The following is a 55,310-nucleotide window of genomic DNA, read 5'->3' on the forward strand; positions in this document are numbered from 1 at the left end:
TCCAGGCACGGCGCGGCCGCATCCGCTACAAGATCGACGGGGAGAAGGGCTTCCCGCACACCATCTCGGCCACCGGGTTCTGCGACCGCCTGATCATCGCGATCATGGAGAACTACCAGCAGGAGGACGGCTCCATCCGGGTGCCCAAGCTCCTGGCGCCGTACCTCGGCACCGACCTCATCCCGGTCCGCCCGGTGGAACAACAGCGACCCATGGTCCGGTAGGAGACATGACCCACGCTGCCGCATCCCGCTTCGACACGGCCTTATCCGACTACCTCCTCGCCAACAAGTGGTTCCGGGAACGGTGCGACCACTGCGCACGCACCTACTTCGGCAAGTGGCACCGGTCCTGCCAGAGCCCCTGGTGTCCCGGCTCCCGTCCGGCGGACCTGGGTGTGCGGGGCGCGGCCGGGCCGCCCCGGCCGCCGTCGATGCAGTGGCAGCGCCTGCGCCGCGCCCTCGCGGGCCGCGGGGTGCCCCCGTCGGCCATGCCGAACCTCACGAGCGCGACCCGCGACACCGATCTGGTCGTCTCGGCCCTGCAACACCTCGATCCGGTGGTGCACGACGGGGCGCCGGCGCCGGTCGGCCCGTATGTCCTGGCCCAACCGTGCGTGCGCTGGCAGTACTTGCCGACCGCCGGGCGGGAGGACGGCGTCTCCTCCTCGTTCGTCAACCTCTCGTCCTTGGAGGTGGGCGGGCCGGATCTGGTGGAGCGCCTGGCGCACCACCTCGACATCTGGCTGGACGGCCTGTCGGCCCTCGGCATCCACGCCCGTGACGTGACCATCGCGCTCACCGACGAGGACTGCGCGTACGGGCCGTACGAGGGGCGCCGGGCCGATGTGAACTGCGCCGGCGTGGAGATCGGCGAGCTGAACTGGTACTACCGCGTCGCGGACGCGGCGGACCGCTCGCTGGCAGTGATCGACTGCGGTTTCTCCCTGGAGCGCATCCTGTCGACGGCGACCGGCGTGCACGGCTACCACGCGGCCCTCTCGCCGATCTATCTCGCCGGCGTCAAGGGCGGCGGCGTCGTCAACGACCGGGCGCGCACTCTGGCGTTGCTGTCGCTGTTCGGGGTGACGCCGGGCAGCCGCGGTCCGCGGCGGTACGCCCGACGGCTCGCCGACGAGCTGGCCGTCGCCCTGCTCAAGGGGGTCAATCTGCGCGGCTGCCTCGACCATGCCGCCGACTACTGGCGGCAGTTCGCGACGCCCACCGCGGCGCCGGCGGCGGCTCTGGCGACCGCCGGCGAGGCGATCGAGCAGCGGGCGATCGCCCGGCTGTCCGGGGCGCTGGGGATAGCGGTGCCGCCCCAGCGCATGGCGTTCGCCGAGGTCGCCGACTTCCTGGCGGTCCGCGCCGGCGGCTGGGAGGGGGTGTCCCGGGCCGTCGAGGCGCTGGACGCCGAGGCATGACCGGGGCCCGGGTGCGCGGCATCGGCCCGGACCGGTGCCGCGAACTCGGTCGTGTCGAGGGGGCGTTGGGTCAGTGCAGCGAGGAGAGCGTGCCGTCGATGGCGTCGGCGTCGACGTCGGGTGGCAGGTCGCGGCCGCCCGGCGGGCCGGGCCGGCGCGGGAGCGGTGCGGGGACGGTGTCGCTCAGTATCCAGTCGTGCAGCTCGCGCAGTTCCCGGCAGGGTTCGATGCCGAGCTCCTTGACCAGGAGGCGGTAGCCGTCCCGGTAGACGGCCAGCGCCGTCAGCCGGTCGCCGGACCGGCTGAGCGCCAACATCAGCTGGAGCCGCAGGCGTTCGTGCTGTGGATGGGCCTCGACCAAACGTTGCAGGTCGGGAAGGAGCTCCCGGTGGCGGCCGGCCTCCAGGAGCACCTCGAAGTAGTTCTCGGACAGCAGCAGCCGCAGTTCCTCCAGACATCGGATCTCCGCCGCCATGGCGACCGTGCCCATGAGGGCGGACAGCGGCCGGCCCCGCCACAGCCCCAGCGCCTCGGCGAACAGCGCGCCCGCGCGCTCGCAGTCCTGGGCGCGCCAGGCGGCGTTGCCGTGCCGCATGAGCCGCTGGCAGCGCCGGAGGTCTATCTCGTCCTCGTCGGCGGCGAGGAGGTAGCCCTTGCCGACGGTGTGCAGCCGCGGCTCGGGTTCGGCCGACGCCAGCGTGCGGCGCAGGCGTCCCACATACAACTGGACGTTCTTCACTGCGGATGCCGGCGGATGCGCGCCCCATAAGGCGTCGCTGATTTCCGTGACCGTCACCTGTCGGTTGGCGTGCAGTACGAGATACGCAAGGAGGATCTGTTGCTTGGTGCTGCCGAGGGGAAGTCGAGCGCTGTTCTGGGACATGGTCAAGGGCCCCAAGACAGTAAAATCCATCGTCGCTCTCCAGAGATGTTCTTAATGGCCGACGTCGATCCTGGACCCCGAGTGGTTCCCGTTGGCGCGGGACGGGAGTCGAATGCCGAGCGGTGCCCTGACGGATTGCCACGCCGTCTGCGGCCGGCATGGCGTGAGGGCTCGAAATGGCGGGCGGGGGGCGGGAGTTGACGTGCGGCACCGTCGACTCCGGGTCAACTATGTGTAGCAGCCACCCACGAAAGTGCGGAGGGAATGCGGTGCGGTTCGCGCCATATCGGCCGGTGCCACCGCACCGGCCGCTCCGCGCCCAGCCCGGAGTCCGGGCGAAAACCATGTGCCGCGAAAGCGAATCCGGGCGCGAACGCACGCGGTTGCCACCGGTAGGCCGGCGGGGATTCCCGGCCTTCGAACCACCGAAACCAGCTTTTCGCAAAGGAATCGCAACTGCATATGACTGGCAGTAAGAGGTGAAGGATTGGCAGAAAGTGACTCCTGAGGGCCCGGTGGCCAGAAGTCGGCCTCCAGATCCGGCCGCGTGATCGTTACGGTGATACCTGGACGGCCCGGAGAAAGAGCGTCATGACGGGGCGCGCGAAGCGGCCTCCCCTCCCCCGGGGCGCCGCGCCCTCCCCACCCCCCTTCGCCTCGGAGCCCGGTCTGCGGCGAAGGGAGACGACCGCGCTCGGGCCCGCGTCAAGGAATTCCCCCCAACCTCGCGACGAGCCGTACCGTGCCGGGACGCAGGACGGACGTGAAGGACTCAAGTGGACCGCCAAGCTGCCCGCATGCCCCGCGGCTGGATCCGGAGGCTGTTCCGATACTGCCGCCGGCACCCGCTCGCCCTGACCACCGTCGTGCTCGGCACCCTCGCCGGTACGGCCGCCACCGCCGCCGTCCCCCTGATCACCCGGGCGGTCGTGGACGACGTGATCGGCCACCGCCACCGCCCGCTCGCCCCGCTGCTCGGTGCGATGGCCGCGGTCGCCGTGGTCGGCTTCCTCGCCTCCTACGCACGGCGCCGCGCGGCCGGCCGGCTCTCCCTGGAGGTGCTGCACGACCTGCGGGCCGACGTGTTCCACGCCGTCGTGCACGCCGACGGACGGGCCCAGGACCGCCTGGGCAAGGGCCAGTTGATCAGCCGGATGACCTCCGACGCGGCCACCGTGCAGAAGCTGCTGGCCGACCTGCCGGTCATGGGCGGCGCGGCACTGCTGTTCGGGTGCGCGCTCACCGTGATGGTCGTGCTCTCGCCCTCGCTCACGCTCGTCGCCGTCGCCGTCGGCCTGGCGGTGTGGTGGGTCGCCAGCCGGGCCTACACCCGCGTCTCGGCGGCGGCCTGGCACGCCCAGGAGGAGGCCGGCGCGGTCGCCACGGTGGTCACCGGGGCGGTGGACGGCGTCCGCGTCGTCAAGAGCTTCGGCCAGGAGGACCAGGAGGAGCGCAGGTTGCGGACCGCGGCCCGCAACCTGTTCGCCTCCCGGGTGCGGTCGGTGCGGCTGCGCAGCCACTACGGGCCCCTCATGGGGATGCTGTCGGCGCTGGGGCAGGTCGGCATCATGGTGGTCGGCGGCTGGCTGGCCATCGGCGGCGCCATCTCGCTGGGCACCTTCCTCGCCTTCTCGGCGTATCTGGCCCAGTTGATGGAGCCCACCATGCTGCTGTCCGCCATGGTGACCGAGGCCCAGCAGACCCGGGCCAGCGCCCAGCGGATGTTCGAGGTCATCGACGGCGACGCCCCGGACCGGCCCGCCGACCAAGGCGCCGCGGCCCCGCGGGCGAACGGCGCCACCCCGCTGCCGGACGGCCCGGTCGCCCTCGAACTGGACGGCGTGTCCTTCGGGCACGACATGGGCCACCCCCTCCTACGGGACCTCTCCCTCACGGTCGCCCCCGGGGAGACCCTCGCCCTCGTCGGACCGGCCGGATCCGGCAAGTCCACCCTCGCCGCCCTGCTCACCGGCTTCTACCGGCCCACCGGCGGCCGGATCCGCGTCGGCGGTCGGGACATCCGCCAACTCCCCCTGGATTCCCTGCGATCCGTCATCGCCGTCGCGCTCCAGGACGACTTCCTCTTCCGTGGCACCGTCCGCGACAACCTCACCTACGGCCGCCCCGACGCCACCGACGCCCAGGTCGTCGCCGCGGCCCGGGCCGCCGAGGCGCACGCCTTCGTCGACGCCCTGCCGCAGGGGTACGACACCGAACTCGGCGAGCGCGGGCACACCCTGTCCGGCGGCCAGCGGCAGCGCCTGGCCCTCGCCCGGGCCCTGCTCCGCGACGCCCCGGTGGTCGTGCTCGACGACCTGGCCAGCGCCGTCGACGCCGAGACCGGTGCGGCCATCGACCGCAACCTCCGGGAGGCGCTGCGCGGGCGGACCGCGCTGATCCTCGCGTACCGGGAGTCCACCCTGGCGCTCGCCGACCGGGTCGCGCTCCTGGACGGCGGACGGATCGTCGCCACCGGAACCCACGCGGAACTCAAGGAACGCCACCCTCGCTACCGCGCCCTGGTGGCCACCACGGCCCCGCTCGCCACAGCCGCCCCGCCCGACCACGACGTCCCGCCGCCCCTCGCCACCGTCACCCCCGGCCCCTGGGCGCGGCGCGTCGAGGCGGCGGAGGCCCGGCGGGACCCCGACGTGGCCGCACTGCCCGCCGCCACCGACACCCCCGACATCGACGAACGGGCCGCCCGCCGGGTCGCCCCCGACTTCGGGCTGCCCCACCTACTCCGGCCGCTGGCCGGCCCGTTGGCGCTCTCCCTCGCCCTGGTCGTCGCCAGCGCGGCCGGCATCCTCACCCTCCCCGTCCTCCTCCGCACCGGCATCGACCAGGGCATCGCCCGGTCCGACCTGCCCGCGCTGACCGCCGCCTCCCTGGCCGGCCTGGCCGTCGTCATGGTCACCTGGGGCGTCAACGTGGCCAAGGACCGGGTCAGCGGACGCACCGCCGAACGGCTCCTCTACACGCTCCGGGTAAAGGCGTTCGCCCACCTACAGCGGCTGCCGTCGGACTACTACGCGCGGCAGGGCGCCGGCCGCATCATCACCCGGCTGACCGCCGACATGGAGAAGCTGTCGGCGTTCCTCCAAACCGACCTCACCACCGGCCTGTTCAGCCTGCTCTCCCTGGTCACCGTGGCGGTGGTGCTGCTGGTCATCAACGTCCCGCTCGCCCTCGCCGTGCTGGCGCTGCAACCGGCCCTGATCCTGGCCACGTTGGTATACCGCGCCAAGTCCACGCCGGTCTACCTTCGGGCGCGGGAGCGGGCCGGCGCCCTGGTGACCACGCTGGAGGAGACCGTCGCCGGGCTGCGGACGGTCCAGTCCTACCGTCACGAGCACCGCAGCGAGCGGGAGTTCGCGGCCCGCAGCCAGGACTTCACCGCCGCCCAGTTCCACACCCAGGTCCAGCTCGCCGGGTACTTCTCGTTCGTCCAACTGCTCGCGGACCTGAGCACGTTGCTGGTGCTGGCGCTCGGGGCGAGCTGGGTCACCGGCGGCGCGGTGAGCGCCGGTGTGCTCGCCGCCTTCCTCCTCTACATCGAGCTGTTCTTCTCCCCCGTCCAGGAGCTCTCGCAGGCGTTCGACAGCTACCAGCAGGCGTCCGCCGGTCTGCACCGGGTGCGGGAACTGCTGCGGGAGCCGGCACCCCGGCCCCGCCCGGCCGCCGAACTCCGGCCGCTGCCGGCCCGTTTGGACGGCCCGGTCACCCTGGACGGGGTGTCCTTCAGCTACCCGACCACCGCCCACGAGGCGCTCTCCGGCGTCGACCTCGTCCTCCCGCCCGGCCGGACCACCGCGCTCGTCGGCCGCACCGGCGCCGGCAAGTCCACCGTCGTCAGACTGCTGTCCGGGCTGCACGAGCCGACCGCCGGCGCCATCCGGATCGGCGGCGCGGACCTGCGCGACTACGACCCGGTCGGCTATCGGCGGCGGCTGGGCATCGTGCCCCAGGAGGCGTACCTCTTCGCCGGCACCGTCCGCGACAACATCGCCTACGGGCGGCCGGACGCCGAGGACATCGCGGTCGAGCGCGCGGCCCGGGCGGTCGGCGCCCACGACATGATCGCCGGGCTCGACCACGGCTACCACCACGACGTGGGGGACGGCGGCCACCGCCTCTCGGCGGGGCAACGGCAGCTCGTCGCCCTGGCCCGGGCCCAGTTGGTGGACCCGGACATCCTGATCATGGACGAGGCCACGGCGGCGCTCGACCCGGTTGCCGAGGCCGCGGTGGACCGTGCCCGCCGACTGCTCTCCCGGCACCGCACGACCGTGGTGGTCACCCACCGGCTGCACATCGCGGCCCGGGCCGACTTCGTGGTGGTGCTGGACGACGGGCGGGTGGCCCAGTCCGGGACCCATGCGGAGCTGCTGGCCGCGGGCGGGCGCTACGCCGATCTGTGGAGCGCGTCGGCCTCCACGGAACACCCCTCGGTGCCCACGGTGCCACCGCTGGCGGACCCGGCCCGCGCCGGGACGTAGGGAGGGGGAAGGAAAAACCGAAGGGAGTCCGCGCCCGTTCCGTTCGCACCATCACCAATCGGTATTGTCCGAAAGGCAGTTGGGCGGACTGTTCGGGCGGACGGTTCGCTCCCGTCGGTGAATTCCCGAACCAGGTTTCTGTATTGCTCCGGCGTAACGCCTCTGCCAGCTTGTATATGCCCGCGGACAAGGGGTTGCGGGCCAACGAGTAGCCGCGGACGGAATCGTCACCGTACCGGATGAATTCCTTCGCGCCACTTTTCCCTTCGGGCGTGCCGCAGTGCTGCGTTCCCCCGTCGGAACGCTCCCGCGCCACGCGGGAATTCCGGCGGGCGGTCCGGTGCGCGCGCCCAGAAGGGCCTTCCGGCAGAAGGGCGGAAAGGCCGTGCAGGGTCGGGGTTGTAGAGGTTTCAGCGGCGTCCGGGGAAGTCGGGGGCGTCGGCTCGTGCGGTTGCTACCGGGGCGGGCCGATCTCGCGGCGGTGCGCCGGGCACCGCGCAAGGACCTGTTCGCCGGGCTGACGGTGGCGGTGGCCGCGCTGCCGCTGTCCATCGGGTTCGGCGTGGCGACCGGGTTGGGGGCCCGCGCGGGGCTGGTCACCGCCGTGCTCGCCGGCGGGTTGGTGGCGGTGCTGGGCGGCGCCCGGTTGCAGATCACCGGGCCGAGCGGGGTGATCGCCGTGGTGCTCGCGCCGATCGCACAGGCGCACGGGGCGGCGGGGGTGCTCACCACGGGGCTGTTGGCCGGAGTCGTGCTGCTCGGCCTGGCGTTGACGCGCGCCAGCCGGTACGCGCGCTGGGTTCCGGCCCCGGTCGTCAAGGGCTTCGTGCTCGGCGCCGCCGTGGTGATCGTCGCGCAGCAGATCCCGCCGGCGCTGGGGAGGGCGGTGCCGCACGGGGAGGCGGTCGCGGCCGCCGCGGCGCGGGCGGCGGCCGGCTTCGTCGCCGCACCGGACTGGCCGGCCCTGCTCACCGCCCTGGCGACCGCGGCCGTCAGCCTGGTCGGGGCGCGACTGCGGCCGGCCGCGCCCTTTCCGCTGTTGGCCATCGCCGCGGCCACCGTCGTCGCCGAGGCCGCGCACCTGCCGCTGGCCCGGATCGGACACCTCCCGACCGGGCTGCCCGCGCCGTCCGGCGGCTTCCTGCTGCCGTCCGAGGTGCCCGCGCTGCTGCCCGCCGCCGTGACGCTGGCGGCGCTGGTCGCCCTGGAGTCGCTGATGACCGCCGCCGCGGCGGACGCGCTGAGCGGCACCGAACGGCACGACGGTCAGCGGGTGTTGTTCGGGCAGGGCATCGCCAATCTGGTGGTGCCGTTCTTCGGCGGGGTGGCGGCCACCGGCACCATGTGCCGCACCGCCATCAACGTGCGGTCCGGTGCCGCGTCCCAACTGGCCGCGCTGACCAATGCGGCCGCGCTCGCCCTGGTGGTGTGGAGCGCGGCGCCGCTGGTGTCCACGGTGCCGTTGGCGGCGTTGGCCGGCGTGCTGATCGCCACCGCGCTACGGATGATCGACCTCGCCGCGCTGCGCGCGCTGGGCCGGGTCGGCCGGGGCCAGGCCGCGATCGCCGCGCTCACCGGGGCGCTCACCCTGGCCGTCAACCTGGTCACCGCGGTGGTCACCGGGATCGTGCTGGCCATGGTGCTGGCGCTGCGCACGGTGGCCGCGACGGCGCGCGTCGAGCACGTGTGGATTCCCGCGTGGGTCCCCGTGCAGGGCGCCCCGCCGCTCGCCGGGCGACCGCCGTCGCCGGACGTACCGGGCGCGCCGGACCTGCCGGGCCCAACGACCGTTCCGGACGCGCCGGATGCGCAGATCTCGGTCCACCGCTTCGCCGGCCCGCTGCTGTTCACCACCGCCGACCGGGTCCTGCGGACGGTGCTGCCGTCGCGGGCCCAGGTGGTGGTGCTCGACCTGGAGCGGGTGACCGGCCTCGACAGCACGGCGATGCTCACCCTGGCCGAGGTGGTCGACCACCATGCCCGGCGCGGCGCCGCGGTCCATCTCTCCGGGGTCCGCGACACCCACCGGCTTCACCTCGGCGCCCTCGGCGTGCTGGCCAAACTGCCCGCGACGGGAGCCCTGTTCGAGACCGTCGACGAGGCCGTCGCACACGCCCACCAGCGGAACCGCCCCCGCGCCGCCACCCCGCCGGAGGAGCCGCTGCCGCACCCGCAGAACTGACCGGGCGGGGCCGCGGTCCCAGCCGACCGCCTCACCGGACCGCGGCCGCCGCCGCGTCGTCGTCGGTCTCGGCCCACGCGTCGTCCCCGGCCAACTCGACGTGGACCAGCAGGTCTCCCGAACCGCCGCCGCGCAGATGCCGGACGCCGTACCCGGCCAGCCGCAGCGTCTGCCCCGGGCGCAGCCCCGCGGGGATCCGGACCGACCGCACGCCGTCGAGCGTGACCACCTCGACGGTGCCGCCCGCGCGCGCCAGGGAGCGCGGAATGCTCCGGGTCAGGTGCAGGTCGTCGCCGTGCCGCCGCAGCTCCGGGTGCGGCAGCTCCACGATGTCGACGTACAGGTCGGCCCGCGGGCCGCCGCCCGGTCCGACCTCGCCCTCGCCGGCGAGTTGGATGCGGGTGCCGTGGTCGACGCCCGCGGGCACCCGCACGCTGAGGGTGCGCCGGACCCGCACCCGCCCCTCGCCCGCACAGTCGGGGCAGGGTGTCGGGATGCGCACCCCGAGGCCGTCGCAGTGGGGGCACGGGGCGGTCGGCTCCCCCTTGCGCACCCGGCCGTGGGTGCCGGCGCCGGCGCAGAGGCGGCAGACGTGCACGGGTGCGTCGGCGGCGGCGCCGCGGCCCGCGCAGCCCGCGCAGCGCGCGGCGCTGTCGAAGGCGAGTTCCGCGACCGTGCCGAGGGCCGTCTCGACCAGCGGCAGTTCCAACCTGACCAGCGCGTCCTCACCGCGCCGGGCCAGCGGCCCGCGCGCCAGGGAGGACTCCGGCTCGACACCGTTCCAGGCGTCCTTGAGGCGGGCGAACAGCCCCTGGTCGGCGGGCGTTTCCGGCCGCGGGGCAGCCGTGCCGGCGTCCGCGAACGCCGCCTCCTCCGAGGGCCGGTCCTCGGGCCCCGCCTCCCCCGACGTCGCGTCGGACGAACCGTCAGTCGCCCCCGCGGACGCCCCCGTCGACGCCCCGGCCGTCGCGACCGCCCGGGCCAACATCACTCGCCCCTCCAACTCCAGCCACATCTGCGGACGTTGTCGCGCCCCGCTGCGGTGCAGGTGCTCGTACGCGTAGTCGTAGAGCTCGTTGACGGTGATGCGGCCGTCCCGGTCGGTGTCCGCGGCACCGGTGCGCAGGCCCTCTATCAGGGCGCCGGTGAAGCGGGACGGCTGCGGCGCGGTGGCCTGGAGCTGGTCGCCCTCCCAGGCGTACTCGGTCCGGCTGGTCGCGGTGAGGACGGCCCGGCCGTGGCCGGCCAGTTCCTCCTTCACGTGCACGTGGTCGTCGCCCTTGGAACCGGGGAAGAACGCGCCGCTGTAGCAGCAGTCCAACAGCACGACGATGGTGCGGGCCCGGCAGCGGGCCATCTGGTCGTGCAGGAAGGCGGCCGGCACCGCGGTGGACGCCGGCAGGTCCTTGTCGGTGTCCCGGGCGGCGAAGTGCAAATGCCCCTCGTCGTCCTTGATCCCGTGGCAGGACAGGTGGAGCAGCAGCAGGTCCTCCCGGCCGCGCTGCCGGAAGAACTGCTCCAGGGCGCGCTTGACCTCGTACGACGCGGCGTCCACGTGCTGTTGGACGCGGAAGTCGCCGATGGCGGGGTCGCCGAGGACGGCGGCGAGACCCTCGCAGTCCTGGCGCGGCGAGCGCAGCGGCCGCAGGTCCGGGCTGTCGTACCGGCCGGTGGCGATCAGCAGGGCGTCCCGGCGACCGGCCGGCGCACCGGTCACCGGCTCACTCCTCGGGCTGCGGGTTTCCGGCCGGCTCGACCCGCGCCCGCACGAACGCGTCGATCAGCCGCCCCTGGTCCTCGCGGGAGGCGTTGGTCAACTCGATCTTCCCGCCGTCGAGTTCCACCGTGACCGTACGGACCGGGCGGTTGCGCAGCCAGGTGTCGACCAGATTCAGCACCTGGCGGACGAGCACCGGGGCGGCGGTGACGACGAGGGCCCCGACCGCGATCGCCTCGGCGGGCTTGGCGCCCGCCGGCGCCGGGGCGCCGCCGCGGGCCAACCGCACGTCGTCGACGTCGAGTTCGAGCAGCGCGCGGCGCAGTTGCTCGGTGAGCGCCGAAAGCTCCTCCGGATCGGTGTCCGACGCGCCCGTCAGACCGAGGGCCAGCCTGCTGGCACCTGTGTACATCCCGCCCCCTGTTCACGCATCGGAGCAGACAGTGTATGCGGCGGGCACGGCGCCCGGGTCCGGGAGGGAGCGGGCGCCGCGGCCCCGCGTGCACGGCCGGCGGCGAGCCGGTACAGGAGAGCAACGGCCGGTCGTGCGGCCGCCGTTCAGTCCCGCGGTGCGGCGCCGGCCGGTGGGCGCGCCGCGGTGCGGTACAGCTCCTTGGCGATGATCGAACGTTGGACCTCGGTGGCGCCCTCGTAGATGCGCGGGGCGCGGACCTCGCGGTAGAGGTGCTCCAGGAGGTGGCCGCGGCGCAGGGCGCGGGCCCCGTGGATCTGGACGGCCGCGTCGACGACGTACTGGGCGGTCTCGGTGGCGAGCAGCTTGGCCATCGCCGCCCGGCGGGCGATGTCCGGGGCGCCACGGTCGTAGGCGGCCGCGGCCGCGTACACCAGCAGTCGGGCGGACTCCACCCGGGTGGCCATCTCGGCGAGTTGATGGCCGACGGACTGCAGGTCCTTGAGCGGCCCGCCGAACGCGGTGCGGGTGCCGGCGTGCGCCACCGCGGCGTCCAGCGCGGCCTGCGCCATGCCGACCGCGAACGCGCCGACGCTCGGCCGGAAGAGGTTCAGGGTGCGCATCGCCACCCCGAACCCGCCGCCCACCTCGCCGAGCACGTCCGCGGCGGTCACCGGGGTGCCGTCGAGGACCAGGGTGCCGATGGGGTGCGGGCTGAGCATGTCCAGCCGTTGGCCGCCGAGGCCGGGGCGGTCAGCGGGGACGAGGAAGGCGGTGATGCCGCGGGGACCGTCGGCGCCGGTGCGGGCGAAGACGGTGGCGAAGTCGGCCTCCGGGGCGTTGGAGATCCAGCACTTCTCGCCGGACAGCCGCCAGCGGCCGGGGCCGTCGGGCGCGGCGGCCAGGGCGAGCGCCGCGGCGTCCGAGCCCGCGCCGGGCTCGCTCAGCGCGAAGGCGGCGACGGCCCGCCCGGCGGCCACCTCCGGCAGCCAGCGGTCCCGTTGCTCCGCGGTCCCGGACTGGAGGATCGGGCAGGCTCCCAGCCCCTGGAGCGCCAGGGCGGTCTCCGCCTCCGTGCACTCCTGCGCCAGGGACTCCCGCAACAGGCAGAGGTCCAGCGCCCGCGGGCTGCCCCCGTCGGGGAAGAGGCGGCGCAGCAGGCCCAGTTCAGCGAGGGCGGCGACCAGCGGCCGGTTGACCCGGCCCAACTCCCCCCGCTCCGCCAGGGGACGCAGCCGTTCGGCCGTGTCGGCGCGCAGTTGGGCGCACCATTCCTCCTGCTCCGGTCCCAGTGCGAATGCGGTCACAAGGCGGCTCCCCTGGTCAGCGGTACCGGTCGCGGCGACGGCCCGGCGACCGGTTATCGCGGTCTGTTGACTGCCGTCACGAAGACGTTACGCTGACGGGGATCCGTTCGGCAGTCCCTTCCCTTACTCCCGGCCGCGCGGCGGCCACCTAGGGGGCGCACCCCGCATGGAGCTCCGGTCCTCGGCCCACACCGACACCTTCACCCGCGACCGGCTGCCGCCGCCCGAGCAGTGGCCGCACCTCACCGACCTGGGCTATCCCGACCGGCTGAACTGCGGCGCGGAGCTCCTCGACGGCACCATCGCCCGGCTGGGCGCGGACCGGCCCGCGGTCCTGGCCGCCGACGGACGGGCCTGGTCCTACGGGGAGTTGCGGGCCCGGGTGGACGCCCTGGCTCATGCGCTCACCGGCCGGTTGGGCGTGGTGCCGGGCAATCGGGTACTGCTGCGCGGCCCCACCTCGCCCTGGTTGGCGGCCTGTTGGCTCGCGGTGATGAAGGCCGGCGCGGTGGCGGTGACGGTGCTGGCGGCGCACCGGCCCGACGAGCTCGCCACGATCTGCGACCTCGCCCGGGTCGGGCACGCGCTGTGCGACGCCCGCGCGGCCGACGATCTGGTCCGGGCCGACGTCCCGGGCCTGCGCATCGCCACGTTCGGCGGGGACCGGCCGGACGATCTGACGCGGTGCGCGCGCCCCGGCGGCGCGCCGTACGAGGCGGTGCCGACCGCCTGTGACGACGTCGCGCTGATCGCCTTCACCTCCGGCACCACCGGCCGCCCCAAGGGCTGTCTGCACTTCCACCGCGATGTGCTCGCCGTCGCCGACACCTTCTCCGCGCAGGTGCTGCGGCCGCGCCCGGACGACGTGTTCGCCGGCAGCCCCCCGCTCGGCTTCACCTTCGGGCTGGGCGGACTGGTGATCTTCCCGCTGCGGGCCGGGGCCGCGGCGTACCTGGCCGAATGGGGCGGTCCCCGGCGGCTGTTGGGCGACATCGCCGCGCACCGGATCTCGGTGCTGTTCACCGCGCCGACCGCCTACCGGGCCATGCTGCCCGAGTTGACCGGGCACGACCTGTCCTCGCTGCGCCGCTGCGTCTCGGCCGGCGAGAACCTGCCCGCCGCGACCTGGCGCTCCTGGCACGAGGCGACCGGCCTGCGGATCATCAACGGGATCGGCGCGACCGAGCTGTTGCACATCTTCCTGTCCGCCGCCGACGACGCGATCCGGCCGGGGACGACGGGGCTGCCGGTGCCCGGTTTCGAGGCGCGGGTGGTGGGCCCGGACGGCACGACGATGCCGGACGGCGAACCGGGACTGCTCGCGGTCCGCGGCCCGACCGGCTGCCGCTACCTCGCCGACCCCCGGCAGACCTCCTACGTCCGCGACGGTTGGAACCTCACCGGCGACACCTATGTCCGGGACGGGGACGGCTACTTCCGCTACGTGGCCCGCGCGGACGACATGATCATCTCGGCCGGGTACAACATCGCCGGGCCCGAGGTGGAGGACGCCCTGCTGCGGCACCCGGACGTGACCGAGGCGGCGGTGGTCGGGCGCCCCGACGAGCACCGCGGGGAGGTGGTCGTCGCCCATGTCGTACTGCGGGACGGCGTCCCGCCCGGGGAGGAGACCGTCGCCGCGCTGCGGGAGTTCGTCAAGTCGCGGATCGCGCCCTACAAGTGCCCGCGCGAGGTGGTCTTCCACGCCGCGCTGCCGCGCACCCCCACCGGCAAACTCCAGCGCTTCCGGCTCCGCGACCCCGAACTAGAGTGATCAGGTGAGCGACGAGCCTGCCCAGCACACCCCGCGGTCCCTGATCGTCACGTTCTACGGCGCCTACGGCCGGGGCGGCCCCAAGGACGCCGGCGGCGAGCCCGGTCCGGTGCCGGTGGCCGTGCTGATCCGGCTCCTCGGCGTGCTCGGCGTGGATCCGCCGTCGGTGCGTTCGGCGGTCTCCCGGCTCAAGCGCCGCGGGCTGCTGGTCCCCGAGCGCACCGCCGCGGGCGCGGCCGCGTACGGGCTCTCCGACGCGGGCCGGCAACTGCTCGCGGACGGCGACCGCCGGATATTCGGCCGGCCCGCCGGACCGCCGCCGGAGGGCTGGGTGTTGGCCGTCTTCTCCGTCCCCGAGGAGGAGCGGCACAAGCGCCATCTGCTGCGCTCGCGACTGGCCCGACTGGGCTTCGGCACCGCGGCGCCCGGTGTGTGGATCGCCCCCGCGCACCTCTACGAGGAGACCCGGCACACCCTGGAGCGGCTGCAACTGGCCGCCTACGTGGACCTGTTCACCGGCACTCACGCCGGATTCACGCCCACCGCGCAGGCCGTGGCGCGCTGGTGGGACCTGGACGCCCTCGCGGCGCGGCACCGCGCGTTCCTGGCCGAGCAGGAACCGGTGCTGGCCCGTTGGAGCCGGCGCCGCTCGCTTCCCCCCGAGGCCGCCTACCGCGACCATCTGCTCGCCCTGGACGCCTGGCGGCACCTCCCCTATGCGGACCCCGGTCTGTCCTCTCCCCTCCTGCCGGAGGACTGGCCGGGCGGCCGCGCGGCGGAGGTGTTCCGCCGACTGCACGCCACCCTGCGGGCGGCGGCCGCCGCATACGTGCGGGAGGCGACGGCCGGGACGCACCGCACCCAGGACGCCGGTTGAGCCCCTCCCGCCGTCGACCGTGGTCAACGGCGGGAGGTGTCCCGCGTCCTCGTACGCCCCGCTCCGTCGCCTCCCGCCCGCGGTCCGGTGTTCCCCCTGGACCGCGGGCGTGGCCCGTACCCCCCGGTGTCAGCGTCGCCGCTGGTGCGCCCCCACGGGGACGGCGGCGGCCGGGCGCTGCCGGACCGGGCCGGCGGCCGACGGACGCGGCCGGGCGGCGGCGATCACCGAGACCACGTCCTTGAACGAGCTGCACATCCGGGTCCCGGCGACCGCGGCGAGTTCACCGAAGGTGCCGCTGCCGTAGGTGACCGCGACCGGCTCCATGCGCGCGGTCACCGCCATCCTCATGTCCCCCACGGTGTCCCCGACGTACGCGCTCTGCCAGGCCGGGACCCCCAGCCGACCGGCCGCGCGCAGCACCATCTCCGGGTGCGGCTTGCCGCGGCGGACCATGTCCTGCCCGATGACCGGGCCGACCAGGTCGCGGATGCCCATCACGTCGAGCAGGGCCTCGGCGCTGCGGGTGGTCTTGGAGGTGGCGACGGCCAGTTCGACGCCGTGGGCGCGCAGCGCGGACAGCCCGGCCGTCACTCCCGGGTAGAGCAACTGCGGCCCCTGGCACAGGACCTCGTAGGAGAACAGCTCCCGGTAGCGGGAGATGGCGGCCTGCACCCGGCCGTCGTCCTCGGGGCGGCCGAGCAGCCGCCCGAACGCGGCGGCCGGGGGCTTGCCGATGGCCGCGGCCGCCTGCCGCGCGGTCACCGAACAGCCCTGTTCCGCCGCCACCTTGACCAGCAGCTTGCTGATCGCGGGCAGGGTGTTGGCGAGGGTGCCGTCCAGATCGAAGACGGCGGCCCTGAGCGTCTCTCCTCCGCTGGCGCTCCGCGCGCCTCTCACAGGACGTTCGCCGACTTCCATTGATACGCGCATGGATGGGACCTTTCCGGATTCCGATGGGTGCGGGGGCTCGGTGACGTGTGCGGGTCCGGCTGGTCGGGCCGACCCCGCACCTCGACGACTGTGGCGGCAGAGGCGGTCTCGCCGTGGCGCACCACTGTCCAAGGGCGGCGCGCGACCGTCGAAGCGGCGGCATCGGAAGGGATCGTCCCGTTTACCGCCTTCGGAGATTTAAAAACCGCCTGCGCTGTTTGTCAATGCGCCTTAGCCCCTCCCTGACGGGTCGACAAGCCTTACCCAGCGGGAGACACTGGAACCGGCCCTGGAAGCCGCGCATCCGCCGGGTTCCGGGCCCCGCAAGGGCCGTTGACTTTCCGACAGACCGCGGCAGAACCGGCCATTTGTCCTCACCATAGCGAACCGCATGGTTGGTTTTCTCTGTAGACTGCACGCAGGTTGCAGTCGTACGAGAGACGGGACGGACACCGTGCCCACGCAGCATCGAGCCATCCAAAGCCGTCAGGCGCTGATCCGCTCGGCCGCCGAGACGTTCCTGGAGAAGGGAGTGCCCGCCGCGGGCATGGTCGAGATCAGCCGGCGGGCCCGACTCAGCAAGGGAGCCCTCTACTTCCACTTCACGTCCAAGGACGACCTGACCCTCGCGGTCCGGGACACCGCGCTGGCCACCCTCAACGAGATCGAGGAGGGCTTCCTGCGCTCCCCCCAGCCGTTGACCGTCGCCGTCCGGGACTTCGCGGTCACGCTGTTCGGCCGGGTGCAGTCGGACCCGGTGCTGCGCGCGGGGTTGCGGCTGCGCCCGGAGACCGCGCCGGGCCTGGACCTGCACGCCCTGGAGCAGCGCTGGTACGCGCTCTTCCTCGACAAGGCGGTGACCTGCGGCACCGGCGACCCGGTCGGCACGGGGCCCGGGCTCACCGGCCCGGACCCCGAGGACGCCGAACCGCGCCGCACCGCCCAGCTGTTGACCTCGGTCGTGGTGGGTCTGTTGCACCTGGGCGGCGGCGACCGGACGTGGTGGGACGCGGAGGCGGTCACCGGGCTGTGGGGCTTGCTGCCGGTCACGGCGGAGCGGGTCGGGGCCGCCGGACTCCCGGCGCCGGCTCAGGTCGCGGCCGGCTGACCGCGCCGCGGCGACCCGACCACCCGCGCCCCCGTGCCCGACTCACAACTCCACGATGACCGCCCCGACGTGACGTCCCTGGGTGAGCTCGCACAGCGCCCTCGGCGCCTGTTCGATCCCCTTCAGCAGCGCGTGCGGGAAGACCAACGAACCGTCCCGCAGCCCCCGGCCGAACTCCGCAGTCCACTCCTCCGCCAGGTCGGGATGGGCGTACCGCCCGAAGCCGCGCAGCGCCACCCGACGCGTGATGATCAGCCCCGCGTCCAACTCCACCGGGCAGGTCGCCCCGCCGTCCCCGCCCAACTGGCTGGACAACAGGCCCACCAGGGCGAAGCGGGCCTCCGGACGGGCCACGGCGAGCGCCGCACGCAGCTGCTCGCCGCCCACGGTGTCCAGCAGGACGTCGATCCCGTCGGGCGTGGCCCGGCGAAGCTGCTCCTCGATCGGCCCGGCGCCGCGCACGACCGTGGCGTCGTACCCCAACTCCGCCCGCAGTCGGGCGGCCTTGGCCTCCGAACCGGTGCTGCCGATCACCCGGCCCGCACCCAGCCGACGGGCGAGCTGACCGGCGAGGCTGCCCACGCCGCCGGCGGCGCCGGTGACGAACACGGTGTCCCCCGGCCGCACCTCGGCGGCCCGGCGCAGCGCCCCCCAGGCGGTGTCACCCTGGGAGAGGTGCGCCAGCAGGGACGGCAGCGCGGTCGGGTCGATCGCGCGCACCCGCGCCGCGTCGACGACGGCGAACTCACGCCAACCATGGGGATGGTGGACGAGATCACCGGGCGCGAAGGCACCGCCGGGCGCGGCCACCACCTCGCCGACGGCGGCACCCGACAGCGGCTGCCCCGGCTCGAAGGACGGCATCGGCAAACGCGCCGCGGTCATCCGGGTCCGCATCGCCGCGGTGACCACCATGTAGCGGGTGCGCACCAGCACCTGATCGGGGCCAGGGCTGGGCAGCGGGACCTCGGCGACGGTGAAATGACGCCCCGTCAATTCTTCGTCGCCGACCCGGCGGGCGAGCCGTACCTCCCGGTGGACACAGGGGAGTCCGGGCGCGTCGGTCAGGGTCATCGATCTACTCCTTGCACGTTCGGCAGTACCACAGGCACCGCGCGGCCGGAGCGCGAATTCCGGCCGCAAACCGGCGTGCGGTCAATGAATACCGCACGGTTGGCTTCTTTATGATGCGGAAATAGACTGCGCGGCCACGGCAACGGGTCGCACCCAGGCACAACAACTCCAAGAGAGCATACGGAGGATGATCGGTGGTCAAGCAGGAACGCGCAGTGCGCACCCGACGCGCCGTCCTCGAAGCCGCGGCCCATGTCATCGGCACCCGCGGCTACGAGGCCGCGACGATGGCGGAGATCATCCAGCGCGCCGGGGTCACCAAGGGCGCCGTTTACTTCCATTTCCGGTCCAAGGACGCGTTGGCGCGCGCGGTCATCCGGGAACAGACCGACCCGTTCGTACCGCCGGTGAGCGACTCCCGCCTCCAGGACGCCATCGACTTCACGCACCAGGTGGCGCTGGCCCTGCGGAGCGATCCGATGATCCAGGCCGGCACCCGGATCGCGGTCGAGACGACCTTCAGCGACGAGCCGCTGGTCCCCTACCAGGCGTGGATCGACATCATGGCCACGATGTTCACCGAGGCCCGGGACAACGGCGAATTACTGCCGGCCGTCGCCCCGGACCGGGCCGCGGAGTTCTTCGTCGCCTCCTACATGGGCGTGCAGCTCTTCTCCCGCGCCGCGACCAACCGCGCCGATCTTCCCGAGCGGGTCACGACCCTCTGGAAGCACACCCTGCCGGGCCTGGCGTCGCCCGGCGCGCTGAGCCACCTCGACCCGCACGGCCGCCCCGCACACGTCACCGTCTGACCCCTCCACGCCGAGCCCGCCCCTTGTACCGCCCCGCCCCGCTGCGTCCGGCCTCCCCGTCAGTGCAGCGTGAGGCGGGGCTTCGGCGCATCGGTGCGGCCGGTGGGCGGGGTGCGGCTGCCCGCCTGGTAGGACGGCGGCCAGGGGGCGCCGGGGCCGGCGTAGCCCTGTTCGGCGGCGGCGTGCAGGGTCCAGTGCGGGTCGTAGAGATGGGGGCGGGCCAGCGCGCACAGGTCGGTTCGGCCGGCCAGGATCAGGGAGTTGACGTCGTCCCAGGAGGAGATGGCACCGACCGCGATGACGGGGATGCCGAGGGTGTTGCGGATCCGGTCGGCGAACGGCGTCTGGTAGGAGCGGCCGAAGTCGGGGCGCTCGTGCGACACCACCTGCCCGGTGGAGACGTCCACGGCGTCGGCGCCGTGCTCGGCGAAGGCGGCCGCGACGGCGACGGCGTCCTCGGGGGTGGTGCCGCCCTCCGCCCAGTCGGTGGCGGAGATCCGGACCGTCATCGGCCGGTCGTCCGGCCACCGTTCGCGGACCGCGTCGAAGACTTCGAGGGGGAAGCGGAGGCGGCCTTCCAGGGAGCCACCGTAGGCGTCGGTGCGCTGGTTGGTCAGCGGGGAGAGGAAGCCGGAGAGCAGATAGCCGTGCGCGCAGTGCAGTTCGAGCAGGTCGAAGCCGGCGCGGGCGGCACGGGCGGCGGAGTCGACGAACTGGTCGCGCACGGTGCCGAGTTCCGATGCGGTCAGGGCGTGCGGGATCTGGCTGACGCCCGGGCGGTAGGGCAGCGGGGAGGCGGCGACGAGCGGCCAGTTGCCCTCCGACAGCGGCTGGTCGATACCCTCCCACATCCGCCGGGTCGAGCCCTTGCGGCCGGAGTGGCCGAGCTGGACGCCGAGGGCGGTGCCGGGGGCCTGGCCGTGCACGAAGTCGGTGACCCGCCGCCAGGCCCGCTCGTGCTCCGGCGCGTACAGCCCCGTGCAGGCCGGGGTGATCCGCCCCTCGGGGCTGACGCACACCATCTCCGTCATCACCAGCCCGGCCCCGCCCAGCGCGCGGGCGCCGAGGTGGACGAGGTGGAAGTCCCCGGGGGTACCCGCCCCGTCCGCGGCGTACATGTCCATCGGCGAGACCACGACCCGGTTGCGCAGGGTCAGCCCGCGCAGCCGGAACGGGGTGAACATCGGCGGCGTCCCGTCGGGAACGCCGGCCTCCGCGGCCACCGCCTCGGTGAACTCGGCGTCCCGCAGCCGCAGGTTGTCGTGGGTGACCCGGCGGCTGCGGGTCAGCAGGTTGAAGGCGAACTGGTGCGGCGGCTGGTCGGCGTAGGTGGCCAGCTCCTCGAACCAGGCGAGGCTGGCGCGCGCGGCGCGCTGGGTGGAGGCCACGACGGGGCGGCGCTCGGCCTCGTAGGCGGCCAGGGCCTCCGGCAACGTGGGCTGTTCCCGCAGGCACGCGGCGAGCGCGAGGGCGTCCTCGACGGCCAGCTTGGTGCCGGAGCCGATGGAGAAGTGGGCGGTGTGCGCGGCGTCGCCGAGCAGCACGATCCGGCCGTGCGACCAGCGCTCGTTGACGACCGTGCGAAAGGCGATCCAGGTGGAGTTGTTGGTGCGCAGCGGGCGGCCGCGCAGGGTGCCGGAGAAGAGCTCGGCGCACCAGGCGGCCGAGGCGCGCTCGTCCAGGGCGTCCAGGGCGTTGGCGCGCCAGACCTCCTCGCGCATCTCGACGATGACGGTGCTGGCGCCCTCGTCGGGGGCGTCGGGGCCGCCGGGCCGGTCCGGCTTCGGGCGGGCGTACGGATAGGCGTGGAGCTGGGCGATGCCGTGGCCGGTGTCGGCGGTCTCGAAGCGGAAGGCGTCCAGGGCGAAGTCGGCCGAGAGCCAGACGTAGCGGCACCGGTGGGTGGTCAGTCGCGGGCGGAAGACGTCGTCGTGCGCGGTGCGGGTGGTGCTGTGCACGCCGTCGGCGGCGATCACCAGGTCGTGGTCGCGGGCGAGTTCGGCGGCCGGCGGGGCCTCGGTGCGGAAGACCAGCCGGACGCCCAGCGACCGGCAGCGCTCGTGCAGGACCGCCAGCAGCCGGCGGCGGCCGAGCGCGGCGAAGCCGTGGCCGCCGGAGGTGAGGGTCCGGCCGCGGTGCACGATGTCGATGTCGTCCCAGCGCACGAACTCGGCCTGGAGCGCGCGGTAGACGACCGGGTCGGCGTGCTCGATGCCGCCGAGGGTCTCGTCGGAGAGGACGACGCCGAAGCCGAAGGTGTCGTCGGGGGCGTTGCGCTCCCAGACGGTGATCTCGCGGTCCGGGTCGAGGCGCTTGAGCAGGGCCGCGGCGTAGAGCCCGCCGGGGCCGCCACCGAGCACGGCGACCTTCAGCGGGCGCCCGGCCGTCCCCGCGGGCGCGGTCACTTGCCCTGCCACTGGGGCGACCGCTTCGCGGTGAACGCGGCGTGGAACTCGGCGTAGTCGGCGCTGTTCATCAGCAACGCCTGGGTGTTGGCGTCCAGTTCGACGGCGGCGGCCAGTGGCATGTCCAGCTCGGCGGTGAGCAGCGCCTTGGTCTGGGCGTGGGCGAGCGCGGGGCCGTCGGCGAGCCGTCGGGCCAGCGCCGCGGCCCGCTCGTCGGCCCGGCCCTCCTCGGTCAACTCGCTGATCAGACCGATCCGTTCGGCCTCGGGGGCCCGCACCGGGTCGCCGAGCATCAGCACCCGGGTGGCGTGCCCGAGGCCGACGACGCGCGGCAGCAGATAGGCCGCGCCCATGTCGCCGCCGGAGAGGCCGACCCGGGTGAAGAGGAACGCGAAGCGGGCGGAGGGGTCGGCGATGCGGAAGTCGGCGGCCAGGGCGAGTACCGCGCCGGCGCCGGCGGCCACCCCGTGCACGGCCGCGACCACCGGGAACGGGCACTCCCGGATCGCCCGGACGACCTGCCCGGTCATCCGGTTGAAGTCCAGGAGTTGGGCGGTGTCCATGCCGAGGGTGACGCCGATGATCTCCTCGACGTCCCCGCCGGAGCAGAAGCCGCGCCCCTCGCCGGCCAGGACCAGGGCGCGCACCGAGCGCTCCCGGGAGAGTTCGGCGAGCAGGTCGCGGAGGTCGGCGTACGCCTCGAAGGTCAGCGCGTTGAGCTTCTCGGGGCGGGCGAGGGTGACGGTCGCGACGCCGTCCTCCCTGCTGACCCTGATGTGCTGCCATGCGCCGGTGCTGCGGGCGGATCCTGCGAACGGGCTCATCGGTCTGCCTGCCCCCTTCAGCCGGTCGGCTGGTGCGTGGTGGTCGCGGATGCGGTGGCGGTGCGGGACGCGCGAAATGCCCCTCGAAGCTATCACTGCTTTGTGACCGTCGTCATGAGTGCGCGATATGAGCGCGGCGGCGACGGGGCGGGGAAGTGGCGTGCGGGGGTGGGGAGTTCCGGGTGGGGCAGGGGCGAGGCGCGGATACGGCTTCGGCCCCGGTCCCGGGCGTCGCTGCCGGGGGCCGGGGCCGAAGTCGGGGCCGCTGTCGGGGCCGGTGTCGGGGTCGGTGTCGGGGTCGGTGTCGGGGTCGGTGTCGGGGTCGATCAGGCCGACGCGCGGCGCGGAACGGTCAGTTGCCGCCGCGGTCCGGGCGGTCCCCGCCGCCGGCGCCCACGCAACCGGAATCCGCCGCGCCGGCCCCCGGCGCCCCCTCGCCGCCACCCCGCGGCCCCGGGAAGTCCCCCGCGCCGTCCGGGACGGGCCCGTCGGCCCCGCCCCTCGCGAGGCGCGAGTGCCGGCGCCCGTACAGCGCGTAGACCAGCGCGCCGAGGGCGAGGAAGCCGGCGAACTGGAGCCACGTGGCCGGGCCGGTGCCGTAGATGAGGTAGCCGCAGAAGGCGATGCCGAGCAGCGGGCTGAGCGGGAAGAGCGGGACGCGGAAGCGGCGCGGCAGGTCGGGCCGGGTGCGACGGAGCACCAGCAGGCTGACGTTGACCGCCGCCATGATCGCGAGCGTGCCGATGGTGGTCAGGTTCATCACCACGTCCAGCGGGACGACCGCGGCCGGGAGGGCGAAGACCACCGCGACAATCCACGTGTTGGCGACGGGCGTGGCGGTCCGGGGCGAGACCCGGGCGAAGACCCGCGGGACCAGGCCGTCCCGGGACATCGCCATCAGGATGCGGGTCTGCCCGTACATCACGGCGAGGACCACGGAGGCGATGGCGACGACCGCGCCGAAGGCGATCACCGCACCGCCGAGGTCGGAGTGGGTGACCCGGTCGACGATCAGCGACAGCGCGGCCGGGCGGCCCGCCACCTCCCCCGCGGAGAGCGCCCCGATCGCGGCGAGGGCGACCAGGCAGTACAGGACGGTGACCACGCCGATGCAGATCATGATCGCGAGCGGGATGTTGCGGCGCGGGTTGCGCACCTCCTCGCCGGCGGTGGTGATCGCGTCGAAGCCGATGTACGAGAAGAACGCGACGGAGGCGCCGGAGGTGATCCCGGCCAGCCCCTCCGGGGCGAACGGGGAGAGGTTCCCGCTGTGGAACGCGCCGAAGCCGATCACGCAGAACAGCGCCAGCACGGCCAGCTTGAGCACCGCCATCGCCGCGGTCGCCCGGGCGCTCTCCCGGATGCCGCGCACCAACAGCACCGCGGCCAGCAGCACCACGACGACGGCGGGGAGGTTGACGATGCCGCCGTCGCCGGGCGGGTTGGCGAGCGCGGCGGGCAGTTGCCATCCGGTGAGGCTGCCGAGCAGTTGGTTGAGGTACTGGCCCCAGCCGACGGCGACCGCGGAGACCGAGACGCCGTATTCGAGCAGCAGGCACCAGCCGACGAGGAAGGCGGTGCGCTCGCCGAGGGTGGCGTAGGCGTAGGAGTACGAGCTGCCGGAGACCGGGATCGCACCGCCGAGTTCGGCGAAGGCGAAGGCGGTGAAGACACAGGTGATCGCCGCCAGCGCGAAGGAGACGATGACCGCGGGGCCGGCCTGGGCGACGGTGTCGGACAGGCCGACGAAGATGCCGGTGCCGACGATGGCGCCGACGCCGAAGCAGAGGAGTTGGAACAGGCCCATGCTGCGGCGCAGGCCATGGCCGTGGAGGTCCGCTCCGGATTCGGCGAGGAGGAGATCGGGCGACTTGATGCGCAATCCGGACGTGCCTGGGCGGAGCATGGGGTGGTTCTCTCTCTGGTGGTGCGTGGCGCGCGGCGCGGGTGGGCCGGGCGCGGTGCGGGGCCCGAACCGGTGGGTCCGGACCCCGTTTGCGGCTCGATGGTAACCCGAGGCCGCATGATCGTTCATAACCCCGCATGGCTATGCACGGCCTGGCCCGCCGCCCGCACGGGCCGCGCCCTACCGCCCCAGCGTCGCCACCATCACGGCCTTGATGGTGTGCATCCGGTTCTCCGCCTCGTCGAAGACGACCGAGTGCGCGGACTCGAAGACCTCGTCGGTGACCTCCAGCGAGGTCAGCCCGTGGCGGGCGTGGATCTCCCGGCTGACCGTGGTGCCGAGGTCGTGGAAGGCGGGCAGGCAGTGCAGGAACTTCACGTCGGGCCGACCGGTGGCGCGCAGCACGTCCATCGTCACCGCGTACGGGGCGAGCAGCGCGATCCGCTCGTCCCAGACCTCCTTGGGCTCACCCAGGGACACCCAGACGTCGGTGGCGACGAAGTCGGCGCCGCGCACGCCCTCGGCGACCTCCTCGGTGAGGGTGATCCGGGCCCCGCTGGCCTCCGCGAGCGCCCGCGCCCGCGCGATCACGCCCTCCCCCGGCCACAACTGCTTCGGGGCGACGATCCGTACGTCCATACCCAGGAGGGCGCCGGTGACGAGGTAGGAGTTGCCCATGTTGCTGCGGGCGTCCCCGAGGTAGGCGAAGGCGGTCTCCTCCAGGGGCCGGCCGCCGCCGTGCTCGACCACGGTCAGCACGTCGGCGAGCATCTGGGTCGGGTGCCAGTCGTCGGTGAGCCCGTTGTAGACGGGCACCCCGGCGTGCGCCGCGAGCTCCTCGACGTCGGCCTGGCGGCTGCCGCGGAACTCGATGGCGTCAAACATCCGGCCGAGGACGCGGGCGGTGTCCCTGACCGACTCCTTGTGCCCGAGCTGCGAGCTGGACGGGTCGAGGTAGGTGGTCGAGGCGCCCTGGTCCGCGGCCGCGACCTCGAAGGAACAGCGGGTCCGGGTCGAGGTCTTCTCGAAGATCAGGGCGATGTTGCGGCCCTCCATGCGGCGGACCTCGGTGCCGGCGCGCTTGGCCGCCTTCAACTCGGCGGCCAGCTCGACCAGTCGACGGAACTCCTCGGCGCTGAAGTCCAGCTCCTTGAGGAAGTGGCGGCCCTTGAGGTCTATCGCCATGGGTGGGCTCCTGATTCGCGGCGGTCGGGGACAGGGGGCGTCGGGACACACAGCCCATGGAAGTCTATACGAATACTCGCATCCTTATACGGACACTCGGGTGCCCGGGTGCCCGGCACGTCCGCCCCCGGCGTCCCGGGATCGCGTCCCCGCCCCCCAGACTGCCAGCCGCGGCGGACGGCCACCGCCAGCGGGTCGACCACCGCCGGCGAACCGCCCGGCACCGCCGCCTCAGCCCGGCACCGCGTCCCTCGTCACCGGGCAGCTCATGCAGCGCGGCCCGCCGCGCCCCCGGCCCAGTTCGCTGCCGGGGATCGTGATCACCTCGATCCCGCGCTTCCGGAGGAAGGTGTTGGTGGTGACGTTCCGCTCGTAGGCCACCACCACGCCCGGCTCCACGGCGAGCACGTTGCAGCCGTCGTCCCACTGCTCGCGCTCGGCCGAGTGCACGTCCTGGGTCGCGGTGAGCACCCGGATCTCGGCGAGCCCCAGCGAGGCCGCTATGGCGCGGTGCATGTGCTCCGGCGGATGGTCGGTGACCTTCAGGTCCTGCGTGCCCGCGCCCGGCTCGATGGTGTACGAGCGGAGCATCCCCAGGCCCTCGTACTGGGTGAAGGTGTCCCCGTCGATCATGGTCATCACGGTGTCCAGGTGCATGAACGCGCGCCGCTTGGGCATGTCCAGCGCCACGATCGTCCGCGCGGAGCCCGCCGCGAACAGCCCGCGGGCCAACAGCTCCACCGCCTGCGGGGTGGTCCGCTCGCTCATCCCGATCAGCACCGCGCCGTTGCCCAGCACCAGGAGGTCGCCGCCCTCGATCGTCGAGGGGTAGTCGGCCTGCCCCTCCGACCAGACGTGGAACGTCTCCTCGCGGAAGAGCGGGTGGAAGCGGTAGATGGCCTCGTAGTGCACGGTCTCGCGCTGCCGGGCCGGCCAGCGCATCGAGTTGATCGAGACCCCGTCGTAGATCCAGGCGGAGGTGTCGCGGGTGAACAGGTGGTTGGGCAGCGGCCCCAGCAGGAAGTCGTCCAGGTCCATCACGTGGAAACGGACCGAGGTCGGCTCCGGATGCTGTTCCAGGAACTCGCGCTTGGTCATCCCGCCGACCAACGCCTCGACGAGTTCCGGCACCGGCAACGCGTCGAACGCCGCCCGCAGGTGATCGGTCGCCAGCGGCCCGTACTCCTTCTCGTCGAAGACCCGGTCCAGGACCAGCGTCCGCGCCTCGGGGATCTGGAGGCTCTCGGCCAACAGATCCCCGAAGAGGTGCACCTCGACGCCCCGGTCGCGGAGCACGTCCGCGAACCCGTCGTGCTCGGCCCGGGCCCGCCGCACCCAGAGCACGTCGTCGAAGAGCAAGGTGTCCTTGTTGGAGGGGGTGAGCCGCTTCAGTTCGAGGTCGGGGCGGTGCAGGATCACGCGGCGCAACCGCCCGGCCTCCGAGTCGACATGGAATCCCATCTCCCCATCTTGTCCGCTCGGGGGGCGTCGCGTCGCGGGTCCGGGGATCCCGGACGGGGTGTCGGGCGCGGGCGGCGCCCTGGGGCCCGTCCGACCCCGACCCGTCAGAAGCGCCCTAGGCCGTGGCCCTCCCCCGTCCCAGGGGCAGGGCCGCCGCCACCGCGAGCGCCGAGGTCACCGCCGCGATGATCCAGCCGGCGCGCAACGCCCCGAACGTCGGGTGCTGGCCGCCCATGACGGCGACCAGCACGGCCACGCCGAGCGCGGTGCCGGCCTGCCGGGACACCATCAAGACGCCGGAACCGAGGGAGAGTTGGCTACTGGGCAGCGCCCCCGCGGCGGCGAACATCACCGGCTGGTACAGGCCGGTGCCCAACCCGGCGAAGACCAACCCGGGCAGGAACCGCCCCCCGTAGTGCGTCCCCCCGCTCCCGTCGCCGGCCAGGACGACCCACCACAGCGCGGCCGCCACGAAGCACAGCGCGCCGAGCACCGCCGTCCCCCGGCCGCCGATCGCGGCGACGATCCGGCCGGAGACCGCGGAGACCACCAGCACCGTCAGCGGCCAGGGCGCCATCGCCACCCCGCCGTCCGCACCGGGTAGTGCCAGACATCGGTGAACAACAGGCTCGCGGCGAGCACCATCGCCCCGTAGGCGACGAAGTAGCCGAGCAGCCCCAGGGTGGCCGCGGTGAACCCGGGGGAGCGGAACAGCGCCGGATGCACCACGGGGTTCGCGGCGCGTCGCACATGGCGCACACCCAGCGCTCCCGCCAACCCGCCGGCGGCGAGGACCGCGAGCGTGCCCGGGGCGGCATAACCCCACTCGGGGGCCTCGACGAACGCGGTCACCAGCGCGCCGACGCACACCAGCACCAGCACCGTCCCCGGCAGGTCGAGCGCCTGCCGCGGACCGCGCGCCGAACGGGGCAGCAGCCGGACGCCCGAGCCGACCGCGAGCAGCACCACCGGGACGTTGATCAGGAAGATCAACCGCCAGTCGGCGGCGGCGAGCAGCCCGCCGATCACCGGCCCGGCGCTCGCCGCCACCGCGCTGACCGCCGTCCAGACACCGACCGCGGTCGCCCACTCGCGCGCCGGGAAAGCGGGCAGCGCGAGCGAGAGGGAGGTCGGGATCAACACCGCGGCGGCCACGCCCTGTACCACCCGTGCCACGATGAGCAGGGTGAGCGTGGGCGCCGCGCCGCAGGCCGCCGAGGCCACCCCGAACAGCACCATGCCGATCAGGAAGCACCGCCGCCGCCCGGCCTCGTCGGCGAGCCGACCGGCCGACACCAGGAGCGCGGCGAGCACGACGGTGTAGCCGTTGAGCACCCACGAGAGGGTGGCGGCCGGCGCCGGCGCGAAGTCCCGGCCGATCGCCGGGAACGCGATGGTGACCGCGATCAGATCGAGCACCGCCAGGAACTGCGCGGCGGAGGCGATCGCCAGGACCAGCCAACGGCGGCGGTCGGGGGCCGCGGGCTCGGCAGACACCGTGGCGGGGGCGGGCACCTCGGCGGGCGGGACGGCCGGCGGCGCGCCCTGTGGGGCGAACGGGCGCCCGCTGTCGTCGAGTTGGTGGCCAGCGGGGGCCGCGCCGGTGGGCGCACCTGTCCCCCGACGTCCCGGAAGAGGAGTGGTCATGTCGATCAAGCATCGGCCCGGCTCCCCCTCCGCACGAGTGGCAGCCCTGCCACCACCCGCTACATTCCTGCCACCTCGTCTGCCACACTCGCGCCATGCCCTCCATGGCGCTCGCCCTCACCGACGGCATGCCGTTCTTCGAACTCGCCGTTCCCGGCCACATCTTCGGCAACGACCGGCTCCAACTCCCTCCCGACTGGTACGACCTCCGGATGTGCCTGATCGCCACTCCGGGGTGCGCCAACCCGGAGGGCGAAGTGCCGCTCGCCGGCGCCCGGTTCAGCACCCGGACCCCGTACGGCGTCGAGGAACTGATCGCGGCCGACACGGTCATCGTGCCGGCGACCGCCGATGTGCACGGTGACCCGCCGGACGAACTCGTCGCGGCACTGCGCGAGGCCCACCGCCGCGGCGCGCGGGTGGTCTCGTTCTGCTCGGGCGCCTTCACCCTCGCCGCGGCCGGACTGCTCGACGGCCGCACCGCCGCCACCCACTGGATGTACGCGGCGCTGCTCGCCGAGCGCTATCCGTCGGTGACCGTGGACCCGACGGTGCTCTACGTCGACCACGGCGACGTGCTCACCGGCGCCGGCGCCACCGCCTCCATCGACGTCTGCCTGCACCTGATCCGCGAGGACTTCGGCACCGGCGTCGCCAACTCCGTCGCCCGCCAGCTGGTCGCGCCCGCACACCGCCCGGGCGGCCAGGCCCAGTACATCGAGACGCCGCTGCCGGAGCACCGCGACGACTCGCTCGCGCCGGTCCTGCACTGGGCCGCCGAACGCCTCCGCGAGCCGCTGACCGTGCCGACCTCGCCCGGTACGCGCACACCAGCCCGCGCACCCTCGTCCGCCGCTTCCACGCCACGACCGGCACCACCCCCATGCAGTGGCTCCAGTGCCAACGCATCGCCCGGGCCCGCGACTTGCTGGAGGGCACCGACCTGTCCGTGGACCGGGTGGCGGACATCGCCGGCCTGGGCACGGCCGCCAACCTCCGCCGCCACTTCACCCGGATCGTGGGCGTCACCCCGGCCGACTACCGACGGACGTACCGGGCGGGCCGGGCCGCGTGAAGCGGCGCCGCACCAGGGCACGTTGCCCGTCACCCGCGACCCGTTGCCCGTTGCCGTGCACACCGCCCGTCGTTACGGCGGCGGGGCCACACGGCGCCGCACCGCCACGGCCCGGGGCCACACGGCGCCGCACCGTCACAGACACGAGGCGACGCGGCGCCGCACCGCCATGGGTACGGGGCCACGCCCTCGTTCCCTCACGGATGCGGGGCCATGCGCCACCGCCCGGTCACAGCCGCGGATCCACCGGTTCCGACTCCAGCGCTAGCACCGCGAAGACCGCCTCGTGCACCCGCCAGAGCGGTTCCCCGTCCGCCAGTCGGTCCAGCGCCTCCAGCCCCAGCGCGTACTCGCGCAGGGCCAGCGAACGCTTGTGGCCGAGCTGACGGGCCCGCAGGCGCCGCAGGTTCTCCGGACGGGTGTACTCAGGACCGTAGATGATCCGCAGGTACTCCCGACCGCGGCACTTGACGCCCGGCTGGACGAGCCGCCCGTCCGGCTGCCGGACCAACGCCCGGGCCGGCTTGACGACCATGCCCTCGCCGCCACCGGCGGTCAGATCCAGCCACCACGCGACACCGGCCGCGACCGACGCCTCGTCCTCGGTGTCGACGACCAGCCGTCGGGTCGGCGCGAGCAGCCGTATTCGACCGGTGGCGGGCTCGGCGGGATCGCCGGCCAGGACGTCCTCCGTCACGCCGTCCGCGCCCGTCACCAGTGCCTCCTCGGCCGCTATCAGACGGTCGAGCAGGGCCAGTTGCTCAAGGTGCGGCAGGCCGGCCAGGCTGCGCCCCTCGGCGGCGAGTATCTGGAACGGCGCGAGCCGAACGCCGGCCAGCCCCGCGAGCCCCGCGCCCTGCCGTTCCGCACCCTCGTGGTCTCCCGCCTCGGCAGCACCAGGGCCCGAACTCCCGGAGTCCGAGCGCCCGGAGCCCAGGTCCCCAGCCGCCAAGCCCCCGGATTCCGGGCCTCCGTTCGGCGTCGCCTGCTCCCCCACGCGCCAGCAGTAGCGCCGGTACGCCGCGGTGAACGCCGCGGCGTCCGCGGCCCGCCCCCGCTGCCGGTCGAGCAGCGCCGCCACGTCGATCCCGCGGTCGACCGCCGCCTCCAGCGCGCCGAGCGCACCCGGGAACGCCGCCCGGGACGCCGCGCCCACCGCCGCGTACTGCGTCCGCAACAGCCCCGTCGCCTTCAAGGACCAGGGCATCAACTCGGCGTCCAACAGCAGCCATCCGGTGTCCAACTCCGCCCACAGGCCGGCCCGTTCGACGCACTCGCGGACCCGTCGCAGTACCCGCTCGGTGGTCTCCCGGTCGTCGAAGAACGGCCGCCCGGTGCGGGTGTAAACGGCACCCGACACCCCCTCGCCGGCCACCCCGAACCGCTCGCGGACCACCGCTTCGTCGCGGCAGACCAGCATCACCGCCCGGGAGCCCATGTGCTTCTCCTCGCACACCACTTCACGGACGCCGGCCGCGCGGTACTCGGCGAACGCCTCCCGCGGATGCTCCAGGAAACCCTCGCCGCGCGCGTCCGCCTCGGACTCCTTGGCCGTCGCGCAGGGCGCCGTGGTCGGCGGCAGATACGGCAGCAGCCGCGGGTCCGTCGCGAAGCGGCTCATCACCTCCAGCGCGGCAGCGGCGTTCTCCTCCTTCACGGCGAGCCGGCCCATCTGCCGCGTCTCGACGATCCGCCGGCCGGCCACATCGCCCAGATCCAGCGGACGGCCGTCCGCCCCGCCCGGCGCCTCCGAGGCCAGCGGCTTGGCCGGCTCGTACCAGACGCGCTCCGCCGCCACGTCGACCAACTCGCGCTCGGGCCAGCGCAACGCGGTCAGCTTCCCGCCGAAGACGCAGCCGGTGTCCAGGCAGATGGTGTTGTTGAGCCAGCCGGCGCGCGGGGTGGGCGTGTGCCCGTAGACGACGGCGGCGCGGCCGCGGTAGTCCTCCGCCCACGGGTACCGCACGGGCAGGCCGAACTCGTCGGTCTCGCCCGTGGTGTCGCCGTAGAGCGCGAAGGATCGCACCCGGCCCGACGTACGGCCGTGGTACTTCTCCGGCAACCCGGCGTGGCACACCACCAGTCCACCCCCGTCCAGGACGTAGTGGCTGACCAGCCCCCGCACGAACTCCGCGGCCCCGGCGCGGAACTCCTCGTCCTCCTCCGCCAACTGCGCGATCGTCTCGGCCAGGCCGTGCGTGTGCCGCACCGCCCGACCGTTGAGATAACGCCCCAGCTTCTGCTCGTGGTTCCCGGACACGCACAGTGCGTGACCGGCCGCCACCATTCCGCTCACCAGGAGCAGCACTCCCGGGCTGTCCGGACCCCGGTCGACCAGGTCGCCGACGAAGACCGCCGTACGGCCCTCGGGGTGCACCGCGTCCACGGCCCGCCCCCGCGCATCCCGGACCAGTTCATACCCCAGCCGGCCGAGCAGGGTCTCCAACTCCGAACGGCACCCGTGGACATCGCCGACGACGTCGAACGGCCCCGTGAGGTGTCGCAGGTCGTTGAACCGCCGCTCCCGGACGACCTCCGCGGCCTCGATCGCCTCCGCGCCGCGCAGCACATGCACCTTCCGGAACCCCTCGCGCTCCAACTTGCCGAGCGAGCGCCGCAGTTCGCGCTGGTGCCGCTGGATGACGCGGCGCGGCAGCCCGGCCCGGTCGGGGCGCGTCGCGTTCCGCTCGGCGCAGAGCTGCTCGGGCACGTCCAGCACGATCGCCACCGGCAGCACGTCGTGCTCGCGCGCCAGCCGCACCAGTCGGCCCCGCGACTCCGCCTGCACATTGGTGGCGTCGACCACCGTCAGCCGCCCGGCCGCCAGCCGCTTGCCCACGATGAAGTGCAGCACCTCAAAGGCGTCACCGCTGGCGCTCTGGTCGTTCTCGTCGTCGCTGACCAGCCCCCGGCAGTAGTCCGACGAGATCACCTCGGTCGGCTTGAAATGCCGCGCGGCGAACGTCGACTTCCCGGAACCGGTCGCCCCGATCAACACCACCAGCGACAGATCGGGCACACCGAGCGAACGCTCCCCCGCCCCCGACGACACCTGCTCGGCCGGCGGCTGCGACGCCGCCCCGCCCCCGTCTCGCTCCACGCCACTCATGCCGCTACCCCCTTCCGGCCGCTCGTTCCCGCACCGACATCTCCATCATGACCGCCACCACTGACAACGCGGCCGGGACCGCCGCCGCGAGCGGACGCGGACGGCATTGCGTCGCTGCCCCCGCAACTGTCACCACCGCCGCTACCGCCCATTTCCCTACCTCCGCTCGCACGCGCATCACCGTTCCCGCCCGCCGCCACGCTCCCGTCGCCCTGGCGCGTGAAGCACGCGAGCTGGGTGGGCGACCCGACCTCCGGGTCCTCCGCGCCCACCGGGCCGAACGCGACCGCGTAACGGTGCCGCGCGGCGACCTCCCCGGCCCACCGCCGGAACTCCGCCCGCGTCCACTCGAAGCGGTGGTCGGCATGCCGCACCTGCCCGGCCGGCAGCGATTCCCAGCGCACGTTGTACTCGACGTTGGGCGTGGTCACCACGACCGTCCGCGGCCTGGCCGCCCCGAAAACCGCGTACTCCAACGCCGGCAGACGCTCCGGGTCCACATGCTCGACGACCTCACTCAGCACCGCCGCGTCATACCCCTTGAGTCGGCCGTCCGTATACGCCAACGAGCCCTGGACCAGCCGGACGCGCCGGGCCTGACGCTCCGGCATCCGGTCCAGGCCGAGTCTGCGCCGGGCCTCGTGGAGCGCCCGCATCGACACGTCCATCCCGACGATCTCGGTGAACTGCCCCTCCTTGAGCAGCTCACCGATCAACTGCCCCTGCCCACACCCCAGATCGAGGACCCGGGCGGCGCCGGCCGCACGCAACGCGTCGAGCACGGCCTCCCGCCGGCGCACGGCGAGCGGAACCGGCCGCTCCTCGGTGTCCGTCGCCTCATCCACCGCGTTGTCGATCTCCTCGACGGCCGCGTCGTCCGCCTCGGCGAGCCGGGCCAACTCCAGTCGCGCCATGGCCTCGCGCGTCAGCGACCCGCGACGGGCGAGGTAACGGCCGGCGATCAGCCGCTGCTCGGGGTGGCGCTCCAGCCAGCCCTCGCCGGCTCGCAACAGCTTGTCGACCTCGTCGGGCGCCACCCAGTAGTGCTTGGCGTCGTCCAGAACCGGCAGCAGCACATACAGATGCCGCAACGCAGCGGCCAGTTCGACGTCGCCTTCGAGGACCAGCCGTACGTAGCGCGAATCCCCCCACTCGGGAAAGGTCTCGTCCAACGGCAGCGGCTCGGCCAGCACCGACCAGCCCAACGGCCGGAACAGCTTCTCCACCAACCCGGCGCCCCCGCGGGCGGGCAACACCGGCACCTCGATGCGCAACGGCATCGCCCGCCCGACCAGCTCGGGCCGGGCCGCGCACTGCCCCTTCAGCGCGCTCGCGAAGACGCTCCGCAACGCCACCGCCAGCAGCGACGACGCCGCATAGGGCCGGTCGTTGACGTACCTTCCGAGCGCCGAGTCCGCTGCCCCGCCGCGCCCCTTCCCCTGCCCGCGACGGACCAGGGCAACGGGGTCGACCTCCAACAGCAGCGCCGCCGTGCACCGTTCGGCGTCCGCCTCCGGATAGAAGACGTGCGCCGTACCGTGCGCGGTGGAGAACTGCTGCGACTTCCCTGGATGCTTGTGCAACAGGAACCCGAGATCGGTCGCGGGACGGTCAATGGTGCCAGTGGTGGTTATGGTCAGAAACACCCGTTCAGTATGGGTGTGTACGGGCTGTCCGCCCTACCGATTTTCCTGGGCCCCTCCCCCCGCCCCCACCCTCCCCACCCCATTCCCGGCAGGCCCCCGGACAAGCCCGAAAGACTCCCCCGTGATCGGATCCTGGCGTTTCGACGACCGCACGTCCTGGGCGTCGCCCGAGGCCCTTCAACACGACCTCAGGCAACGCATCGACGCGGCCAAGCCGAGACCCGGCCGACCAGCAACTCCGGCCGGGCATTGGCCTCATCACCCACACCGAGCGCGCACTGGTGATGCTGGTCAACGACGAGGACGACCCCGGCGAGCACGCCCCCCTCCCGACGCCACCGGCCACAGCACCGGATTCACGCTGGCCCCTGGGCAGGACAACGCCTATCCCGACCAGGACACCGTGCCCCTGAAGCAAGCCCTCCGCAGAGTCGGCCACATCCTCACCGCAGGCTCACCGCCCCCAGACACCCCCTGGACGATCGACCGCTGACCGGGAGCCGGCGCCGCACCATGCCACCCACGGCGCGACACCCAACTCCGCCCACGGCCACCGGACTACACGACCAGCCAGGCGCAGATCCCCGACTCCGCCCCGAACCACCCGCGATCGGAGCCCGCAACCGGCCCCGCCCCGGCCCTGGCCTCGACCTCGGCCCCGGAGCAGACGTCAGCCCTTCTACACACCTCAACTCATCCACGAGGCATCAGCAGAGCTGCACGACGCCAGCACGACCTGCGACGTCAACGAAGCTGCGACTGGACCTGCTCGGAGATCAACTCCAGGTGGTCCAGGTCCTCCAGATCCAGGATCTGGAGGTAGACCCGGGACGAGCCGATGGCACCGAACTGGCCGAGCCTGTCGACGACCTCCGCGGGCGAGCCCGCCACGCCGTTGGCCTTCAGCTCCTCGACGTCGCGCCCGATGACCGCGGCCCGCCGCGCCACCTCGGCGTCGTTCCTACCGACGCAGGCGATCAGGGCGTTGGAGTACACCAGGTCGTCCGCCCCGCGCCCGGCGGCCTCGGCGGCCGCCCGCACCCGTCCGAACTGGCGCTCCGTGTCTTCGAGCGAGGCGAAGGGAATGTTGAACTCATCGGCGTACTGCGCCGCCAACCGCGGGGTACGCGTCGCACCGTGCCCGCCGATCAGCACCGGCACCCTGCCCTGGGCGGGCTTGGGCAGTGCGGGCGACTTCTCCAACTGGTAGTACGTGCCGTCGTATGAGAACTCCTTTCCTACCTCGGTGGCCCACAGGCCGGTGACGATCGCAAGCTGCTCTTCCAGTCGCGCGAACCTCTCCTTGGGGAACGGGATGCCGTACGCCTTGTGCTCCTCCTCGAACCACCCCGCGCCCAGGCCGAGTTCCACCCGCCCGCCGGACATCTGGTCGACCTGCGCGACCTGGATCGCCAGCACGCCCGGAAGGCGGAAGGTGCCGGCCGTCACGAGCGTGCCGAGCCGGATTCGCTTGGTCTCACGGGCCAGACCGGCCAGCGTGATCCAGGCGTCCGTCGGGCCGGGCAACCCGTCGACCGTTCCCATCCGCAGATAGTGATCGGAGCGGAAGAAGGCGTCGAACCCAAGCTCCTCGGTGGCCTTGGCGGCCTTCAGAAGGGTGTCGTAAGAAGCCCCCTGCTGGGGCTCGGTGAAGATCCGTAGGTCCATACCTCCATCCTGCACCGGTGCCCGGCAAACCAACCTCCGGGCACTGCCGATAAACCAGGTGTCTTGTTTCCGATCTGGCTCCCATGCGTGCGGTTTCCGAAGCGCGGCATGTCCGCTGCGCGGCGTGCGCGATGCGTGACGTGTGCGGCGTGTGCGATGTGCGGTGCGAAGACACGGAGTGGGTGTGGTCGATGTGGCGTACACGGTGACCGAGGGGTCGGGATGGACAGACCGATCGAAGCGGGTGAGGTGAGTAGCGGCTGAGGGATCGGGGTTGAAGTTGAGCTTGAGGTCGGTGGTTGGGGTTGGACAGAAACGGCCTCGGTGACCCTGACTCACGGCGCCAGATCGATACCTCCAAGTCGCCCTATATGGCTGCCAGTTCACACGTCGCGTGGCTGGCCCAAGGGTCCGTGACCCACCAAGGCGGTCACAACGCCGTCAGCGGCAGCAGGCCCACGGTTCGCGATCAGAGAAGGAGAGACAGGGGTAGCGGCGAGAGAACGCGAGAGCAGGAGGCGGGAGGGAGAGCAGAAGGAGAAGAAGAGGGGAGATAACACGCGGGCGAGCGCCGACTCCGAGCACGATGGGACGGCGGCACAGGTCGACCACCCCTGTCCCGGCACGCCGGTCGAAGTGGCCAACAGACGTGCTGCGCCTCCCCAGGCCGGCAACGGCCCCAGACCACTGGCCGTACCGACCGTCATGGCGGCTCCGGCCGTACCGACCGTCCTGGCGACTCCGACCGCTCCGGTCGTTCCGGCCCTTCTGATGGTGCTGACTGTTCCGGTAGTTGCAGGGCAGGCAGCTTGAGAGACGGCCCGCCCTCCGTCAGGCAAGGTGCCGGTCGCGTACCTCCAGCTTCTCCAGTATTCCGGCGGCGTGGTCCCTCGATTCGTCTGCTGTGTCCATGGCCTCCACGCAGGTCCAGTACATCCCCTCCTCCTCGGCCGAGATCACCACCCCGACCAATGCCTCGCACACCTCTCGGAGCAGTTGGCACAGGCTGATTAAAGCCGCCTTGACGTCGCGTATCTCGGTGAGCTGAGCTGCCCGCAGCCCCCCGGCGGTCGCCGTCGAGCACAGCAGTCCCCCGCTGAACCGCCCGCCCGCGTCGCCCAACCCTCGAGCCCTGGACCGCACTTCGTACGGCCCGAATATCGCGAGGTGGCTACCTATCGCTTCCGCCAAGGCTTGTGCCTGCCACGCCTCGACGACCACGTCGTGCACCGTGCTCGCCTGCGCCAGACCGCGTCGACTGGCCGCGATGATTCGCACCGCGTCCATCTGCGTCCCTCCCTCCTTCTTCGTCATGCGCGTTCACCCCACTTCCCTTCCACTACCCAGCGTGAGGGTCAACAGCCAAAAACGCTAGAGGAATTCGCAAATCTGTGGACAACCAAGACGCTGTGGAAAGATCCATAACTCCATAGAGTGATGAGAGGCGGTTTTAGAACGGTCGCACCGACGGTTCCGGCCCGCGGAGCTCCCCCCTGCGTCACTACACCACCGCACATCCCTCAACCTCCATGAGACAACGTGCACCACACAGCACCCTCTTGTCTCGCCAGAAACTCCTGCCGCCGACATGCGGCACGCGGCTCGTGACGCCGACCGCTGCGACGCCGCACCGCACGGCGGTGTGCGCCGCGACCGACGCCCGGGCGGCGCGCAAAGGCCGACGGGGCGGAGGCTCTCGCCCCCACCCCGCCGGCCCCGTCCCTTCGCACGCCGCCCGATTCGCGCCGCCCGGCGGCTACTCGCCGCTCCGCGGACGGTCCGGCGGCGCCTGCCGCACCGCCGGGAACCGCGTCTCATTCCGTTCGATCTTCGCGGCGAGCGCGGTCAGCGGATCGATCCCCAGCGCCTGGCAGAACTGGAGCAGATACGCCAAGACGTCCGCGACCTCGTCCTCGACCCGCCCGGCCGCCTTGGGGTCGGACATCACCTTCGCCGACTCCTCCGGCGTCAACCACTGGAAGATCTCGACCAGTTCCGCGGCCTCGACACTCAGCGCCGCGGCCAGGTTCTTGGGGGTGTGGTACTGCTGCCAGTCCCGGGCGGCCGCGAAGTCGGCCAGGCGTCGTTGCAGCGCATGAAGATCCTCACTCATACCCCTAGGTGTAGCACCTGCACACCGGGCAGCCCCTCGGCGACCGACGGGTCCCGCACCGTCCCCAGCAGCCGGACATGCCCACGATCGGCCATCCGTACGGCCAACGACACCAGCTCCCGGGCCTGCCGGCGATCCATGCAACGGTCCATGCCGTCCGCCATCACCGTCATCTGCTGCAGCGCCGACGGGATCTCCCCGGCCGGATCCATGGCGAGCACCCCGGGGCCGGTCAGCAGCACCAACGCCAGCGCGAGGAATCGCAGCTCGCCGTCGCCGAGCTGCTCGACGGGCATCTCCCCCAGCGCGCCACGGTCGAGGACGGTCCGTAGGGCCGGCGGGCCCAGGGTCCCCTGTCCATCTGGCGCCGCCCCGCCGCCCGTTCCCCCCGTGGAGGCGGCGTCCGCCGCCGTCGCCGCATCCGGCTGCCGCGGCACCGCCCGTACTCCGTCGACCGGCCCGGAACAGGCGTCCCGTACGGCCGCGACCAACACGGCGTGCCGCCGGGCGCATTCGCGACTCGTGCGCTCCAGTACGGCGGAGAGGTTCTCGCACGACGACCGCAACCGCCCTTCGTCACGCTCCTCGTCGTGCCCCCAACCACTGGCCTCCGCGCCGCTCCTGACCCCCTTCCGCCCGCGCGCCGCCGACGGTCCACCGGGACCACTGGACCCTCCACTCTTCCCCGAGCGCCCCGGACTGCCGCCCCGGCCACCACCACGCGCCCCGGCACTACGCCCCGCGCCTCCCCCACCCGACGCATCGCCCGCCGCACGACCGTCGTCCGCGGCGACCCGTTCCGCGCGATCCCGCATCGCCTCCGGCCGCGGATCGCACACGAAGGCCGAACGGAGCGCCACCACGACCTGTTCCGCGGCGGCCAGGACGAGCCGCTGCCCTTCCGTCTTGCCCGCGACCCGCAACGGGAGGAGGGATGTGGCCAAACGGTCGTCGGGCAAGGGTGCCCGGGTAACCGGGGTGGCACCGGCGGTGTGCCAGGCAGCCTGGACGGCGGGGCGGTTGGGGTCGGTGAGGGCGGTGGTGAGCAGTGTCTCGCCGCAGCCCGTCAAACGCTCGCCGACGATGCGGAGTTCGGGTTCGGCCTGCACGGCGAGGTCGAGCCGAACGGCACCGACCGGGCCGTCGACCGTACAGCCGAGGCGGAAGCCGCGCCGACCCTGGCCATCGGGGCGTGCGCCGGCGGGCACACAGGCGGAGGCCCCTCCCGCGACCACCCCGACGGCCCGTTCCAGCGGGTCTCCGCTGCCGAGCCGAGCGAGGAGCTCGTACGCCTGCAACACACTGGACTTGCCGCTTCCGCTGTCCCCACTGAGCAGCGTCAGCGGCCCGAACGGGAGGGAAACGCCACGATGGGCCTTGAAGGCGGACAACCGTAATTCGGTGACCGCCGGACGCACACTGTCGGTATCCATGCGGGGACGCTACGCAGTCCCTCGCTCGGAGAACCGTTACGCCCAACTGCTCTTCCTACGAATGGGGGACGGTGCCCGCCGCCGGCTCCGCAACCTCGGTGCCGACCGGCGCCAACAGGAACACGTTGGTGTCCACGCGGTGCATGCCGCTGCCGAGCCCGAAGACGACCCCACTGGCGAAGTCCAGGATGCGCTTGGCGACATCGGTGTCGGCACTGCTGAGGTCCAACAGGACCGGAAGCTGCGCCATGAGGTACTCGGCCACCTCCCGGGCATCCGCGAAGGTCTGCACGCGGATGACGATGAACCGCCGTGTTTCCTCGGTCGGTTCGTCGTCCGGAAGGGCCCGGTGGGCGGGCCAGGAGGGCCATTCGCTGCCGCCGCGTAGCGGTACGACTTCGGCGAGCCCTTCCCACTGCTCGTCGGTGGCATCGGGGCCGTTCACCGAATCACCTCACCCAGTGGAACGCTGGCTTTCTGCGGTATGTGCATCGAACGATTCTAGAGATAGACCTACAAACGTCGCCGACTGCGACACACACGGCGCCGCAGCCACTTCCATCCTGCCTCATAGCCCTGACCAGTGCGGACACCTGGGCACAACTACCGGATCGAGTTTGTGTATGCCCGTTCATCCTCCCTCGCGACAGAGGCCGGGAGCACCCCGGGGCAGCCGCGAACCGACTGACTCTCACTCAGGGCGTCCCGAGACGGCAATCCCTGAGCAGGAGTGAGTCGCGCTGGACGAACGGAGGACATCGCCGCAATCCACGGCGGAGGACACGGCGTTCGCCGCAGGAACCTTCCCGGCGACCAATGCGACAGGGGGCCGACACCATCCCCACCTCCCCGCAACGCCCCGATTCACAGCCGACGTTCAGCGCGGCGGACGCGAGAGGCCGGCCTCCGCGCGATCGAGACGGTCGCCTCACTCGCGAGGAGGGGCCCTTGAAAGCGGCGGCCACTCAGGCATTTCCGCTGGCCGGGGCCGTTGTCAGTGGCGTCACTTACGGTGGGGTAATGGATACACAACGTGCCTTCCTCGGAAGGGAATCGACGGCTGGACCGGGCCCGCCGCCCGGGAAGTACGGCCGGCCGGTCGCCGAGATGCGACGAGGGCCGGTGAGTCAACGGGCCAGGCGGCCGAGGAGTGAGGATGCGGCGGCGATACCGGCGACCGCGGCGCCGACGAGGACAGCGAAGTCGAGGGCCAGATGAGAGGGGGTGCCCAGAAGCAGTCCGCGGAGCGCTTCGACCTGGTAGCTGAGGGGGTTGACCTTGCTGATCGCCTGTAGCCAACCGGGCATGACGGCCACGGGATAGAGGGCGTTGGAGGCGAAGAAGAGCGGCATGGTGATGGCCTGTCCGATGCCCATCAGACGGTCACGGGTCAGCACGATGCCGGCGATCGTCATCGACAGACAGGAGAAGAAGGCCGAGCCGAGGATCACGGCGACGGCGACGCCGAGCAGGCGCAACGGGTTCCACGTCATGGCCACGCCGAGGAGTGCGGCGATGACGATCACCACAACTGCCTGGAGCAGCGCCTTCACTCCGGCGGCAAACGCCTTGCCCGCGATCAGGGCGGACCGCGGGGTGGGAGTGACCAGCAGCTTGGTGAGGATGCCGGCATCCCGCTCCCAGATGATCATGATCCCGTAGAAGATCGCGATGAACATGGCGGACTGGGCAATGATCCCGGGCGCCAGATAGTCGATATAGGGGGTGCCACCAGTGGGGATGGCCTTGATACGCGTGAAGGTCTCACCGAAGACCACGAGCCAGAGGGCGGGTTGAACGGCGCGGGTGTAGAGCTCGGTGCGGTCGTGGCGGAGCTTCTGCAACTCGACCACACACATCGCGGCGACCCTGGCGGGCAGTACCCGCCAGCCGGTACGGGCGCGCGGTGGGGCCAGTAGCAGGTCCAAGTGGCGTGGGGCGGCGGTGGCTTCAGCCGACCCGGGCCGCGGTGCGACGGGTACTCCGGACATCGCGGAAGCCTCCTGACTGCTCGTCGAGGCCGGTGCCGGCGACGTCCCGGAAGACGTCTTCCAGCGTCGGCTCCGTATCGGACGAGGGAGCGGGACGGGACGCGGGCGCTGCAGCCACAGACGTAGCGGTCGTGGACGCAGCGGTCGCGGCGGCAGCGGATTCGGTTGTTGCGCTTAGGGACTGCTCGGCACGGGCGCGGCGGGCGCGCAGGGCGGAGCGGAGTTCGCCGGGCGTGCCCAGGGCCCGGATCCGACCGCGGTGCATCAGGGCGACGCGGTCGCAGTACTGCTCGGCCTCGTCCATGTAGTGGGTGGTGACCAGGACGGTCATGCCGGTGGCGGCACGCACCGCGTTGATGTGCTCCCAGACGCTGGTGCGGGCGATCGGGTCGAGACCGATCGTCGGTTCGTCGAGCATCAACAGGCGGGGCGCGCTGACCAGGGCCTGGGCGAGTTCCAGGCGGCGGATCATGCCACCTGAGTAGGTCTTGGCGAGCCGGTTCGCGGCGTCGGTGAGGTTGACGGCCTCCAGTGCCTGGGCGACACGGGCGGCCCGCTCGCGGCGCGGCACGTCGAAGACCCGGGCGAAGAGTGCGACGTTCTCCCGGCCGGTGAGCCCGGCATCGGCGGACAACTGCTGTGGCACATAGCCCAGGAGGCGCCGAACGGCCATCCGCTCCCGCGCCGCGTCATGCCCGAAGACCCGCACCATGCCCGCCGGAACGGGCAGCAGGGTGGTGATGCAGCGGATGGCGGTGGTCTTGCCCGCGCCGTTCGGTCCGAGCAGGCCGAAGACCTCGCCGGTGCGAACGGCGAGATCCACTCCGTCCACGGCCCTGGTCTCGCCGAAGGCATAGCGCAGCGCGTGGCAGGAGAGAGCATCCGGGGCCGGGGTGCCTGTCGGGGCCACTGGGTCGGCGGCTCCGACCGGTGCGCCGGCGGTCTCCTGGGGTTCTCCGGTGGCGGTGTGCGGCACCGTCCGGCCGGGGTCGTCGCTGGTCATGATCCCTCCGTCTGCTGGTGCAGGTTGTGGGCGAGCCGGCGCAGCGCCGGAAGAGCTGCCTCCAAAGCCGCCCGGTCGGCCTCGGGGAGGCGCGCGACCTGTGCGTGGACGAGCGCACTGCGGCGGGTCTCCCAGTCGCGCAGCCGTGCCCGCGCCTCCGGCGTGGGGAAGAGCTGGGCCGAGCGCCGATCAGCGGGGTCGGTCTCACGTCGTAGATAGCCGGCCCGGCTGAGCTCGTTGACCAGCGTGGAGACCGAGTTACCCGCCAGGTAGAGCTCCTGCGCGGCGGCGGAGACCCGGATGCCGGGTCGGGCGGAGACCAGCCGCAGGAGTTCGACCTGCGCGCCCCGCAGCCTGGGCACGGGCATGCCGGGGCGGAGCCGCCGGCGGATCAGCCGCTGGATCCCGGCCAGTACGTCAGCCAGCTCATCGGGGAGGTCCCCTGTGGCCATACGTCGACTTTAGCTCTGAGACGGAGGCAATGCAGTAGGGCGGACACTGACCAAACGGGACGGCACAAGACGCCTGCCGGCCGGCCGGTCACAGGGAAGGACCGAGTGGCACGGCGCGCCATGGCCAGGCCCAAGAGGTTCACTCCGCGCGCCGCGTCGACGATCGCGACGGAAGCGTTCCGCCCCCACCGGAACGAGGACCGCACGTCTCCCGTACGAGTACCTAGTCACCACCCAGACCCAACGGCGCTGGGACTTCGCCTGACCACTCCACCGACGGCTGAACTCCACGACGAGATCCGACGGACGACCGCGACCAGCCGCCCAGTTGATCACTGACCGAGCGGGCCGGCCGTTCGGTGAGCCGACCGTTCACTTGGCCTTTGGCCATGCGGTCAGTCGCCCGGTGGAGGTGGCGGGACCGGCGCGCCTACGGGCGGCGCGATCTTGGATTGCCGACGGAGCGCAAGCACCGCAGGCGCTCCGGCCCCGCCGGCATCCGTCGGCTCACCCGTAGCGGGCCCGGCAGCGGCCCGCCCGCCACAAGGGCGACGGAAGACAGCGAAACCTGAGGAAGACGCAGGCAGAAAAGCCGAGGAGGCAGCAATGAAAGACACGACTGTGGCCTCAACAGGCTTGGCCACAGACGCAGTTGTCGTACCCGGCGAGATAACTGACGTAACCACGAACATGACTGGGGCGTGAGCGCGCACGGAGCGGTGCCGGAACCGGCGCACCGGTAGCGGCCGGCGGAAGGTGCGATGGGTATCGTGACGACGCGTGGGCGACAGCACGGTGTGGACTCTGGCGATCGCGGCAGTGACGGGCGGTACGGCGGTACTGGCCAGTTGGGTAACCAGCCGCGGCAGTACGCGGGCTGCCCGCATACAGGCGGAGACCGCGGCACGCTCGCAGCGGGCCGAGCGCCTGCGGGAGAGCCGGCGCACCGCTTACCTGGACCTGATCGAACAGACCCACCGGATCGGCGAGTTGTTCTGGGAGATTTCGGCGGAGCTGCGGGAGCCGGCCTCCGCGGAGCGGACCGCCAGGCTCGACGTACTGCTCGACCGGGAGGTCGCGGAGTACGCGAAGATCCGACGCTGCGCCCGGGTCGTGGAGTTGGAGGGCCCGCCGTCGGCCGCGGCCGCGGCACTCGCCCTCCAGAAGACCACCGGCCCCTTCTACGAGGCGCTTCAACCAGGCACGGCCAAAGGCAGGGACTGCCGCGCGGAGTTCGACGCCGCATACCGTCCCTTCTGGAAGGCGCTGGAGAACTTCGTGGACGCGGCCCGAGACGCCCACCAGACGGATTGAGCATCCTCCGGACGGAGTTGTCGCACACGCACGTGAACGCCGACTCCGCTCGGGCATGATCCCGACCCTGACTCCGGCCGACCGAGCCGGGTGGCCGCCGATCATGCCGCCGCAGATCACCTGCAGACCGATACAGGCGCGGCCGCAGCCCACCCACAGCCACGCCCACGCCCACGCCCACGCCCACGCCCACAGAAAGGCAACGCGGACGCCAATGGGCGACCATTAAGCAGGGGCACGCCCCCACCGTCGAGCGACTCCGCTCCCCCTACCAACGAAACCGCGCCCCCCGTAACCAGCCAGAGTGACCACACAGTCACCACGAGGCATCGCGCCCACCACCATGCCGGCGGCGAAGCCCCCGACGATCCGGTACCCACCCGACCCCACCTCGCTCCATCCCAGAGCAACCAACCACCCCCACCACACCCGCTCCCCCGACCCATCACCCATTCGGCGCAATTGCCTGGCTGCGCACGCCACCCCGCTCACTTCGCCGGACGAGGCAGGAACCAGCCTGAAAGAGCGGTGCAAAACGAAACCGTCGTACGGCGTGACGGCCCGACCCGAACCTGGTCAGCCGAGGCGGAGCACAGGGCGCCTGCGTACGATATCGGGGATGAAATAGCGCCTTTGCGGCCCGCCGGCGAGGGCATGCATGCCTTTCGGCTGCCCAAACCGCGGGCGGCAATTCCGCACATCACGCTCGACCCGTCGTGCCCGACAATTCGCCCCTCACCTCGATCCCGATCCACCCCGATCCACCCGTTCAAGCCCCCTCAGCTCTCCTCAAGTCTTTCGACCGAAACGCACCCGTCCTTCTCACCCCGGGAGTTCGGAATGGCACAGGAATCCGACAGCACCGTCTGGAATTGCCCGTTCGATTACGCCGAGGCGTTGGAGTTCGATCCGACGCTCAGGCGGATCATGACCGAAGAGCCCGTCGCACGCATTCGGCTGCCGTACGGCGAAGGCGAGGCGTGGCTGGTCACGCGGTACGAGGACGTGCGGACGGTGACGACGGACCGGCGGTTCAGCCGGCACGCCATCGTCGGGCGGGACTTCCCGCGCATGACGCCGGAGCCGATCGTGCAGGACGAGGCCATCAACGTGATGGACCCGCCCGCGAGCAGCCGACTGCGGAGCCTGGTGTCCAAGGCGTTCGCCCCGAAGCAGGTGGAGCGGATGCGGGCGCGCACCCAGCACGCCGTGGACGACCTGCTGGACCGCATGGTCGAGGACGGGGCGCCGGGTGACCTGATGGAGAACCTCGCGTCGCCGCTGCCGCTGACGACCATCTGCGAGGTGCTGGACATCCCGGAGGGCGAGCGCGCGCAACTGCGCACGTACGCCCGCACGATGATGAACGTCAGCCTCGACAACAAGGAAAACGCCATCCACGCCAAGGCGAACATGCGGGAGTACTTCAAGGAGTTGACCGCACGACGCCGGCGCGACCCGGGCGACGACCTGATCAGCGCCTTGGCGACAGCCCGTGTCGGGGACGAGGTCCTCGACGAGAAGGAGCTCACTGTCATGGCCATGGTGCTCCTGATCACCGGCCAGGACACCACCACGTACGAGATCGGCAACCTCTCCTACATGTTGCTGACCCGGCCCAAGGACCTGGCGATGCTGCGCGCGCACCCCGAGGCGCTGCCGCAGGCGCTGGAGGAGCTGCTGCGCTTCATTCCGTTCCGCAAGGGCGTCGGCATCCCGCGAGTCGCGCTGGAGGACGTCGAGTTGAGCGGCGTGACGATCCGGGCCGGGGACATCGTGCACGTCTCGTACCTGACGGCCAACCGGGACCCGAAGAAGTTCGAGCGGCCCGACGAGGTGGACCTGACGCGCGAGACCACCGGCCACATGACGTTTGGCTGGGGCGGGCACCACTGCCTGGGCGCCCCGCTGGCCCTGACCGAGATGCAGGTGGCGCTGGGCACGTTGCTGAAGCGCTTCCCCGAGCTGAAGTTGGCGAAGCCGGCCGAGGAACTGCGCTGGAACGAGACCGCGATCTGGCGCTATCCGCTGGCCCTGCCGGTGGTGTGGTGAGGTATCGGGGCCGCGGATTCCCGCGGCCCCGACCGCGGCATGCGGAACTCACCCCCCTGGCGTACGGTCTAGGAATGACCCATCTGCACGGGGAAAGTCCATTCTTCGACGGATGGCCCGCTCGCGTCCTTCCAGGGGTCTGTGTCATCGGGCCGATGGAATCTCCTGAGATTCCGCCGGCCGACAACGGAAGCGACCACGACGCGAATTACAGAGCAGAAAAAGCACTGGGCGGACCACAGTCTGCAAGGAGTGCATCCGATGGCGGTTTTGTGCAAACCGGCAATCGCGGTCCCTGAGTACATCATCACCAGGGACGACACCCTCGAACTGGCACGACAGCTTCACGGCGACCACGCCCAGCTGAAACTCGTGCTGAGACTCATCGAGCATACGGGCGTGTCGCGTCGGCACCTGATCCAGCCCATCGACAAGGTGCTGGAGCATCCCGGGCTCGACGCCCGCAGCGCCATCTACGAGGAGGAGTCCAAGGCCCGCGTCCCCGCCGTGGTACGCAAGGCACTGGACCAGGCGGAGTTGGAGCCGCGAGACATCGACCTGATCGTCTACGTCTCGTGCACCGGCTTCATGATGCCGTCGCTGACGGCGTGGCTCATCAACCACATGGGATTCCGGTCGGACACCCGGCAGGTCCCCATCGCCCAACTCGGCTGCGCCGCGGGAGGCGCCGCGATCAACCGCGCGCACGACTTCTGCCGGGCCTACCCGGAAGCCAACGTCCTGCTCGTCGCCTGCGAGTTCTGCTCGCTGTGCTATCAGCCCTCGGACATGGGCGTCGGATCGCTGCTGTCCAACGGCCTGTTCGGGGACGCGGTCGCGGCGGCCGTGATGCGCGGCAGGGGCGGCACGGGCGTCCACCTCGAACGGAACGCCTCCTACCTGATACCGCACACCGAGGACTGGATCTCGTATGCGGTGCGCTCCACGGGATTCCACTTCCAGTTGGACAAGCGGGTCCCGGGAACGATGGAGCCGCTCGCGCCGGCGCTCCGCGCGCTGGCCGACGAACACCACTGGGACGCGGGCAACTTGGACTTCTACATCGTCCACGCCGGCGGCCCGCGCATCCTCGACGACCTCAGCCGTTTCCTCGGCGTCCCCCGCGAGGCGTTCCGCTTCAGCCGGGCGACGCTGACCGAGTACGGCAACATAGCCAGCGCGGTGGTACTGGACGCACTGGCCCGCATGTTCGACGAGGAGTCAGCGCAGGAGGGCCAGCGCGGCCTCCTGGCCGGCTTCGGCCCCGGCATCACCGCGGAGATGGCGCTGGGGACGTGGTCGTCGACGGCGACGTGAAGGACGGCGCGGGGGCGCATGGGCCAAGTCACGCCCGGCGCCCCCGAACCGACGACGGTGCAACTCACCGACACAGTCGGCGAGTTGCACCGTCGGTCCGCGACACTCCGCGACCGACGGCCCGCTACCGCCCCTTCTTCACCGACTCCAGGATCACCACGCACTCCACGTGATGCGTCATCGGGAAGATGTCGGGCCGAGCGATGCTCGGAAAAGGCCAGGTCAGAGCCCACTTTTGGGCTCGCGGTTCCGCGATCTGGCGCCCAGAGCGTCAAACGAGCGTCACAACCAGTCGTGACATGGTGTGCTCCCCGGGTTCCCTGCCCTGGCCGGCGCCCGGTTGACGGTGCGCTGGGGCCGGATGAGTTGCGCGCCGAAGTGACCGTTGGGGTCCCGTCGGACTTCGGACGGCTCGATGTCCTTCAATCCCGTCGCCCAGCAACTCCTCGGCCAGGCATCGCCTAACAAACGTGACAACTCGACTTACAGGACCGGGCGTTCCGTACGCCTGTGGCGTCGACCGCATCGGTAAAGTCCGCTCGTGACCTACATAGTGACCCTCACCCCGGAACAGATGGCCGACAACGAAGACGACTGGCTCATCTCTGAACGCTTCACCAAAGGGCTGCCCACTGGGCTCGACACGTCAGACACCGGTACCAGGTTGGTGTTCTTGGTCCGCGACAACCTGGCGCGTTCCGCGAACTCCGGCAGCGACGGGCTCGCCGAACACGGCCGCTTCATCACCTGGATGGGGTCAGTCCAGCGCATCAACACCGTGGGTCCGGTCGACAGAAGCGTCACCATCGAGCCCATGCGTAGATGTCCGGAGCCGGTTCCTCTGGACGGTCCCGACGGAATCCTCGCATCCTTGCCTTCGACACACCGACGTCATGTGGAGCGTGCTCTGTCAGAAAGCGCAGGCCACTGTGGCATGGAAACCTGGCAGGCTTTGCAGGAAGCACTCCTAAGACGCCACCCCGAGTTGTCCCGGTACATCGACTGGTTGCTCGCCCAGCTCAACCCGCTCGACTTCAACGTCGAGGACGCAGCGGACCGTGCGTGGCAGGAGCAGAGAGACGCGGCTCAGACCCTTACTCGCGTGACCGATTTCCCGCACTCCGCACTGTCGGTCTGGGGGCGCCCCGCGTCCCGGGAAGAGCCATACCTGGCGGGACTCATTCCGGACCCGGTGGAAAACAGCCTGATCGACCACGACGTACGGGTTGGCCTGGGCGATCAAGTGCCCCGCTTCGACGACTGGCGGCAACGCGGTGACGTTCGATGCGACATCCACGTGCTAGAAGACTCCACAGGACGCCGTCTTGAGGTCGTCAACGTCAATGCCACTCCGGTGGAGAGCCGACTGGGCACAGACATGATCTACTACCACCACCCCACACACAGCTTCGTCCTCGTCCAGTACAAACGCTTGGAACCCCGGCGTAAGGAATACCGGGTGAACAAGCAACTCCTGGACCAGATGGACCGCTTGGAACAGGTTTCACAGCTCAGTACAAAGCCCGCCCGCTCCCATGAGTGGCGCCTCTCCGTGGACGCATGCTTCCTGAAGTTCGCACACTGGCGAAACGGGGCGGCTTCCAGCACCGAGCTGGCCCACGGCATGTACATCCCCCTCTCCTATGCCCGCATCCTCCTGGAGGACGACTGCACGCTCGGCCCCAAGGGTGGACGCATCTTCAGCTACGAGAGGGCAGTCAACTACCTCGTCGGATCGGAGTTCGCGGAGCTGGTGAAGCTCGGCCGAGTCGGCACGGTGGGGACCAGCGTCGAGCAGTTGAGGGACTTCGGGCTGCAGCGCGCCCGAGAGGGGTACAACGTCATGCTCGGATTCGAAACAAGCAACGAGACGCTCCGTGATCGGGCCGTACGCACCCGCAGTCGCAGCGCAAAGAAGAGGCCGAAGATGAACTCCTACTCCCCGCCGACGTCGCAGCAGCCGCAGTGAACGTTCACTCACTCTGAACCGGAACTTTCGTGCTGCCCTACACCGGTTACCGCCGGTTGTGCGCAAGATCGCCCTCAAGCACTCCTCCGAGGGACCGCTAGCCTCCCAATCCCCGCCCACCCGCTCTACGTTGACCGTCCCGACCGCACGCTGTCGAGTGGAGCCGTAGAAGTGAAATACGCAGTGTCCGCACCGCAGGCCACCCTGCTCCGCGAGATCGCGGCGGCTTCCGATGCCGTGCAAATCGCACCTGGCCGCGTACATACAGCATGGGCGCTGGAACAGCGTGGGCTGATCCAGAGGACCTGGCGTGGCAACAATCACGTCGCCGTGGTGACTGCGGACGGTCGCTTCTACCTCATGCACGGCAAGCACCCTCGCCAGGTGCAGGCGGAGAAGGAGCGGCTCAAGGGCGATGCAGCCCAAGCTGCGCGGGCCCCGGCGGACGGGGCCGAGCTGATCTCCCGGCTGCAATCGACCCCTGGGAAGATCACGGTCCCTGATCCCGCGCCCCAGACCCGTGGCCGGTGGCGAGCCGCCTACTACGACGCGCTTCACCACGGGCACGTGCCTGAAGGCCACAAGTTGCGGTGGAATGGCCGCCAGCGGGGCGACTGCGTCTTCACGCTGGTCGACGAGGAGGCAGAGAAGGCGGCCCAGCCTCCTCCAGTGCCGGCCATTGATGTCCCCGAAGTTCTGGATCGACCTCATCCGCTTGTCCGTGCGACGCGCAAGGTTCTGGGGCGTTCTCAGGGCATGGTCGATACCCGTGGCAGGGCGGAGGTCATCCCGCTGTACGTGTCGCGTCCGCTCGTCGACCGCGCCCTTCGGATCATGCACGCGTTCCTGACCGAGGCCGAGAGCCGCGGCTACACCGCCGAGACTCAGACGGACCTGGAACGCGGCGAGGCCGTGCACACTGTGGCGATCGTGATCCGAGGCCACGCCTATCCCCTCGCCCTCACCGAGCGGACAACCAGAGTCCCGCACCAGCCCACCGCACAAGAAATCCGCCAGCAGGAAGGCAACCCGTGGACCCGACCGCCCAAGTACGACGAAGAGTTCAACGGTCGCCTCGCCCTCGGCTCACCCGCCAACAGCTGGAACTCCTACTCGTACAGCGACGGAGCGCGATGGACCCTGGAGTCCCGACTGGGTCTCCTCCTGCAAGATCTCGAACATCGCGCTGCGGAAGCCGAACGCCGGGAGCGGGAGCAGGAGTTCCTCGAAGCCGAGCGGCGACGCCGGTGGTACGCAGCCATCGCGCAGGCCCGTGAACAGCAGGTCGAGCAGCACCGCGCCGAGTTCCTCACCGCTCAGGTCGGAGCTTGGCAATGGGCTGCCGAGATACGCGCGTTCTGCCAGGCCGCCCGCGCCCGAACCGACAGCACATCGGTTCTGGGCGGGGAGGCACAGTGGCTTGAGTGGGCTGAGGCGTACGCGGCACGTCTCGACCCCCTGCAGCACCCTCTGAGCGCTCCGCCTGACCCTCCGGCGACGCGGGAGGTACTTCGCGAGATCGCGAGGGTCGATGGCTACGCCTACCCGTGGCCGTTCGACTCCGATGGCCGTTCGGCTCTGTCCCAGTCCCAGTCGGGCGGCACGGGTCTGTGATGTGCGTCCTCGCCCTCCGCAAACGGCTTCGCCCCGTCCACTGGGGACGGGGCGAAGGAACGTTTATGCAGCGATAGTGAGCGGGGCTTCCATGCGCTCCCAGGCTCCGAGGACAGCCTTGTGTGCGTCCGGCTGGAGGTGGGCGTAGCGCTGAGTGGTCTGGAAACTCTCGTGGCCAAGAAGGTGCTGGACCTCGTACAGCGAGACTCCCGTCTGAACCAGCCATGAGGCGCAGGTGTGACGCATGGAATGTGGCGGATAGTGCGGGACGAGCTGCTGCTCGCCGTCATCGTCGAAGTAGTAGGCGCCGTCCACGGCTGGCCACCAGGTCTGCCGTCGCCAGTTGCCGTCGCTCAGGAGGCGGCCGGCCCGGCCCTTGGTGAGGGTGGTGAACACCACGGCGTCACGGGCGAGTCGGTGGATGTGGCGTTCAAGGGCCTCCAGAGCGTGCGGCGGAAGGGGCACTTCGCGGCGGCTCTTGGAGCTCTTCGGGTACTCCTTGATGCCGCTCTTGGTGTTGACCTCGACGACGAACAGGCGGGAGCGGCGCTGGTCGATGCGGTGCCGATGAAGGCCGGAGAGCTCGCCCCAGCGCAGCCCGGTGTAAAAGCCGAGCAGGCACATCGTGCGCCACACGGTGGGGAGTTCGTCCAGGATGCTCTGCGCCTGGTCGAGCGTGAACCACTGCGGCGGTTTGACTGCGACCTGGGGCAGATCGATGCTGCGGCAGGGGCTCACCGCGATGACGTCGTCGTCGACGGCCGCCCGCATGATGGAGGACGTCAGGTTGTAGGCCCGCTTGATGGCCGCGGCCCCGGCGCCCTTGTCAATCAATGAGCGGATCCAACTCTGCACATCCATGCGGGTGATGGCCCGCATTTCCCAGTCGGCCCAGTGGGGCATGACGTGGTTCTTGATACTCGACCCGTCACCCTGCAGCGTGTGGGGCTCGACGACGCGGGCGTCCCACCACCGATCGTGCCAGTCACGGAAGGAGGTTGCGCCCACGCGTGGGTCACGCAGGCCCCCGCGGGCAAACTGGGTCTCCATCTCGAGTCCCCAGGCGCGCGCCTGCGCCTTGAGCGGAAACGATTCGCTGAACCGGTCACCGAGGCGGTTGCGTACCGTCGCCTGCCAGTTCCCGGTCTTCAACTTGCGTAGGTACAGCCCAACTCCTCATGTCGGCACGAAAGGCCCTTCGGCGGGCCGGGTTCAGCGACGCGGCCTCGGTGCGGCGACCGCGCGGCTGGAGATGAAGTCGTCGAGGCCGGCGGCGGGGACGCGGATCCGCGAACGGCTCCTGCCCGTGCGCAGATCGACGATTGGAAGGTCGCCTGCGGCGATGAAGCGGTAGACGGTGCGGCGGTCGACGTCCAAGGCGGCAGCGACGGCGGGGATGGACAACAGGCGTGCAGGCATGGGTGAGTCCTTGGCAGGAGGGTGAATGGGTGCGGCGACGAGGCGGCCGCGACGCCAGTCCAGCCCGTGCTGGTAGCCGTAAGCCCTGTCGGGGCGGGGCGGGGCGTAGCACGTCACGGGACGGCAGGGCTCCTACGCACGGGATCCCTGCAGGAACGCTCTCGACGGCGAACCGGAGAGCGTGGGGAATTGGGTCCTGGATGGCGGCGCTCCGCTGAGCTGCCGGAGCGCCGCCCGGTTCATTGGTCAGTCGGCTCCGGCAGGCGAGCCGTCTGGGCAAGGCGCTCCCAGTCGATCTCTGTTGCTTCAAGACGGAAGCAGTACGGGTAGCGAAGGGCCAGCCAGGCCGGGGCCACTCCAGCGAGCTCGGCCACCGTGGCGACATCGACGCCCAGCCTCAGCCATCGCACCAGGGAAGACTCCCGCAGGATGCCGACGGGCTCCCCCAACCGCCAGGCCAGCAGCTCATCGTGAGGCAGCACAGCCTCTTGCGCCTGCTCCCACAGCCCCATATATGCATCTACCGAAAGTCGCCCACCACGCGCGCCGGGGAACAACAGATCATCCTTCTGGAGACCGGCATCGTTGATCCAGCCGCGCAGGAACATGGCGAACCCCGGTCGCAGCGGAACCACTCGAGCCCGCCCCCGATAGCCAGCCGTCAGCTCACCAGAATCACCCGAACGAAGGACAACATCGCGAACACGCAGGGATCGCGCTTCACTCGGACGGAGTGCCCCCTCGGCCAGGGTGACCAGGAACGGGTAAACCGAGCGACTGCCGCCAGCCTGCTGGCGTACCCAATCCAATAGCGAGAGAACTTGTCTCCCGGAGAGTATCCATTCCTCATCCAATGCATCAACCAGCACAGCAGTGAACTCCTTGCGGAAATAGGGGTGTCCGGTCTCAGTGAAGCGGGGGCCGTCTCACTGATCTGTGTGCTGACCGTGTCGCGCACGGGGCGGGGACAGGTTTGAGTGAGACGGTGTCCCGCTTTGGGGTGGCTCTTGTCTCGGTTCAGGTGGCTTGTCTCATTGCAGTGGACATCGTCCTGGTGTGGATGATCAGAGGGAGCCGCAGAGCGGCAGGGGCAGGGCGGCCGATTTCGAGGTGGCCTGGGTTCAGGGTGGGGTCGAGGTACGCGGGTCGCTGGCGGACGTGACGGAGCTGGCCTTCGAGGAGGCCGATCCGGTACGGGAGTTCCCGTCGTATCGGGGGCAGCGGAACTTCCCGGGCTTGTACTGGGCGGCCACGATGCTGCGGCACGTGGAGTTCGAGTCCTGGCTGGAGCGGGATCACGCGATCTCGATGGACTTCGACCCGCGTGTCACATGGTTCGCATCGCAGCCGTTCTGGTTGTCCTGGACGACTGCGGAGGGGGTGCGGCTGTCCCACGCGCCGGACTACTTCGCCCGGCGGGCCGACGGAACGGCCGTGGTGGTGGACTGCCGGCCGGAGGCTCGGCGGAGCAAGCCGCGGGACCTGGCCAAGTTCGCTGGTACGCAGACCGCGTGCGAGGCGATGGGCTGGGATTTCCGGCTGGTGGGCGAGATCGACCGGGTGCGGGTGGCGAACCTGCGGTGGCTTGCCGGGTTTCGTCATCCGCGGTTCGCCCAGGCCGGGTTGGAGGAAGCGATCGAGGCGGCCTTCGCTGTTCCCGGGCCGCTGGTGGGCCAGGCCGCGCACGTCGGTGACCCGGTCCTGGTGCTGCCGGTCGTCTTTCATCTGCTGTGGTGCGGGCGGCTGACGACGGACCTGTCGCGCCCCTTGGGCGATCGCTCTTTGGTGAGTCGGGTGGAGGGCTGATGGCGGAGCACGAGCGGCCCAGGGGTGTGCTGCGGGTGGGTGACCGCGTCCGGTTTGAGGACCGGGTCCACACGGTGGTGGGCCTGTCGGGCACGACCGTCCGCTTGGTCGACGAGCACAACACCGCGAGCATGGTGATGTTCGCCCACCTGATGGCATCGGATGGATTCGAGCTGCTCGACTCGACTGCGGCCACGCCGGGGCTTCCGCCCTTCGGCCTGCTGGACACCGTCCCCGAAGTGGCCCTGCGCAAGGCCCGGTTCTTCGAGAAGCACCTGATCGAGGTGGAGACCGGGCTGCCTCCTGAGGCATCGAAGGGGGCCGTTCCCCGGCCCGAATACGACCCGCAATGGCGGACCGTGAGTGAACGGCTGACCGCCAAAGCCGCCGAGCTGACCGCGTCGGGCACCGCGGTGACGGAGCGGACCCTCTTCCGGCTGCGGTCGAAGTGGCGGGACGAAGGGCTCTGGGGCCTGGTGGACCGCAGAGCCACCCGGTTGTCCTCGGCGCCGGGCACCGGGCAGGTGGACGAGCGCCTGGTCGAAGCGGTGCTTGAGGTCCTGGCCGCGCAGGAGAGCGTGTCGACGGGGACCCGCACCCGTGTGATCCGGCAGGCCGAGAAGCTGGTCGCCGAGCGGCACGGGAAGGGCACGGTCCCGCTGCCGTCGCGGGCGACGTATTTCCGGCTGGTCAAGTCGCTTTCCGAGGGGCGTCACAGTTTCGGGGCGGCCACGACCCGGCGTTCTCTGGCCGGGCGGCCGGAGGCGCCGTTCACGCCGACGCTGGCTACCCGGCCCGGCGAGGTTGAGGTTCCCCCGCAGTGCGGGAGGTACTGATCAGCAGGTCAGGGCGGGTTGACGGGGTTTCAGGTTCGTTCGCTTGGTCGTTGCCTGGTCGGCG

The 55,310-nt window shown here is 71.6% G+C and carries 40 protein-coding genes and 2 pseudogenes; 16 read left to right on the forward strand and 26 right to left on the reverse strand.

The features are described from left to right. Positions 1–224 (forward strand): annotated as a pseudogene (locus tag ACIQU6_RS33045) (hypothetical protein); the annotation flags it as partial. A gap of 5 nt (positions 225–229) precedes the next feature. Continuing rightward, positions 230–1,423, forward strand: coding sequence for a hypothetical protein (locus tag ACIQU6_RS33050; RefSeq protein WP_403485414.1), 1,194 nt, complete (start codon positions 230–232; stop codon positions 1,421–1,423). Between the two features lie 70 nt (positions 1,424–1,493). On the opposite strand, the gene ACIQU6_RS33055 is transcribed toward ACIQU6_RS33050, so the two are convergent. Then, entirely contained in the window at positions 1,494–2,306 is an 813-nt protein-coding gene (locus ACIQU6_RS33055) for a BTAD domain-containing putative transcriptional regulator (RefSeq protein ID WP_403485415.1), read from the reverse strand. Positions 2,307–3,103: 797 nt separating this feature from the next. Here ACIQU6_RS33055 and ACIQU6_RS33060 point away from each other — a divergent pair. Then, positions 3,104–6,805, forward strand: a complete 3,702-nt coding sequence (locus tag ACIQU6_RS33060) for an ABC transporter ATP-binding protein (protein ID WP_403485416.1) — start codon at positions 3,104–3,106, stop codon at positions 6,803–6,805. Positions 6,806–7,250: 445 nt separating this feature from the next. Continuing rightward, positions 7,251–8,987: a SulP family inorganic anion transporter gene (locus tag ACIQU6_RS33065; RefSeq protein WP_403485417.1), complete on the forward strand. Its 1,737-nt coding sequence runs from the start codon at positions 7,251–7,253 to the stop codon at positions 8,985–8,987. Positions 8,988–9,018: 31 nt separating this feature from the next. Here the strand turns inward: ACIQU6_RS33065 and ACIQU6_RS33070 are convergent, their stop codons facing one another. The 3 genes from ACIQU6_RS33070 to ACIQU6_RS33080 all read right to left on the reverse strand — a co-directional run bounded on the left by ACIQU6_RS33070 (position 9,019) and on the right by ACIQU6_RS33080 (position 12,423). After that, positions 9,019–10,704, reverse strand: a complete 1,686-nt coding sequence (locus tag ACIQU6_RS33070; RefSeq protein ID WP_403485418.1) for a DnaJ C-terminal domain-containing protein — start codon at positions 10,702–10,704, stop codon at positions 9,019–9,021. A gap of 4 nt (positions 10,705–10,708) precedes the next feature. Continuing rightward, positions 10,709–11,116, reverse strand: coding sequence for a hypothetical protein (locus tag ACIQU6_RS33075; RefSeq protein ID WP_403485419.1), 408 nt, complete (start codon positions 11,114–11,116; stop codon positions 10,709–10,711). A 146-nt stretch (positions 11,117–11,262) separates the two neighbouring features. Beyond that, the gene (locus tag ACIQU6_RS33080) at positions 11,263–12,423 is read right to left on the reverse strand and encodes an acyl-CoA dehydrogenase family protein (protein WP_403485420.1); all 1,161 of its coding nucleotides are present in this window, start codon (positions 12,421–12,423) and stop codon (positions 11,263–11,265) included. Positions 12,424–12,589: 166 nt separating this feature from the next. On the opposite strand from ACIQU6_RS33080, the gene ACIQU6_RS33085 reads away from it, so the two are divergent. Then, complete coding sequence (locus ACIQU6_RS33085) at positions 12,590–14,197, forward strand: AMP-binding protein (RefSeq protein WP_403485421.1); 1,608 nt, start codon at positions 12,590–12,592, stop codon at positions 14,195–14,197. Positions 14,198–14,201: 4 nt separating this feature from the next. After that, positions 14,202–15,074: a PaaX family transcriptional regulator C-terminal domain-containing protein gene (locus ACIQU6_RS33090; RefSeq protein ID WP_403485422.1), complete on the forward strand. Its 873-nt coding sequence runs from the start codon at positions 14,202–14,204 to the stop codon at positions 15,072–15,074. Positions 15,075–15,203: 129 nt separating this feature from the next. Here the strand turns inward: ACIQU6_RS33090 and ACIQU6_RS33095 are convergent, their stop codons facing one another. After that, on the reverse strand, positions 15,204–16,007 hold the full coding sequence (locus ACIQU6_RS33095; protein ID WP_274912772.1) for an HAD family hydrolase: 804 nt from the start codon (positions 16,005–16,007) through the stop codon (positions 15,204–15,206). A gap of 454 nt (positions 16,008–16,461) precedes the next feature. Between ACIQU6_RS33095 and ACIQU6_RS33100 the strand changes: the two genes are divergently transcribed. Then, the gene (locus tag ACIQU6_RS33100) at positions 16,462–17,115 is read left to right on the forward strand and encodes a TetR family transcriptional regulator (protein WP_403485423.1); all 654 of its coding nucleotides are present in this window, start codon (positions 16,462–16,464) and stop codon (positions 17,113–17,115) included. Positions 17,116–17,157: 42 nt separating this feature from the next. Here ACIQU6_RS33100 and ACIQU6_RS33105 read toward each other — a convergent pair whose 3' ends face one another. Continuing rightward, entirely contained in the window at positions 17,158–18,189 is a 1,032-nt protein-coding gene (locus ACIQU6_RS33105) for an MDR family NADP-dependent oxidoreductase (protein WP_403485424.1), read from the reverse strand. A 215-nt stretch (positions 18,190–18,404) separates the two neighbouring features. Between ACIQU6_RS33105 and ACIQU6_RS33110 the strand changes: the two genes are divergently transcribed. Continuing rightward, positions 18,405–19,001 (forward strand): ScbR family autoregulator-binding transcription factor, encoded by a 597-nt coding sequence (locus ACIQU6_RS33110; RefSeq protein ID WP_403485425.1) that lies wholly within the window; start codon positions 18,405–18,407, stop codon positions 18,999–19,001. Between the two features lie 59 nt (positions 19,002–19,060). On the opposite strand, the gene ACIQU6_RS33115 is transcribed toward ACIQU6_RS33110, so the two are convergent. From ACIQU6_RS33115 to ACIQU6_RS33145, 7 genes are all read right to left on the reverse strand, one after another. Then, on the reverse strand, positions 19,061–21,406 hold the full coding sequence (locus tag ACIQU6_RS33115; protein ID WP_403485426.1) for a bifunctional salicylyl-CoA 5-hydroxylase/oxidoreductase: 2,346 nt from the start codon (positions 21,404–21,406) through the stop codon (positions 19,061–19,063). Continuing rightward, positions 21,403–22,230, reverse strand: coding sequence for an enoyl-CoA hydratase family protein (locus ACIQU6_RS33120; protein ID WP_403485427.1), 828 nt, complete (start codon positions 22,228–22,230; stop codon positions 21,403–21,405). The genes ACIQU6_RS33115 and ACIQU6_RS33120 overlap by 4 nt, the downstream gene beginning before the upstream one ends. 352 nt (positions 22,231–22,582) lie before the next feature. After that, the gene (locus ACIQU6_RS33125; RefSeq protein WP_403485428.1) at positions 22,583–24,136 is read right to left on the reverse strand and encodes an amino acid permease; all 1,554 of its coding nucleotides are present in this window, start codon (positions 24,134–24,136) and stop codon (positions 22,583–22,585) included. 180 nt (positions 24,137–24,316) lie between these two features. Further along, positions 24,317–25,321 (reverse strand): ornithine carbamoyltransferase, encoded by a 1,005-nt coding sequence (gene argF, locus ACIQU6_RS33130; RefSeq protein WP_403485429.1) that lies wholly within the window; start codon positions 25,319–25,321, stop codon positions 24,317–24,319. Positions 25,322–25,552: 231 nt separating this feature from the next. Beyond that, positions 25,553–26,782, reverse strand: coding sequence for an arginine deiminase (locus ACIQU6_RS33135; protein ID WP_403485430.1), 1,230 nt, complete (start codon positions 26,780–26,782; stop codon positions 25,553–25,555). Positions 26,783–26,897: 115 nt separating this feature from the next. Then, positions 26,898–27,359: a hypothetical protein gene (locus ACIQU6_RS33140; protein ID WP_403485431.1), complete on the reverse strand. Its 462-nt coding sequence runs from the start codon at positions 27,357–27,359 to the stop codon at positions 26,898–26,900. After that, positions 27,341–28,429, reverse strand: coding sequence for an MFS transporter (locus ACIQU6_RS33145; protein ID WP_403485432.1), 1,089 nt, complete (start codon positions 28,427–28,429; stop codon positions 27,341–27,343). The genes ACIQU6_RS33140 and ACIQU6_RS33145 overlap by 19 nt, the downstream gene beginning before the upstream one ends. A gap of 95 nt (positions 28,430–28,524) precedes the next feature. Here ACIQU6_RS33145 and ACIQU6_RS33150 point away from each other — a divergent pair. Continuing rightward, positions 28,525–29,504: pseudogene (locus ACIQU6_RS33150) on the forward strand (GlxA family transcriptional regulator). 229 nt (positions 29,505–29,733) lie between these two features. On the opposite strand, the gene ACIQU6_RS33155 reads toward ACIQU6_RS33150, so the two are convergent. The 10 genes from ACIQU6_RS33155 to ACIQU6_RS33200 form a co-directional block, all read right to left on the reverse strand. Then, a complete protein-coding gene (locus ACIQU6_RS33155) occupies positions 29,734–32,613 on the reverse strand; it encodes a polynucleotide kinase-phosphatase (RefSeq protein WP_403485433.1) in 2,880 nt (959 codons plus the stop codon). Continuing rightward, complete coding sequence (locus ACIQU6_RS33160) at positions 32,610–34,259, reverse strand: 3' terminal RNA ribose 2'-O-methyltransferase Hen1 (protein ID WP_403485434.1); 1,650 nt, start codon at positions 34,257–34,259, stop codon at positions 32,610–32,612. The genes ACIQU6_RS33155 and ACIQU6_RS33160 overlap by 4 nt, the downstream gene beginning before the upstream one ends. Positions 34,260–35,003: 744 nt before the next feature. Beyond that, on the reverse strand, positions 35,004–35,927 hold the full coding sequence (locus tag ACIQU6_RS33165; RefSeq protein ID WP_403485435.1) for an LLM class F420-dependent oxidoreductase: 924 nt from the start codon (positions 35,925–35,927) through the stop codon (positions 35,004–35,006). Between the two features lie 831 nt (positions 35,928–36,758). Further along, entirely contained in the window at positions 36,759–37,214 is a 456-nt protein-coding gene (locus ACIQU6_RS33170; protein WP_403485452.1) for a DUF6099 family protein, read from the reverse strand. Positions 37,215–37,683: 469 nt separating this feature from the next. Next, positions 37,684–38,040 carry a nucleotide pyrophosphohydrolase gene (locus tag ACIQU6_RS33175; protein ID WP_403485436.1) on the reverse strand — a complete coding sequence of 119 codons (357 nt, stop codon included), beginning with the start codon at positions 38,038–38,040 and terminating at the stop codon, positions 37,684–37,686. Then, the gene (locus ACIQU6_RS33180) at positions 38,037–39,473 is read right to left on the reverse strand and encodes a biotin transporter BioY (protein ID WP_403485437.1); all 1,437 of its coding nucleotides are present in this window, start codon (positions 39,471–39,473) and stop codon (positions 38,037–38,039) included. Before ACIQU6_RS33180 ends, ACIQU6_RS33175 begins: the two co-directional genes overlap by 4 nt. Positions 39,474–39,528: 55 nt before the next feature. Continuing rightward, positions 39,529–39,918, reverse strand: coding sequence for a cell division protein SepF (locus ACIQU6_RS33185; protein ID WP_403485438.1), 390 nt, complete (start codon positions 39,916–39,918; stop codon positions 39,529–39,531). A gap of 682 nt (positions 39,919–40,600) precedes the next feature. Further along, a complete protein-coding gene (locus ACIQU6_RS33190; protein ID WP_403485439.1) occupies positions 40,601–41,464 on the reverse strand; it encodes an ABC transporter permease in 864 nt (287 codons plus the stop codon). Next, on the reverse strand, positions 41,424–42,467 hold the full coding sequence (locus ACIQU6_RS33195; RefSeq protein WP_403485440.1) for an ATP-binding cassette domain-containing protein: 1,044 nt from the start codon (positions 42,465–42,467) through the stop codon (positions 41,424–41,426). The genes ACIQU6_RS33190 and ACIQU6_RS33195 overlap by 41 nt, the downstream gene beginning before the upstream one ends. After that, on the reverse strand, positions 42,464–42,919 hold the full coding sequence (locus tag ACIQU6_RS33200; protein ID WP_403485441.1) for a MarR family winged helix-turn-helix transcriptional regulator: 456 nt from the start codon (positions 42,917–42,919) through the stop codon (positions 42,464–42,466). The genes ACIQU6_RS33195 and ACIQU6_RS33200 overlap by 4 nt, the downstream gene beginning before the upstream one ends. Positions 42,920–43,699: 780 nt before the next feature. On the opposite strand from ACIQU6_RS33200, the gene ACIQU6_RS33205 reads away from it, so the two are divergent. The 5 genes from ACIQU6_RS33205 (at position 43,700) to ACIQU6_RS33225 (ending at position 51,185) form a co-directional block, all read left to right on the forward strand. Continuing rightward, entirely contained in the window at positions 43,700–44,233 is a 534-nt protein-coding gene (locus ACIQU6_RS33205) for a hypothetical protein (RefSeq protein WP_403485442.1), read from the forward strand. A gap of 840 nt (positions 44,234–45,073) precedes the next feature. Beyond that, positions 45,074–46,285, forward strand: coding sequence for a cytochrome P450 (locus tag ACIQU6_RS33210; RefSeq protein WP_403485443.1), 1,212 nt, complete (start codon positions 45,074–45,076; stop codon positions 46,283–46,285). 261 nt (positions 46,286–46,546) lie between these two features. Then, positions 46,547–47,602, forward strand: coding sequence for a type III polyketide synthase (locus tag ACIQU6_RS33215; RefSeq protein ID WP_403485444.1), 1,056 nt, complete (start codon positions 46,547–46,549; stop codon positions 47,600–47,602). 541 nt (positions 47,603–48,143) lie between these two features. Continuing rightward, positions 48,144–49,571, forward strand: coding sequence for a hypothetical protein (locus tag ACIQU6_RS33220; RefSeq protein WP_403485445.1), 1,428 nt, complete (start codon positions 48,144–48,146; stop codon positions 49,569–49,571). 171 nt (positions 49,572–49,742) lie between these two features. After that, the gene (locus ACIQU6_RS33225) at positions 49,743–51,185 is read left to right on the forward strand and encodes a hypothetical protein (protein ID WP_403485446.1); all 1,443 of its coding nucleotides are present in this window, start codon (positions 49,743–49,745) and stop codon (positions 51,183–51,185) included. 63 nt (positions 51,186–51,248) lie between these two features. Here the strand turns inward: ACIQU6_RS33225 and ACIQU6_RS33230 are convergent, their stop codons facing one another. The 3 genes from ACIQU6_RS33230 to ACIQU6_RS33240 form a co-directional block, all read right to left on the reverse strand. Continuing rightward, the gene (locus ACIQU6_RS33230) at positions 51,249–52,337 is read right to left on the reverse strand and encodes a tyrosine-type recombinase/integrase (protein ID WP_403485447.1); all 1,089 of its coding nucleotides are present in this window, start codon (positions 52,335–52,337) and stop codon (positions 51,249–51,251) included. Positions 52,338–52,397: 60 nt separating this feature from the next. Continuing rightward, positions 52,398–52,604, reverse strand: coding sequence for a helix-turn-helix domain-containing protein (locus ACIQU6_RS33235; RefSeq protein ID WP_403485448.1), 207 nt, complete (start codon positions 52,602–52,604; stop codon positions 52,398–52,400). A 239-nt stretch (positions 52,605–52,843) separates the two neighbouring features. After that, on the reverse strand, positions 52,844–53,473 hold the full coding sequence (locus ACIQU6_RS33240) for a tyrosine-type recombinase/integrase (RefSeq protein WP_403485449.1): 630 nt from the start codon (positions 53,471–53,473) through the stop codon (positions 52,844–52,846). Positions 53,474–53,660: 187 nt separating this feature from the next. On the opposite strand from ACIQU6_RS33240, the gene ACIQU6_RS33245 reads away from it, so the two are divergent. After that, positions 53,661–54,410 (forward strand): TnsA-like heteromeric transposase endonuclease subunit, encoded by a 750-nt coding sequence (locus ACIQU6_RS33245; RefSeq protein ID WP_403485450.1) that lies wholly within the window; start codon positions 53,661–53,663, stop codon positions 54,408–54,410. Next, positions 54,410–55,246, forward strand: coding sequence for a hypothetical protein (locus ACIQU6_RS33250; protein ID WP_403485451.1), 837 nt, complete (start codon positions 54,410–54,412; stop codon positions 55,244–55,246). The genes ACIQU6_RS33245 and ACIQU6_RS33250 overlap by 1 nt, the downstream gene beginning before the upstream one ends. Positions 55,247–55,310 lie beyond the last annotated feature (64 nt).

Origin of the sequence: Streptomyces sp. NPDC090442, assembly GCF_044769405.1 — a bacterium.
Classification (GTDB): Bacteria; Actinomycetota; Actinomycetes; order Streptomycetales; family Streptomycetaceae; genus Streptomyces.

Bases quoted from the DNA above. Each gene is read 5' to 3' on its own strand.
- ACIQU6_RS33095 (WP_274912772.1), bottom strand. From the start codon at position 16,007: ATGCGCGTATCAATGGAAGTCGGCGAACGTCCTGTGAGAGGCGCGCGG.
- ACIQU6_RS33105 (WP_403485424.1), bottom strand. From the start codon at position 18,189: ATGACCCTGACCGACGCGCCCGGACTCCCCTGTGTCCACCGGGAGGTA.
- ACIQU6_RS33235 (WP_403485448.1), bottom strand. From the start codon at position 52,604: ATGCCTGCACGCCTGTTGTCCATCCCCGCCGTCGCTGCCGCCTTGGAC.
- ACIQU6_RS33200 (WP_403485441.1), bottom strand. From the start codon at position 42,919: ATGGCCACAGGGGACCTCCCCGATGAGCTGGCTGACGTACTGGCCGGG.
- ACIQU6_RS33210 (WP_403485443.1), top strand. From the start codon at position 45,074: ATGGCACAGGAATCCGACAGCACCGTCTGGAATTGCCCGTTCGATTAC.
- ACIQU6_RS33060 (WP_403485416.1), top strand. From the start codon at position 3,104: ATGCCCCGCGGCTGGATCCGGAGGCTGTTCCGATACTGCCGCCGGCAC.
- ACIQU6_RS33085 (WP_403485421.1), top strand. From the start codon at position 12,590: ATGGAGCTCCGGTCCTCGGCCCACACCGACACCTTCACCCGCGACCGG.
- ACIQU6_RS33135 (WP_403485430.1), bottom strand. From the start codon at position 26,782: ATGGGATTCCATGTCGACTCGGAGGCCGGGCGGTTGCGCCGCGTGATC.
- ACIQU6_RS33170 (WP_403485452.1), bottom strand. From the start codon at position 37,214: ATGGACGCGGTGCGAATCATCGCGGCCAGTCGACGCGGTCTGGCGCAG.
- ACIQU6_RS33215 (WP_403485444.1), top strand. From the start codon at position 46,547: ATGGCGGTTTTGTGCAAACCGGCAATCGCGGTCCCTGAGTACATCATC.
- ACIQU6_RS33140 (WP_403485431.1), bottom strand. From the start codon at position 27,359: ATGGCGCCCTGGCCGCTGACGGTGCTGGTGGTCTCCGCGGTCTCCGGC.
- ACIQU6_RS33195 (WP_403485440.1), bottom strand. From the start codon at position 42,467: ATGACCAGCGACGACCCCGGCCGGACGGTGCCGCACACCGCCACCGGA.
- ACIQU6_RS33180 (WP_403485437.1), bottom strand. From the start codon at position 39,473: ATGGATACCGACAGTGTGCGTCCGGCGGTCACCGAATTACGGTTGTCC.
- argF (WP_403485429.1), bottom strand. From the start codon at position 25,321: ATGGCGATAGACCTCAAGGGCCGCCACTTCCTCAAGGAGCTGGACTTC.
- ACIQU6_RS33120 (WP_403485427.1), bottom strand. From the start codon at position 22,230: ATGAGCCCGTTCGCAGGATCCGCCCGCAGCACCGGCGCATGGCAGCAC.
- ACIQU6_RS33075 (WP_403485419.1), bottom strand. From the start codon at position 11,116: ATGTACACAGGTGCCAGCAGGCTGGCCCTCGGTCTGACGGGCGCGTCG.
- ACIQU6_RS33190 (WP_403485439.1), bottom strand. From the start codon at position 41,464: ATGTCCGGAGTACCCGTCGCACCGCGGCCCGGGTCGGCTGAAGCCACC.
- ACIQU6_RS33165 (WP_403485435.1), bottom strand. From the start codon at position 35,927: ATGGACCTACGGATCTTCACCGAGCCCCAGCAGGGGGCTTCTTACGAC.
- ACIQU6_RS33125 (WP_403485428.1), bottom strand. From the start codon at position 24,136: ATGCTCCGCCCAGGCACGTCCGGATTGCGCATCAAGTCGCCCGATCTC.
- ACIQU6_RS33175 (WP_403485436.1), bottom strand. From the start codon at position 38,040: ATGAGTGAGGATCTTCATGCGCTGCAACGACGCCTGGCCGACTTCGCG.
- ACIQU6_RS33050 (WP_403485414.1), top strand. From the start codon at position 230: ATGACCCACGCTGCCGCATCCCGCTTCGACACGGCCTTATCCGACTAC.
- ACIQU6_RS33145 (WP_403485432.1), bottom strand. From the start codon at position 28,429: ATGACCACTCCTCTTCCGGGACGTCGGGGGACAGGTGCGCCCACCGGC.
- ACIQU6_RS33250 (WP_403485451.1), top strand. From the start codon at position 54,410: ATGGCGGAGCACGAGCGGCCCAGGGGTGTGCTGCGGGTGGGTGACCGC.
- ACIQU6_RS33055 (WP_403485415.1), bottom strand. From the start codon at position 2,306: ATGTCCCAGAACAGCGCTCGACTTCCCCTCGGCAGCACCAAGCAACAG.
- ACIQU6_RS33155 (WP_403485433.1), bottom strand. From the start codon at position 32,613: ATGAGTGGCGTGGAGCGAGACGGGGGCGGGGCGGCGTCGCAGCCGCCG.